A 57,671-nucleotide genomic window follows, 5' to 3' on the forward strand; every position below is an offset into this window, starting at 1 on the left:
GCCGGCCCCGGCCAGCGCGTGGGCCTGTGCCTGCCGCGCGGCTGCGACCTGCTGGTCGCGCTGCTGGCGATCCTGAAGACCGGCGCGGCCTATGTGCCGGTCGATCCGCATGCGCCCGCGGCTCGGCGCGGCTTCATTCTCGAAGACAGCGGCGTCTGCCTCAGCGTCAGCCAGCGCGCGCTGGCCGTCGAGCTGCCCGGCACGGCGTTGTGCCTGGACGATCCGTTCACCCGCGCGCAGCTCGATGCCGTGGTGCCGGGCGAGTTGCCTAAGGTACCAGTCGATGCGCCGGCCTATCTGATCTATACCTCCGGCTCGACCGGCACGCCCAAGGGCGTGGTGGTCACGCACCGCAACGTCGAGCGGCTGTTTACCGCAGCTACGCAGGACGGCCATTTCGCGTTCGACGAACACGACGTGTGGAGCCTGTTCCACTCGCATGCGTTCGACTTCGCGGTGTGGGAACTGTGGGGCGCGTGGCTGTATGGCGGCCGCGCCGTGCTTGTGCCGGAAGCGGTCTGCCGGCAGCCCGATGCTTTCCTTGATCTGCTGGCCGAGCAAGGCGTCACCGTGCTCAATCAGACGCCCTCGGCGTTCTACGCGCTGCAGTCGCAGGCGGTGCGACGCGAGGTTCCGCTGAGCGTGCGCACGGTAGTGTTCGGCGGCGAAGCCTTGGAGCCCTCGCGCCTGCAGCCCTGGCGTGAGCGCTACCCGAGCGCCGAGTTGGTCAACATGTACGGCATCACCGAAACCACGGTGCACGTCAGCTTCCACCGTCTCAGCGACGAAGACCTGCAAAGCCCGGCCAGCCGCATCGGCCGCGCGTTGCCGGACCTCGCAGTGCACGTGCTCGACGATGCCGGCCAACCGGTACCGTTGGGCGTGGTCGGCGAGTTGGTGGTCGAAGGCGACGGTGTCGCCCAAGGCTATTGGCAACGACCGGAACTGACCGCCGAACGTTTCGTCGCCATCGATGGCCAACGCCGCTACCGCTCCGGCGACCTCGGCCGCTACCACGCCGACGGCTCGCTGGAGTACCGCGGCCGCGGCGACGATCAGGTCAAGCTGCGCGGCTACCGGATCGAGCCGGGCGAGATCGCGGCCAAGCTGGCGGCATTGCCGCAGCTCGTCGATGCCGCAGTGACGGTCGAAGGGCAGGGCGAAGGCGCGTGGCTGATGGGTTACGCAGTCGCCGCGCCGAACGCCGAACCCGACCCGCAGGCGCTGCGCGATGCACTGCGTGCGGTGCTGCCGGACTACATGCTGCCGCGTCAGATCCAGCTATTGCCGGCGCTGCCGCTGACCGCCAACGGCAAGCTCGACCGCAAGGCCCTGCCCAAGCCGCAGACCGAGGACCGCGACGAAGGCGCGCTCGAATCGGCCAGCGAACAACGCCTGGCCGAGCTGTGGCGACAGTTGCTCGGCGGCGAGCGGCCTGGACGCCATGCGCATTTCTTCGCCCGCGGCGGCCACTCCTTGCTGGTGGTGCGCCTGGCCGAGGCCATCCGCGTCGAGTTCGCGGTGGCCGTGCCGCTGAAATCCCTGTTCGAGCAGCCGCGGCTGGCCGAACAGGCGGCCTTGCTCGACGCCCTCGCCGCACCGCAATCGGCGCCCGAACAAGCGGACGAAACCTGGGAAAGCTTCGAACTATGAGCGCCTCGCAATTGCTGATCGACCTGCGCCGCCAGGGCGTGCGCCTGAGCCTGGCCGACGGCCGCCTGCAGGTGCAGGCGCCGCCGGGCGTGCTGACGCCGGCGCTGCGCGACCGGCTCAAGGCCCATCGCGATGAGTTGACCGACTTGCTCGCGGCCAACGATCCGGCCGCGGCGGCCGGCGAAGCGCCGATCCCGCGCCTGCGCGACCGCCAGGACGCGCCGCTGTCGCCGGCGCAGCAACGCCTGTGGCTGCTGCAGCAATTGGAATCCGACCCGGCGCTGTATCTGATCCCTGCGGCGCTGGAGCTGCGCGGCGCGCTCGACCCCGATGCGGTGCGGCGCGCCATCCAGGCGCTGATGACGCGCCACGAAGCCCTGCGCACCGTGTTCCGCGAGAACGAAGGCGAAGCCCGCGCGCACCGGCTGGATGCCTGGCCGGACCCGCTGCACTGGCGCAAGTTGGCGGCGAGCGCCGATCAGGACGCGGCGTTGGCGCAGGCCATCGCCGCCGCCTGCGCGGACCCGATCGACCTGGAACGCGGGCCGATGCTGCGCGTGCATGCGTTCGCGCTGGAGCCGAACCGTCACGTGCTGTTGCTGTTGTTGCACCACATCGCCGGCGATGCGCAATCGATGGCGGTGCTGACCGCCGAGTTCGCCCAGGCCTACGCCGCCGCGCTGGAAGGAGTGGAACCGGCCTGGACGCCGCTGCCGCTGCAGTACGCCGACTACGCCCATTGGCAGCGCGAGCGCTGGCGCGAAGGCCGGCTCGACGCCAGCCGCGACTGGTGGGTGGAGCGCCTGCAAGGACTGGCGCCGCTGCATGCGCTGGCCACCGACCACGCCCGCCCGGAACGGCTCGGCAATGCCGGCGCACGCTTGAGCCTGCGTCTGGACGCGCACGAACGCGCCGCGGTGCTGGACCTCGCCCAGGCTCACGACACGACCGTCTTCGTGGTGCTGCAGGCCGCGTTCGCGCTGCTGCTCAAGCGCCACGGCGATCACGCCGACGTCGCCTTCGCCACGCCGGTCTCCGGGCGCGAACATCGCGAGCTGCAGCCATTGGTGGGCTTCTTCGTCAATACCCTGGCGATGCGCCACCGGGTCGAGGAAGAGTGCTCGGTGGGCGCGTGGCTGGCGCAGGTCAAGCGCGCCACCCTGGACGCGTTCGCGCACCAGGCGCTGCCGTTCGACAAACTGATCGAGGCCGTGCAGCCGGCGCGCAGCCTCAGCCACGCGCCGCTGCTGCAGATCATGCTGTCCTACCAGCGCCGCGAGGGCGACGGGCTGCGTCTGCCGGGCCTGGACATCCGCCCGTGGCCGCTACCGCAGGCCGGCAGCAAGTTCGAGCTGTCGCTGGATGCGCTCGACGGCGACGACGGCCTCGAGCTGAGCTTCGAATACAACACCGAATTGTTCGCGCCGGCGCGCATCGCCGCCATGGCCGCGCAACTGCGGCGCCTGCTGGCGCAGATGTGCGCCGACGCGGGCGCGCCGTTGAGGGCGCTGGACATGCTCGACACCGCGCAGCGGCAAGCGCTGCAGGCATGGGAAGGCCAGGTGCGCGTGCGCGGCGAGCGCCCGGTGCTGTGCGAGATCGTCGCCCACGCCGAACGCGCTCCCGACGCGATCGCGCTGGTCGATGGCGCGCTGACGCTGAGCTATGGCGAACTGCTGCGTCGCATCACGGCCACCGCCGCGGCGCTGGCCGCGCACGGCGTGCGCGCCGGCGACCTGGTGGCGCTGCGGCTGCCGCGCAGCGCTGCGGCGATCGAATGCCTGCTGGCCTGCCATTGGCTCGGCGCCGGCTACGTTCCCCTGGACACCGCGCTGTCGGACGAGCGCTGCGCGTTCATCCTGGCCGACGCCGGTTGCCGGCTGCTGATCGCCGATGCGCCGGTCGGCGACATCGCCTGGCTCGCGCCCGCGACGCTGGCGCAGACGCCGCAGGCCGCTGCCGCGCCGCCGCGGCAAGACGCGCTGGCGCATCCGGCCTATGCGATCTACACCTCCGGTTCGACCGGCCGTCCCAAGGGCGTACGCATTTCGCAGCGCAACCTGGCCGGCTACGTCCGCGCGGTGGCCGAACAGTACCGGATCCAGCCGCACGACCGGGTGCTGCAGTTCGCATCGCTGTCGTTCGACATCAGCGTCGAGGAGATCTTTTGCGCGCTCGCCGCCGGCGCCGCGCTGGTGCTGCGCGACGAGGAAAGCGTGGCCGGCCCGGCCGGTTTCGCCGCGTTCGTCGCGGCGCAGGCGATTTCGGTGGCCTCCTTGCCGACCGCGTTCTGGCATGTGCTGTGCGGCGATCCCGCCGTGGCGGTGCCGGCCGACAGCCCGCTACGTTTGCTGGCGATCGGCGGCGAAGCGGCCCGCGCCGACTGCGTGCGCGCCTGGCGCCGCGCGGTCGGCCCGCGCCTGCGCTTGCTCAACACCTACGGCCCGACCGAGGCCACCGTGGCCGCGACCTGGTTCGATCTGGGCGCGAACGAGGACGTGCGCATCGGCCGCCCGTACCCGAACACCCGCTGCCTGGTGTTGCAGGGCGAGGCGCGCGTGCCTGAGGGCGTGCCCGGCGAACTGGTGCTGGCGGGCGAGGGCGTGGGCGAGGGCTACATCGGCCACGCCGCCGCGAGTGCGGCCGGCTTCGCCGAGTTGCGTGGCGAACGCGTCTACCGCACCGGCGACCGCGTCTGCTGGCGCGACGGCGAGTTGCAGTTTCTCGGCCGCCGCGACGACCAGGCCAAGGTGCAGGGGTTCCGGGTCGAGCCGGGCGAGATCGAACCGGCGCTGCGCGCCATCGCCGGCGTCGCCAATGCCTGCGCGGTCTGCCTGCGCGATCCGGCCGGCGATAATCGCCTGATCGCCTATTGGCAGGCCGACGTCGACGCCGGCGGCGCGCCCGGCCACGGCGCGCCCGACCAAGCCAACCTGCGCGCTGCGCTCGCGCGCGAACTGCCGTTCTACCTGGTGCCGAGCCGCTTCGTGCGGCTGTCGCGACTGCCGCTGAACGTCAACGGCAAGCTCGACCGCCGCGCGCTGCCGGCGCCGGACTGGGACACCGCGCCGCCGTCGCCGGCTGCGGCGCTGGACGAACGCGAAACCGCGCTGCTGGCGCTGTTCCGCGAAGTGCTGGGCCAGCCCGGGTTCGGCCCGGACGACGATTTCTTCCGCGCCGGCGGCCATTCGCTGGCCGCGGCGCGGCTGGCCGGATTGATCCGCACGCGCCTGCAGCGGGCGTTGCCGCTGCGCGAACTGTTCGCCGCGCCGAACGTGCGCGCCCTGGCCGCGGCGCTGGAGCGCGGCGAGGTCGAGACCGCGGCGCCGCAACGGCTGTCGCGCGCGCAGCGGTTGCCGCTGTCGCCGGCGCAACGCCGCTTGTGGTTCCTGCAACAACTCGACGCCGCCTCGCCGAGCTACAACATGCCTGGCGCCTGGCGGATCGAAGGCACGCTGGACCCGGCCGCGCTGCACGCCGCGTTCGCCGGCCTGCTGGCGCGGCACGAGGCGCTGCACAGCCGCGTCGCCAGCGACGCCGGCGCGCCGTATGCGCTGCCCGATCCGCAGGCCGCACTGCCGTGGCAGGAACTCGACCTGTCGGCGCTGGCGCCGGCCCAGCGCGAGGCGCACCTGCAGCAACGCCTGCACGCCAGCGCGACCGCCGCCTTCGACCTGGAACGCGACCTGCCGCTGCGGATCGAGCTGATCCGGCTGGGCGCGGACCAACACGCACTGCTGGTCTGCCTGCACCACATCGCCGCCGACGGCGCCTCGCTGGGCCTGCTGATGGCCCAGGCCAATGCCGCCTACCGCGCGGCGCTGCGCGGCGAGCGCGAGGACGAGGACGGCGCGCGCCTGCACTACGCCGATTTCGCCGATTGGCAACAGCGGCTGCTCACCCCCGAGCGCGAACAGCGCTTGCTGGCGTATTGGCGCGAACGCCTGTCCGGCGCGCCGGCGGTGCACAGCCTGCCGCTGGACCACCCGCGCCCCGAGCGCCCGGACCACCGCGGCGGCCACCACGCCTTCGTACTGCCGGCGGCGCTGGTGGCGCGGCTCGACGCGCTCGCGCTGGACTGCGGCGTCACCGCCTTCATGCTGCTCAAGAGTGCGTTCGCGCTGGTGCTGGCGCGTTACTCCGACAACGACGATATCGTCCTGGGCACGCCGGTGTCCGGCCGCGAACGCGCCGAGTTCGAGCACACCATCGGCTTCTTCGCCAACACCCTGGTGCTGCGCGAATCCGTCGACCGCTCGCGCAGCCTGCTCGAATCCCTGCGCGCCGGCCGCGCGCAGTATCTCGCCGATTTCGACCACCAGGCACAGCCCTTCGACACCCTGGTCGAGGCGCTGGGATCGGCCGGGCAGGGCGGGCCGTCGCCGTTGTTCCAGATCCTGTTCGCCGTGCACGAAGGCGGCGGCGCGCTGGAATTCCCCGACGCGCGCCTGATTGCGCTCGACCACGCCAGCGGCACCGCCAAGTTCGACCTTAGCCTGCACCTGACCCGCCGCGACGGCGCTTTGCACGGCCAGTTCGAATTCGCCGCCGCGTTGCTGCGCGAAGACACCGTGCGCAGCCTCGGCCAATCGCTGGCGGCGTTGCTGGCCGATCTGGCCGAGCGTCCCGACACGCCGGCCGGCGAGCTGGCGCTCGCCGTCGCGGCCCTGCCGCAGCCGGCAACGGCCGTGGCGGACGCGGCGCACGCCGATCTTTGGTCCTGGTTCGAGCGCAGCGCGCAGACCCATGCGCAGGCGGTCGCGCTGGAGCACGGCGAGCGCCGCATCGACTACGCCGAACTCGCGCAACAGGCGCGCGAGTGTTCCGACTACCTCTACGCGCACGGCGTCCGCGCCGGCGACCGGGTCGGCCTGTGCCTGGCGCGCGGCTGCGCGCCGCTCGTGGCCATCCTCGCCTGCCTGCGCCTGGGCGCGGCCTACGTGCCGCTGGACCCGGCCTATCCGAGCGAGCGTTTGTTGCGGATCGCCGCGGAGGCGCAGTTGCGCTGCATCCTCGCCGATGCGGCGGGCGAGAGCGCACTGGCCGGCGCCGACGCGACGCGCCTGCCGATGCCTGCGGCGGAGGCCGGCTTAGCGCCGGCGCCGACCGCGGCCATCGATCCCGATAGCGCGGCCTACGTGCTCTACACCTCCGGCTCGACCGGCACGCCCAAGGGCGTGGTCCTGCCGCACCGCGCCCTGACCCAGTTGCTGGCCGCCCAGGCCGCCGACCAGCCCTTGTTCGGCGAACGCCTGGCGACGCTGCAGTTCACCTCGTTGAACTTCGATGTCTCGTTCCAGGAAATCTTCACCGCGCTGACCAGCGGCTCGCGCCTGGTGCTGGTCGATGAAGCGCAACGCCAGGACCTGCCGGCGCTGCTCGAGCTGATCCGCACGCGCGCACTGCAGCGGCTGTTCCTGCCGGTGGCGGTGCTGAGCCTGTTGCCGATGCTGGCGCAACACCGCTTGCCGGAGTTGCGCCTGATCGCGGTCGCCGGCGAGGCGCTGTCGGTCTCGCCGGCCTTGCGCGATTTCTTCGCCGCACACCCGCACTGCCGCCTGGTCAATCACTACGGGCCGACCGAAACCCACGTGGTCACCGCGCATACCCTGGCCGCCGATCCGCTGCGCTGGCCGGCGCTGCCGCCGATCGGGCGGCCGCTGCCGAACCTGCGCCTGAGCGTGCGCGACGCGCGCGGCACGGCGCTGCCGCAGGGCGCCATCGGCGAGCTCTACGTCGCCGGTCCCGCGCTGGCATCGGGTTATCTGGGCCGGCCGGATCTCACCGCCGAACGCTTCGTCGTCGATGCCGACGGCGCGCGCGCCTACCGCACCGGCGACCGCGTGCACCTGGGCGGCGACGGCGAGTTGCGCTACCTGTCGCGCGGCGACGGCCAGATCAAGCTGCGCGGCTTCCGCATCGAGACCGGCGAGGTCGCCGCACAGTTGCAGGCCGTGCCCGGCGTGCGCGCCGCCGCGGTCGATCTGCGCAGCGATCCCGCCGGCGAGCCGCGCCTGGTCGCCTGGCTGGCCAGCGACGAGGACGCCGCCGCGCTGCGCGAACGCGCCGAGCGTCAGGCCGAACGCAGCCTGCCCGCGTTCATGCGCCCGCAGGCCTATGCCGTGCTCGCGCGCCTGCCGCTGACCGTCAACGGCAAGCTCGACCGCGCCGCGCTGCCGGCGCCGCAGTGGCAACGCGAACCCAGCGCGGCGCAGCCCGCGCAGACCGCGACCGAAGCGGCGCTGCTGGAGCTGTGGCGCGAACTGCTCGGCAACGAGAGCCTTGGCGTCACCGACCATTTCTTCGCCCACGGCGGCCATTCGCTGCTGGCCGTGCGCCTGCTCGCGCGGGTGCGCGAACGCTATCCGCACGCGCCGCCGCTGGCGGCGATCTTCGCCGCACCGACCGTGCGCGAACTGGCTGCGCGCATTGATGAGTTGGCCGACGGCCGGCCTGCCGACGCGCCGGTTGCAACCGACCGCTCCGGCGAACTGCCGCTGTCGTTCGGCCAGGCCCGGATGTGGGCGCTGGAACGCCTGACCGGCGGCGCCGCCGATTACCTGATTCCGGCGGTGGTGGAGTTGCGCGGCGAGCTCGACGCGGCGCGTTTGCTGGCCGCGTTCGACGCGGTCTGCGCGCGCCACGAGGTCCTGCGCAGCCGCTTCGGCGAACGCGACGGCGAAGGCCGGCAGACCGTGCGGCCGGCCGCCGCCGGCGCGGGCTGGATCGAAGACGCGGCCGATTGGAGCGAGGACGCCTGCCGCGACCGCGTGGCGGAACTGGCCGCGCGCCCCTTCGACCTGGCCGAGCAGGCGCCGCTGCGGGTCGCCTTGCTGCGCCGCGCCGCCGACCGCCATGTGCTGGTATTGGTGCTGCACCACATCGTCGCCGACGCGGCCTCGCTGCCGATCCTGCTCGCCGACCTGCAGGCGGCGTACGCCGAACCGGCGCAGCCGTTGCCGGCCTTGCCGCTGCAGTACGGCGACTATGCGCTGTGGCAACGCGGCCGCGAAGGGCAGGCGGCGGCGGTGCAGGACCTGGCCTGGTGGCGCGAGCGCCTGCAAGGACTGCCGACGGTGCACGGCCTGCCGCTGGATCGGCCGCGCCCGCCGCAGCGTTCCTACGCCGGCGCGACCCTGCGCCAACCGCTGCCGCCGACGCTGCTGGCGCGGCTGGACGCGTTGGCCGCGCGACAGCGAGTCAGCCGCTACGTGCTGCTGCAAGCGGTGTTCGTGCTGTGGCTGCATCACTTCAGCGAAGCCGAAGACCTCGTCCTGGGCACGCCGTCGGCGGCGCGCGACCATGCCGGCCTGGACGGCATGATCGGCTTCTTCGTCGACACCCTGGTGCTGCGCCATCGCGCCGAACCGTCGATGCGGTTCGACCGGTTGCTGGCGGCGGTGGCGGCCACGGTTGCCGAAGCGCTGGCGCACCAGGACACCCCGTTCGAGCACTTGGTCGATGCGCTGCGGCCGCCGCGCGAGCTGGCCCACAATCCCTTGTTCCAGATCATGTTCTCGGCGCAATCGGCGCAGCCGCTGCGGCTGTCGCTGCCCGGCATCGAGGTGCGCGCGCTCGACGCGCCCAGCCGCAGCGCCAAGTTCGACCTGTCGCTCGACGTCAACCAGCTCGAAGACGGCTGCGTGGCGTTCTGGGAGTACGCCACCGATCTGTTCGACGAAGACAGCGTGGCCCAGTTCGCCGCGCACTACCTGCGCCTGCTCGAAGCGGTGGCCGACGCGCCGGCGCGGACTCTGGCCGAACTGGCCCGGGTCGAGGAGCGCTGGCCGCCGGCGCCGGCCGTACCGGCCCCTGCGTATGTGGCTGCGCGCATCCGCGAGCACGCGCTGCGCACGCCGCAGGCGCTGGCGGTCGAGGACGGCGAGGTGCGCCTGGACTATCGCAGCCTGTGGCAGAGCGCCGGCGCGCTGGCCCGGCGTCTGCCGCGCGACGGCACGCCGGTCGCGGTGCTGGCGCCGCGCGGCTGGCAATCCATCGTCGCCGAACTGGCGGCCTGGCGCGCCGCGCGCGCGTTCCTGCCGCTGGACCCGGCGCATCCGCCGGCGCACCTGCAAGCCATCGCCGCCGACGCCGGCGCCGGCGCGCTGCTGCGCCACGCCGATTTCGCGCTCGACCTGGCGCTGCCGAGCTGGACCATCGACAGCGCCAGCGAACCCGATGCAGCGCAGGACGACGACGGCGATGCGTTGCCGGACGAAGCCGGCATCGCCTATCTGATCTACACCTCCGGCTCGACCGGCAAACCCAAGGGCGTGGTGATCGGCCACGACAATCTCGCCGCCTACGTCGAAGCGGCCGGCGCGGCCTATGTCATCGGCGCGCACGACCGCGTGCTGCAACTGGCTTCGCCCGGTTTCGACATCGCCATCGAAGAGACCATGCTGAGCCTGGCCCACGGCGCCGCGGTGGTGGTCGCCGGCCCGCAGTTCCTGGCCCAGGCCAGCGGCTTCTGCGCGGCGCTGGCGGCGCAGGCGATCAGCGTGACCAGCCTGCCGACCGCGTTGTGGCACGTGCTGGCCGAAACCGCGCAGGGCGCGCAGGCGCCGGCGTGCTGGCGCCTGTGCGTGCTCGGCGGCGAAAGCCTGCAGCCGGGGCTGCTGGCGCAGTGGCGCCGGCACATCGCGCACGGCCCGCAGTTGATCAACACCTACGGCCCGACCGAGACCACGGTGGTGGCCAGTCACTACCCGCTCGGCGACGACGGCCGCGTCGCCATCGGCCGGGCGCTGGGCGATACCCGCCTGAGCGTGCGCCGCGACGGCTGGCCGGTGGCCGCGGGCTTGCCGGGCGAACTGGTCATCGGCGGCGCCGGCGTCGGCCGCGGCTACCACGGCCAGCCGCAGCTCAGCGCCGAGGCGTTCTTCGAGTCCGAAGGCCAGCGCTGGTACCGCAGCGGCGACCGGGTGCGCTGGAACGGCGCGGGCCAGCTCGAATTCCTCGGCCGCAGCGACCACCAGCTCAAGCTGCGCGGCTACCGGGTCGATCCGGAGCAGGTCGGCGCAGTGCTGGCCGGCCATCCCGCGCTGCGCCAGGCGGTGGTGGTCGCGGTGCGGCCGGCGCAGGAGGATGCGTATTTGGCTGCGTATGTTGTCGCCGATGCGGACGCGACGTCGGTCGAACCGGCGGCGCTGCGCCAGTGGCTGGGCGCGCGATTGCCGGACTACATGCTGCCGCAAGCCTGGTCGGCGCTGCCGGAGTTGCCGTTGACGGTCAACGGCAAGCTCGACCGCAAGCGCCTGCCCGACGCGCCGCGTCTGGCCGCGCCGGCCACGGCGGCCGCGCCGCTGGCGCCGCGCAACGATTGCGAGCGCGAACTGGCGGCGATCTGGTGCGAGCTGTTGCGGCTGCCGCAGGTCGGGGTCGAGGACGACTTCTTCGCCCTCGGCGGCAATTCGCTCGGCGCGATCCGGCTCAAGGCTCGGGTCGAAGCGCGCTTCAACGTGGAACTGGAACTGGCCGGGCTGTTCGCCCGCCCGACCATCGCCGCCCTGGCCGAGCGCATCTCCGCCGCCGGCCAGCGCATCGCCGCCGACGACATCGGCTTCCTCAACGATTTGCTGGACGAACTGGAATGACCGCTGCTTCCGAACTGCGCGCGATCGCCGAGCGCGCGATCAACCTGCCGGCGCACAAACAGGACCTGTTCCTGGCGCGCCTGGACGAACGCGGCCTGGACGCGGCGCTGCTGCCGATCGTGGCCCGCGCCGATACCGACGCGGCCACGCCGCTGTCGTTCGCCCAGCGCCGCATGTACCTGGTCGAGCGCATGTCGGCGCAGGCGCTGTACAACCTCGCCTCGGGCCTGGAATTGCACGGCGAACTGGACCTGCAGGCGCTGCGCGGGGCGCTGGACACGATCGTCGCGCGCCACGCGGTGCTGCGCACGGTGTATCGCGAAGTCGACGGCGTCCCCCAGCAACAGGTGTTGGCACACGCACCGGTGGCGCTGGAGGAGCGCCGCTTGCAAGACGATGCCGAGCGGCAGGTACGCGAGCGGCTCGACGCGATGCAGGCGCAGCCGTTCGCGCTCGACGCCGAAGCGCCGCTGCGGATCGAGCTGTACCGGCTCGGCGAGCGTCGCTGGGCGCTGCTTTGGTGCGTGCACCACATCGCCTTCGACGCCTGGTCGGAAGGGGTGCTGCAGAACGAACTGGTGCAGGCCTATTCGGCCCTGGCCGACGGCCGCGCGCCGGCGCTGGCGCCGCTGTCCGCGCAGTACGCCGACTATGCCGCCTGGGAAGGGCTGTGGCAGCGCAGCGCCGGCTTCCGCCGCCACAGCGATTACTGGCACGATGCGCTGGCGGGCGTACCGGATCAATTGTCGCTGCCGTTCGACCACGCCCGGCCCGCCGCTTCGGCGCGCGGCCACGCCGGCGCCGAAGCCCGCCGCACGCTGCCGCCGGCGCTGACCCGGCGTCTGTACGAACTGACCGCGAACCTGCTGCCGGGGCGCGAGACCACCCTGTACACCTTGTTGCAGACTGCGTTCGCCTGGTTGCTGGCGCGCTACGGCAACACCGGCGACCTGTGCATGGCGACCTCGATCGCCAACCGCCAGCGCGCCGAACTCGAGCCGCTGATCGGCTGCCTGGTCAACACCCTGGCGATCCGCCACCGGGTCGAGGCTGCGCTGCGTTTCGACCAGGCCGCAGCCGCCGCCGGCGACACCATCACCGCCGCGTTCGAACATGCGCAGGTGCCGTTCGAACACGTGCTGGAGCGGCTGGACATCGCCCGCGACGGCGCCCGCCCGCCGCTGTGCCAGGTATTGTTCGTGCTGCAGAACGTACCCGACGCCGGCGCCCTGGCCTTGCCGGGGCTGAGCATCGCGCCGCTGGCGCAGGAACAGCGGCTGGCGCGCTTCGACCTCAGCCTGCGCATCGCCGAGCGCCGCGACGAGGCTCATCTGGGCCTGCATCTGGAGTACAGCACCGAGCTGTTCCAGGCGCCGACGGTCGAACGCCTGCTGGCCGACTTCGAGGCGGTGCTGGAACAGGTCTGCGCCGCGCCGCAGATGCGCTTCGCCGATGTCGTGCTCGCGCATGAGGCGCGGGGCGAAACGGTCGAGCTGGTAGCCGCCGCCACCGCGCAATCGCTGCTGTGGCAGGCGCCGGCACAGGCGGTCGCAGTAGAAGAGGGCGATGCGAGTTGGACCTACGCGCAGCTGCGCACGGCGGCCGGGCGGATCGCCGCGGCGCTCGATGCGGCGGGAACGTCGCCGGGCGCGCACGTGGCACTGTGCCTGCCGCGGACGTTCGCGCAACTGGCGGCGATGGCGGCGGTGTGGCATCGCGGCGCGGCGTGGTTGCCGCTGGACCCGCAGCATCCCGATGCTCGGCAGATCGCCGTGCTTGAGGACAGCGGCGCGCAGGTCGTGATGGGGTGGGGCGCTGCGCCGGCGTGGCTGCCGGCATCGGTGCGCTGGCTCGATGCCGAATCGGTCCTGAGCGACACCGAGCCGTATGCGGAGCCTTCGCTTGTGGATGTAACGGCCGATACGCCGGCCTACCTGATCTACACCTCTGGCTCGACCGGCACGCCGAAGGGCGTAGTGGTGAGCCAGGGCAATCTGGCACACTACGTCGCCGGCGTGCTGCCGGTGCTGGGGCTGAGCGAAGACGCCTCGTTGGCAACGCTGTCCACGGTCGCGGCCGACCTCGGCTTCACCGCCTTGTTCGGCGCGTTGCTCAGCGGGCGCCGGGTGCGCCTGCTGCCGGCGGAACTCGCGTTCGATGCGCAAGCATTGGCCGCGCATCTGCAGGCGCATCCGGCGGATTGCCTGAAGATCGTGCCGTCGCATCTGGCCGGCTTGCTCGCCGCGGGCGGCGGCGCATCGGTATTGCCGCGCGAATGTCTGGTGACCGGCGGCGAAGCCTTGACCGGCGCGTTGGTCCAGCAAGTGCGCGCGCTCGCGCCGTCGCTGCGGATCGTCAACCATTACGGCCCGACCGAAACGACCGTCGGCATTCTGACCTGCACCGTGCCGGACGAATGGCCGGCAGAGCAGGGCATCCCGGTCGGCCACCCGCTGGCCGGCAACGAGGCCTGGGTACTGGACCGGTTCGGCTTGCCGGCGCCGGTCGGCGTGACTGGCGAGTTGTATCTGGGCGGCGGCAATCTGTCGCTGGGATACTGGCAGCGTGCAGAGCAGACAGCCGAACGCTTCGTCGCTCATCCGTTCGCGCCGGGCCGCACGCTGTACCGCAGCGGCGACCTGGCCAAGACCGATAGCGAAGGCCGGATCGTGTACCTCGGCCGCGGCGACCACCAGGTCAAGATCCGCGGCTACCGCGTCGAACTCGGCGAAGTCGAGCAAGTGCTGGCGCAGCTGCCCGGCATCGAAGTCGCCGCGGTACTGGCGTTGCCGGGCGCCAACGGCGTCCTGCAACTAGGCGCTTGCGTGCAAGGCACGCTGGATGGCATCGCCGAAGCGTTGGCGCAAAGACTGCCCGAATATCTGTGCCCGACCCGCTGGCGCATCGTTGAATCGATGCCGCGCCTGGGCAACGGCAAGATCGACCGGCAAGCGCTGGCCGAGCTGCTGCAACAGGATGAGACTGATCCCTCGGCCGAAACCGCCGAGGAAGCCCCGGTCAACGAAGTGCTGCGCGAGCTGTGGCAGAAGCTGCTGGGCCGCGCGCATATCGGCGCGCACGAGAATTTCTTCGCCCTGGGCGGCGATTCGATCCTGAGCCTGCAGGTCGTGGCGCGGGCGCGCCAGGCCGGGCTGGCGCTGATGCCGCGGCAGCTGTACGACCATCCGACCCTGGCCGCGCTGAGCGCGCAGGTGCAGGCGACCGCGCCGGCGCCCGCCGCACCCAAGCCCGCACCTGAGGCCGAACAAGCCTTCGGCCTGACCCCGATCCAGCACTGGTTCTTCGAACAGGCGCTCGACGAACCCGCGCACTGGAACATGTCGGTCTGCATCCGCATCCCCGAGCGCCTGCAGCCGGCGGCGCTGGAAACCGCCGTGCGCGCCGTGGCCGAACGCCATCCGATGCTGCGCGCCCGCTTCGCCCGCGACGCGGCCGGCGCCTGGCAGCAGCGCATCGCCCCTTGGCTGCCCGCGCAGTTCGCCCATCTCGAAAGCGATGCGGCGGGCCATGCCGCATCGATGCGCGCCTGGCAAGCCAGCCTGGACCTCGGCAACGGGCCGCTGTTCCGCGCGCTCTATCTCACCGCCGCCGATGCCGCGGACGGACGTCTGTTGCTGGTCGCCCACCATCTGCTGATCGATGGCGTGTCCTGGCGCGTGCTGCTGGAGGACCTGCAGCGCGCCTATCGCGACGCCGCCGACGGCCGCGAGCCGACGTTGGCGTCGCCGCCGGCCGCGTTCAATCAATGGCAGCGGCATCTGCACGAAGGCCTGTCGCCGCAGCGCCTGCAGCAATGGCGCGAGTACTGGGCGCGGCCGCAGGCCGGCGACTACGCGCGCCTGCCGTTCGCCGCCAGCGACAACCGCGAGTGCGATGCCGCCAGCGTGCACGCGCGGCTCGACCGCGCGGCCACCGCGCGCTTGCTCGGCGAGGATACGCGCGCACTGCGCACTCAGCCGCAGGAACTACTGCTGGCCGCGCTGGCGACGGCGCTGGCCCGACTGTGCTGCGCCAACGACATCCTGATCGAACTGGAAGGCCACGGCCGCGAGCCGGTCGACAGCGAGCTGGACCTGTCGGAAACCGTCGGCTGGTTCACCAGCCGTTATCCGGCGCGGCTGCGCCTGCCCGCCGGCGCCGCGCCGGCTGCGACCCTGACCGCGGTCAAGGACCAGTTGCGCGACATTCCCGATCGCGGCCTGGGCTACGGCGTGCTGCGCTATCTGCACGGCGAGCTCGCGCAGGCGCCGGTGCCGCAGGTCTGCTTCAACTACCTCGGCCAGGTGCGTTCGGGCGAGGCCGGCGGCTGGGACTTCGCCGGCGGCGACGACGGCGGCAGCCGCGCGCCGGGCACCCGCCGCAGCCATCTGCTCGATGTCGGCGCCCTCGTCGTCGACGGCGAGTTGAGCGTGGACTGGACCTATCCCGCCGACGCGGTCGGCCGCGACGCGATCCAGGCACTGGCCGACGCTTTCATCGCCGCCTTGCGGGCGCTGCTGGCGTTGGACGGCCGCGACGCCGCCGCTCCCACCCGCAGCGACCTGCCGCTGGCCGGGCTCGACGATGCCGGTTTCGACCGCCTGATCCACCGCTACCCGGACCTGGAAGACGCCTATCCGGTCTCGCCGCTGCAGCAGGGCCTGTTGTTCCATGCCCTGGATGCCGGCGAGCAGCCGCTCTACATCAACCAGAGCACGGTCACCCTCGAAGGCGAGTTCGATGCCGACGCGTTCGCGCAGGCGTGGACGCTGGCGCTGGCGCGGCATCCGATCCTGCGCACCGGCTTCGCCTGGGACGGCCTGGAGCGGCCGCTGCAGGTGGTGCGCAGCCGCGCGTCGCTGCCGCTGCGCCGGCACGACCTGCGCGAGCGCGACGAGGCCGGCGTCGCCGCGGCCCTGGCCGAAATCCAGCGCGAGGACCGCACCACGCCGTTCGCGCTCGACGAAGTGCCGCTGATGCGGGTGCGCCTGCTGCAGTGCGCGCCGCAGCGGCATATCGTGGTGTGGACGCGCCACCATCTGATCGTCGACGGCTGGAGCTCCGGCCTGCTGATCCAGGAGGTGATGGCCGGCTACCGCACGCTCGCTCGCGGACAACGCCCGTCACTGCCCGCCGCGCCGCCGTATCGCGATTATCTGGGCTGGCTGGCGCGGCAGGACCGTGCGCGCTCCAGCCAATGGTGGTCGCGCGAGTTGAGCGCGCTCGACGCACCGGCGCGGCTGCCCGAAGCCGCCGCTCCGCAGCCCGGCTTCGCCCATGTGCAACGCGAACTCGATGCGACGGCAGCGGCCGCGCTGGCCGCCGCCCACGCGGTGACGCTGGGCACCGTGGTGCAGGGCGCGCTGGCGCTGGTGCTGCGCCGCTATTACGGCCGCGACGATTTCTGCATCGGCCTGACCAGTTCCGGCCGTCCGGCCGAATTGGCCGGGGTGGAACGCATGCTCGGCGTGTTCATCAATACCTTGCCGCTGCGCTTGCGCATGGGCCGCGCGCAAGCCGAGCCTGCGCAATCGCCGGGCGCATGGCTCGCGCAACTGCAGCGGCACGGCCTGGACCTGCGCGAACACGAACACCTGCCGCTGGCCGAGGTGCAAGCGCTGTCCGGCCTGCCGGGCGGCGTCTCGCCGTTCGACACATTGCTGGTGTTCGAGAACTATCCGGCGGCAGCTGGCGAGGCCGGCGGCGAATTGCGCGTGCGCGAACACGAAGGCGCGGACCTGACCCATTACCCGCTGACCCTGGCGATGCTGGCGGACGAATCCAGGCTGCACGTGCAAGCCGTGCTCGACCGCAGCAAGCTCGATGGCTGGCTGGTGGAGCAACTGCTGGAGGACCTGGCGTTCGTGCTGCGGCAATTGCCGTCGTTGCAACGCCTGGACGACTTGCCGCTGCTGCCGTCGCAGACCCGTTCGGCGGCGTGGACCGGACGCGCCAGCTATCCGAGCACCGGCAGCCTGGTCGCGCGCTTCGCCGAAGTCGCCCGGCGCCATCCCGCGCGTATCGCAGTCTCGACCGAAGACGGCGAACTCGACTACGCCGCGCTCGACCGGCGGTCTTCGCAACTGGCGACGCTGCTGATCCGCCAAGGCGCCGGCCCCGGCCAGCGCGTGGGCCTGTGCCTGCCGCGCGGCTGCGACCTGCTGGTCGCGCTGCTGGCGATCCTGAAGACCGGCGCGGCCTATGTCCCGGTCGATCCGCATGCGCCGGCGGCGCGGCGCGGGTTCATTCTCGAAGACAGCGGCGTCTGCCTCAGCGTCAGCCATCGCGCCTTGGCGGTCGAGCTGCCGGGCACGGCGTTGTGCCTGGACGATCCGTTCACCCGCGCGCAGCTCGATGCGGTAGTGCCGGGCGACTTGCCCGAAGTACCAGCCGACGCGCCGGCCTATCTGATCTACACGTCCGGCTCGACCGGCACGCCCAAGGGCGTGGTGGTCACGCATCGCAACGTCGAGCGGCTGTTTACCGCAGCTACGCAGGACGGCCACTTCGCTTTCGACGAACACGACGTGTGGAGCCTGTTCCACTCGCATGCGTTCGACTTCGCGGTGTGGGAGTTGTGGGGCGCGTGGCTGTACGGCGGCCGCGCGGTGCTGGTGCCGGAAGCGGTCTGCCGGCAGCCCGATGCGTTCCTTGATCTGCTGGCCGAGCAACGCGTCACGGTCCTCAACCAGACGCCCTCGGCGTTCTACGCGCTGCAGTCGCAGGCGGTGCGACGCGACGTTCCGCTTCAAGTGAGAACAGTGGTGTTCGGCGGCGAAGCCCTGGAACCTTCGCGCTTGCAACCCTGGCGCGAGCGTTATCCGAGTGCCGACCTCATCAATATGTACGGGATCACCGAAACCACGGTACACGTCAGCTTCCACCGTCTCAGCGCCGAAGACCTGCAAAGCCCAGCCAGCCGCATCGGCCGCGCGCTCCCGGACCTCGCGGTGCACGTGCTCGACGATGCCGGCCAACCGGTACCGTTGGGCGTGGTCGGCGAGTTGGTAGTCGAAGGCGACGGCGTCGCCCAAGGCTATTGGCAACGACCGGAACTGACCGCCGAACGTTTCGTCGCATTCGACAGCCAACGCCGCTACCGCTCCGGCGACCTCGGCCGCTACCGCGCCGACGGCTCGCTGGAGTACCGCGGCCGCGGGGACGATCAGGTCAAGCTGCGCGGCTACCGGATCGAGCCGGGCGAGATCGCAGCGAAGCTGGCGGCATTGCCGCAGCTCGTCGATGCCGCAGTGACGGTCGAAGGGCAGGGCGAAGGCGCATGGCTGATGGGCTACGCAGTCGCCGCGCCGAACGCCGAACCCGATCCGCAGGCGCTGCGCGAGGCGTTGCGCGCGGTGCTGCCGGACTACATGCTGCCACGCCAGATCCAGCTATTGCCGGCGCTGCCGCTGACCGCCAACGGCAAGCTCGACCGCAAGGCCCTGCCCAAGCCGGACGCGGCGCAAGCGGCCGACCGGCGCATGCCGCGCAATGCGCTGGAATGGCAGTTGCTGGACGCCTGGCGCCAGGTGCTGGCGCGCAACGACTTCGGCATCGACGACGATTTCTTCGCCCTCGGCGGCCATTCGCTGCTCGCCACCTCGCTGCTCAGCCGCCTGCGCCGCCTGCGCGGCCAGGACCTGCCGCTGGCGCTGGTGTTCCAGCATCCGACCATCGCGCGCATGAGCGAGCACCTGGGCGCGCAGCGCGCCGGCGCCAACGCGCTGGTGCGCCTGCGCGGCAGCGGTGCGGCGACGACGCGGCTGTTCTGCCTGCACCCCGGCGGCGGCCACACCCTGGCCTATGCGCCGGCGCTGGAGCGCCTCGATGCGAACGTAGCTGCGTTCGGCATCAACTCGCGCATGCTGGTCGACAGCCAGTGGCGGCCGGCCAGCCTGGAGGCGTTACTCGACGACTATCTGGCGCTGATCCGCGCCGAGCAGCCCGAAGGCCCGTACGCGCTGCTGGGCTGGTCGCTCGGCGGCACGCTCGCTTACGCCCTGGCCGAGCGGCTGGAGCGCGCCGGCGACGCGGTCGCCTGGGTCGGCCTGATCGACTGCTTCGGTTGGCGCGAGAAGGAACGCGTCGCCGATCCCGCCCTGCACGGGCTGCGCTGGTTGCCGGAGTACTTCGCCTATCTGGAACCGGCCCAGCGCGAACCGCTGTACGCGCAGCCGCAGCGGCTGGCCGAACTGGACGCCGCGCTCGCGCACGCGGCCGACGAGGCCGCGCGCCAGGCCGTGCTCGCCGCGCACTATGCCGCGCTGGCGGGGCAGGGCGTGGCCGACGCCGAACGCCACCTGCTGCAGCTGCGCCTGTTCCGCAGTTGGGACGAGGTGCTGGCGGGTTACCGACCCGGCCGCCTCGCCGCGCCGGTCGCGCACTGGCAGGCCGCCGACAGCGTGGCCCTGTTCGGCGGCAACGCCGACGCCTGGCAGGCGCACGCCGCGGTCGAGCAGACCGTGCTGGCGGGCGACCACTACTCGATCATGCAGTCGCCGGCCCTGGCCGACGCCGTGGCCGCGGCCGCGCGCCGCGCCCGCGCCGCAGAGGTGTCCCCATGTCGCTGATCCGCCTGTTGTTCCGCAGCCATCGCGCGTTCATCGCCCTGGCCCTGTTGCTGAGCCTGGTCAGCGCCGCGATCGGCGTGGCCATGATCGGCTACGTCGACCGGCTGCTGGCGCAGGTCGGCGACGTGCGCGGGCTGGCCGGCTTCGCCGCGCTGCTGGTGGCCTTGTTCGTGTTCGGCAGCGCCGCGCAACTGGCCATGTCCACGCTCGGCCACAAGGTGGTCTACCGGCTGCGCCAGACCATGGTCAAGCGGGTGCTCGACACCGACGTGGAGCGGCTGGAAGCGGTGGGGCTGGCGCGCATCCTGGCCACCCTCAACGGCGACATCAACACCATCACCCTGGCCTTCGCCAGCCTGCCGTCGGTGGTCTACGGCATGACCCTGACCCTGGGCGGCTTCGCCTACCTGGCGTGGCTGTCGCTGCCGCTGTTCGCCGCCTGCGCGCTGATGATCGCCGTGGCGGTGGGCTGCAGCGTCGCGCTGATGGCGCGCACCCGGCGCGAGGCGCGCCTGGCCCGCGACATGGAGGACCATCTCTATCGCCACTACCAGGCCGTGGTCGAGGGCCGCAAGGAGCTGGCCCTGAACCGCGACCGCGCCCGCAGCGTGTACGAACACGAGTTCGAACCCGACGCCCGCCGCAGCCGCGACCACGAGATCCGCACCGACATCTACAACGGCCTCAACCAGAACTGGATCAACACGATCCTGCTGGCCACCATCGGCCTGGCGTTCTTCCTGGTCGGCTATCTCGGCTGGGCCAGCCCGGGCACGGCCGCGACCTTCGCCTTCGCGCTGATGTTCCTGCGCACGCCGATGGCCGGCATGGTCGGCTCGGTGCCGAGCCTGATCGCCGGCAGCGTGGCCCTGGCCAAGGTCGACAGCCTGCAGTTGGCGCCGCACCGCGAAGGCTTCGGCCACGACGACGCGGCGCTGCCGGCGGACTGGTCGCGCCTGCAGCTGCGCGGCGCCGCCTATCGCTACGCGGCGGCGACCCCGGAGGAACCGGGCTTCGGCGTCGGCCCGATCGACCTGAGCCTGCGCCGCGGCGAGCTGTTGTTCGTGATCGGCGGCAACGGCAGCGGCAAGAGCACGCTGATGCGGGTGTTGTCGGGCCTGTACCGCCCGCAACAGGGCGCGCTGTGGCTGGACGACACCGAGATCGACGCCGCCCGCACGCCGGCCCTGCGCCGCCTGTTCGCCACGGTGTTTTCCGATTTCCACCTGTTCAACCGCGTGCTCGGCCCGGACGGCGGCCACCTCGGCGACGAGCGCGCGCTGGCGCTGCTGACCCGGCTGGAACTGGCGCACAAGGTCTCGATCGGCGCCGGCGTGCTGTCGGACACGCGCCTGTCGCAGGGCCAGCGCAAGCGCCTGGCGTTGTTGCTGGCCTGGGCCGAGCAACGGCCGATCCTGCTGCTGGACGAATGGGCGGCCGACCAGGACCCCGGATTCCGCCGTTTCTTCTACGAGCAGTTGCTGCCGGAACTGCGCGCGGCCGGCAAGACCATCGTCGCGGTCAGCCACGACGACCGCTATTTCCACCTCGCCGACCGGGTGCTCAAGCTCGACGGCGGCCAATTGGCCGAATACGACGGCGACAGCGCCGTGGGAGGGCGAACGGCGCATGCGCCGGCGCAGGCGCTGGGGTAAGGTCGGCGCCCTATGACCAACACGCCCTCGCTTCCGTCCCCGCCCGGCGCGCTCGCCCGCGGCCTGGCCCTGTTGGCGCTGCTGGCCTGCGCCGCCGTCTCCTGGCTGGACGTGCGGCCGCCGCCGGCGCGCGGCGATGGCGCCGCGGCGAGCGAGTTCTCCGCCGCGCGCGCGATGCGCCACCTGCCGTCGATCGCATCCAGGCCGCACCCGGTCGGCAGCGCCGAGAACGCGCGGGTGCGCGCATACCTGCTCGCGCAACTGCAGGCGCTGGGCCTGCAGCCGCAGGTGCAGACCGCGTTCGTGGCCAAGCCCGACCGCTGGGGCGTGGTCGCCGGCACCGTCCACAACATCGTCGCGCGCCTGCCCGGGCGCGAGCCGGGCCGCGCGGTGGCCCTGATCGCGCACTACGATTCGGTGACCACCGGTCCCGGCGCCGCCGACAACGGCGCCTCGGTCGCCGCGATCCTGGAAACCCTGCGCGCGCTGCGCGCCGGCGCGCCGCTGCGCAACGAGGTGATGGTGGTGTTCACCGATGCCGAAGAAGCGGACCTGCTCGGCGCCGAAGCCTTCGTCGCCCAGCATCCGTGGGCGCGGCGGATCGCGCTGGCGCTGAACTTCGATTTCCGCGGCAACCGCGGCCCGTCCATGCTGTTCGAAACCAGCGCCGGCAACGGCCGGCTGGTGGCGCAGTTCGCCGCGGCGGCGCCGCACCCGATCGGCGGCTCGCTGGGCTACGAACTGTACCGGCGCATGCCCAACAGCACCGACTTCAAGGTGTTCAAGCACGCCGGCATCGCCGGGCTCAACTTCGCCGCGATCGAAGGCCACACCCACTACCACACCCAAATCGACCGGATCGATCGCTTGCAGCCCGACAGCGTGCAGCATCTGGGCGAGAACATGCTCGCCGCGACGCGCAGCTTCGGCGAATCGGACCTGCAACGCATCGACGGCGAAGACCGGGTGTTCTTCAACGCGCCGGGCCTGGGCATGCCGAACTACGGCGCGGGCTGGGCGCTCGCGTTCACCGCGCTGGCGGTCGCGCTGAGCATGGTCCTGCTCGCGGCGGGGCTGCGCGGCGGCGCGATCCGCGGCGCCGGCGTGGCCCGCGCCTTGCCGGTCTTCGCGCTCGGGCTGGTAGCGGCCGGCGCGGCCTGCCAGGCGGTGTGGATCGCGGTCGGCTGGCTGCATCCAGGCTACGCGACGTTGCTGCAGGGCGACACCTACAACAGCCATTGGTACCTGCTTGCGTTCCTGGCCCTGGCCGCGGGCGTGCAGACCGCGCTGCTGGCCGCGACGGCGCGCTGGTGCAGCGCGCTGGAGGCCGGATTCGGCGCGATGCTGGTGTGGACCGCACTGCTGTGCTGGGCCGCCGCGACCGTGCCGGGCGCCGGCTATCTGCTGTTGTGGCCGCTGCTGGCGGTGCAGGCCGGCACGTGGGCGAGCCTGGCGCGGCCGGGCCGCGGGCTGTCGGCGAACGCGCGGCTGGCCGTGCTGACCGTCGCGGCGATCCCCGGCGTGGCGCTGTTCGCGATGGTGCTGTGGGCGCTGTTCGTGGCGCTGACCCCGTCGTTGGCGTTCGTCGCCGGCGTCGCGGCCATGCTGCTGTTCGGCCTGTTCGCGCCGTTGCTGGCGCAGATCGCGGGCAGCGGGGCAGGGCGCTGGGTCCCGTGGCTGGCGGCGCTGGCGTTGCTCGCCGTCGGCTCGGTCACCGCCGGCTTCGACACCGCCCATCCGCGCCAGAACAGCTTGCTGTACGCGCAGGATGGGGCCAGCGGCAAAGCCTGGTGGATTTCGCGCGACGACCGGCCCGACGCATGGACCGGCCGCTACCTCGGCGCATCGCCGACGCAGCGGACCATGCCGGAATTCTTCGGCCCCGATTCCGATTCGTTCTGGGCCGGCGCGACGCCGGCGGTTCTGGCGCCGCCGACGCTTCGGCTCGACGCGCAGCGCAGCGACGCGCACGTGCGCACGCTCGAACTGACCCTAGCCTCCGCGCGCAACGCGCCGCGGCTGATGTTGAGCGTGGACGGCGCGAGCGTACTGCGCGCCTCCATCGCCGGCGTCGAGTACCCGAACGCGGAGGCGGACGGCAGCGAAGAATGGATGCTCGACCTGTACGGACAAGGCGACGCGCCGCTCCAGATCGAGCTGCAGCTCAAGGCCGGATCGGCCTACGCGATCCGCCTGGTCGATGCGTCGTACGACCCCACGATGATGCGCGTGCCGCGCCCCGAGGGCATGGTCGCGCAACCGTTCTCGCTCAACGGCGCGGCGCTGGTCCGCAGCGAGTTGCGCGGCGGCGCGGACGCGGCCGCCGCGGACAAGGCCGGGCCTTGAACCCATGCGCCGCCGGTTCGCATTGATCGCGTTCGTGTCGCGCCGGATTCGGCGCGATGCCCGCCGCGCATGCGGCCGGGCGCGAGCGCGCTAGGCCTCGTCCGCCCCATCGGCCGCCTGCAGCAGGTAGCCCAGGCCGCGCATCGCGTGGATCTCGATGCCGGCCGGCGCCAGCGTGCGCCGCAGCCGGGAAATATGCGATTCCAGCGTGTTGGATTCGATGTTGTCGTCGAAGCCGTACACCGCCTCCTGCAGCTTGGCCCGCGATACCGTCCTGCCGGCGCGCAGGCACAGCGCCTCCAGCACCAGCAATTGCCGGCGCGGCAGGTTCAGCTGGCTGCCGTGCAGGCTGGCGCAGCGGTCGGCGAAATCGAACTGCAGCGCGCCCAGCGTCATCGTCGGAATCTGCTGCTGCGCAGGGCGCCGGCACACCGCGCGGATGCGCGCCAGCAATTCGTTCACGTCGAACGGCTTGGTGATGTAGTCGTCGGCGCCGGCGTCCAGGCCCTGGATGCGGTCGCCGACCTGGTGGCGCGCGGTCAGGATCAGTACCGGCAGGCCCGGCTGCGCGCGCCGCGCCAGCGGGATCAGCGATACGCCTTCGCCGTCGGGCAGCTGCCAGTCCAGGATCAGCGCGCGGTAGTCGGCGTCGCTGAGCGCGCGCCGCGCCGCGCCCAGGTCGGCGGCGACGTCGAGCACGATGCTGTGCGCGGCCAGCGCGCTCTTCAACGCCTGCGACAGGCCTTGATCGTCTTCGACCAGCAGGATGCGCATGCTCAGGCCCCCCGCGCCGGCGCCGGCAGCAACGGCAGTTGCACGCAAAAGCGCGCGCCGCCCTGCGCCGAGCGCGACACCCGGATGCTGCCGCGGTGCCGGGTCACCACTTCGCGCGCCAGGTGCAGGCCCAGGCCGCTGCCCTGGGCGGCGGGGTTGAGCCGGTAGAACGGCGAGAAGATCTGCGGATATTCCTCCTCGGCGATGCCCGGGCCGGCGTCGGACACGCTGATGCGCGCCTCGCGCGACACGCTCAGTTCGATCTCGCCGGCGCCGCCGCCGTGGGTCATGGCGTTCTGCAGCAGGTTCATGATCACCCGCTGCAAGGCGCCGACGTCGCCGGACACGTACACCGGCTGCGCGGGCGCGTCGAACGAGAACGCATACCCGGCCTTGACCAGCAGCGGCGCGATGTCCTCGCCGACTTCGCGGCAGACCTGGACCAGGTCGAGGGTGTCGTTGGCGATGAGCCCGCGGTCGACCCGCTGCAGGTCCAGCAGTTGTTCGGAGATGTTCTCCAGCCGCGCGATGTCGCTGAGCAGGCTGGTCTTGGCCGGCCCGGCGGCCAGCGCGGCGGCGCGCGCGCGCACGATCGCGATCGGCAAGCGCAGCTCGTGGGCGGCGTTGCCGAGGAAGCGGTCGCGCGCCTCGGCGGCGTCCCAGATCCGGTCCAGCGCCTGGTTGAACGCGTCGATCAGCGGCTTGAGTTCGGAGGGCACCGCGGCGACGTCGAGATGGCGGCTGCGGCGGTTCATGTCGACCCCGCGCGCCTGCTCGGCGACCTTGCCGATGCCGCGCAGGCCGCGGCGCACGATCCACGGCACCAGCAGCAGGATCACGATCGCCACCGGCAACGCCATCCACAGGCTGACGAAGTAGAACAGCGGCGCGAACAGGCCGATCACGCCTTCCTCGGGCACGCCGCCGACGATGATCCGCAACCGCCCCCAATCGCGCTCGGCGACGACCAGGGTCGCGGCCAGGCGCGGGTCGGGGCTGCGCAGGTCGGAATCGCTCAACAGCGGCAGCATCGCCACCACCGGCCGGTACTCGGGCGGCAACTTGCCCCAGGTCAGGGTGTGTCCGGCCTCGTCCACCGCCGCCAGCCAGGCGGTTTCCGGCGCTTCGCGCAGCCGCGGCGGCAGCCGCGCCGGGTCCAGGGCGAGCACGCCGTTGCGGCGCTCGATGGCCTGCGCCGCATCGTCGGCGGTGTCGCGGTAGATCGTGCGCGATTCGGGCTTCCACAGCACCACGCACAACACGGCGAACAGCGCGAAGATCAGCGACACCACGCCCAGGCCCACGCGCCAGGCGATGCGCCGGCTCAACGACGGCGCGCGGAAGAAGGACGGGATCGGGTTACGCATGCTCGCTCCGGCGACGGCTGCAACGCGCAAAGCGTCGCCGGCATGATAGTCGCAATCGCGCCGGGCCCGGCCGCCGCAGGCCCGGCCTTGCGCGCCCGCGGCGGTGCGCGCGCAGGCGGCCGCGCGCGGCGTCAGGCGCGTTCGGCGGCATCCCCGGCACCGGCGCCGCTTCCCGGCGAAGCGCCGGCCCTGGCCTGCGCATCGGGCTCGGCCGGATTGTGGGTGATCAGCCGGGCCAGTTTCGGCGTCAGCCACAACTCGGCGTCTTCGACGAATTCGTACACCACCGGCACCAGCACCAGCGACAGCACGGTCGAACTGATCAGCCCGCCGATCACCGCCAGCGCCATCGGCACGCGGAACTCCGAGCCTTCGCCCAGGCCCAGCGCGGTGGGGATCATGCCGGCGGCCATGGCGAAGGTGGTCATCACGATCGGCCGCGCGCGTTCGCGGCAGGCCAGCACCAGCGCCTGGTGCTGGCTGGCGCCGTCGCGTTCGGCCTCGATCGCGAACTCGACCAGCAGGATCGAGTTCTTCGCCGCCAGCCCCATCAGCATCAGCAGGCCGATCAACGCCGGCAGGCCCAGCTCGGCGCCGCCGAGCAGCAGGCCGAGGAAGGCGCCGGCCAGCGACAGCGGCAGCGCCGCCAGGATCGTGATCGGCTTGAAGAAGCTGCGGAACAGCAGCACCAGCACCGCATAGATCATGAAGATGCCGGCGGCCAGGGCGAGGCCGAAGCTGGCGAACAGTTCCATCTGGTTCTCGCCCTGGCCGTAGGCGGGGTTGGTCACGCCCGGCGGCAGGTTGCGCAGGATCGGCAGGGCGTTGATGCGGGCCATCGCCTGGCCCAGCGAGACCTCGTGCAGCTCGGCCTCGACCATCGCGCGGCGTTCGCGGTCGTAGCGCTCGATGCGCGCCGCGCCGGCCTGGAAACCCAGGTCGGCGACCGCCGACAGCGGCACCGAACCGCCCGCGGCGGTGGGCACGCGCAAGGCGCCGATGACCGCGAGATCGCCGCGCGCGGCATCGTCGAGCCGCACCCGCACGGTGAGTCGCTCGGTGCCGGCGTTGAACTTGGCCGAGTTGGCGTCGACGTCGCCGAGCGTCGCCACCCGCGCGAGCGCCGCGACCGCTTCGGGAGTGACGCCCAGGCGCGCGGCTTCGGCCGGTTTCAGGCGCACGATCAGCTCGGTGCCCGGACGCGGAGTCACCTCGTGCACGTTGGCCAGCTCCGGCAGGCCGCGCATCTGCCGCTCCAGCGTGCGCGCGGCCTGTTCCAGCGCCGCGCCGTCCTCGCTCGACAGCAGGACCTGGACCACGGTGCTGCCGCCTTGCCCGGCCGGCCCGTAGCCCAGGCGCACGTCGGGGATGGACAGCATCGACGCGCGGATGTCGGCCTGGAATTCCTGCGTGGTCAGCGCGCGGTCCTCGCGCAGCAGCACGGTGATGTTGCTGCTGCCGGCGGCGTCGGTGGCGAGCGTGGCGAATACGGTCTTCACGTCCCCGCGCTTGTGCAGCTCGCGGGTGAGGCGCTGGGTGGAGGCCCGCAGGTCGTCCAGGGTCGCGCCGGGCGCGCCTTCCATGGAGATCTGCACGATGCCGTTGTCGGTCGGCGGGGTGTAGCCGGTCGGCAGCGCGGCGGCCAGGAACAGCGAGCCGACGAAGATCGCCACGCCCAGCGCCAGCGAGATCCAGCGATGATCCAGCGCCCAGTCCAGCGCGCGGCGGTAGCCGCCGCGGAACGGCTTGCGCGCATGGGCCTGCGCCTGCGGGGCGAGGAAATAGGCGCACATCAGCGGCGTGAGCATGCGCGCGACCACCAGCGAGGACAGCACCGCCACCGCCACGGTGATGCCGAACTCGAAGAAGAACTGGCCGACGAAGCCGCTCAGGAACGACACCGGCAGGAACACCACCACGATCGACAAGGTGGTCGCGGTCACCGCCAGGCCGATCGCGTCGGAGCCCTCGAACGCGGCCTGGAACGGCGTTTCGCCGAGCTGGATGCGCTTTTGGATGTTCTCGATCTCGACGATGGCGTCGTCGACCAGGATGCCGATCACCAGGGTCAGCGCGAGCAGGGTGATCATGTTGAGGCTGAACCCCATCGCCGCCATGATCGCGAAGGTGGGGATCAGCGAGATCGGCATCGCCACCGCGGCGATCGCGGTCGCGCGCCAGTCGCGCAGGAACGCCAGCACCACCAGCGCGGCCAGCAGCATGCCCTCGATCAGGGTATGCACGGTGGCGTCGAAGCTGTGGCGGGTGTTCTCGGCCGAGGAGACGATGCGGGTGAAGCTCAGTCCGGGATGGCGCCGGGCCAGTTCGTCGACGGCTTCGATGGTGGCTGCTTCCACATCGACGTCGGAGGCGGCCTTGGTCTTCATCACCTGGAAGCCGACCACCGGCGCGCCATTGAGCAGGGCCAGGCTGCTGCGTTCGCCGCCGCCGCTGCCGACCTGGGCCACCTCGCCCAGGCGCACGGTGCGGCCGTCGCCGGTCGGGATCACCAGCTGGCGCAGGCTCTCCACGCTCTGCGCCGCGTTGAGCACGCGCACGGTCTGCTGGTGCCCGCCGACGCGGGCGCTGCCGCCGCCGATGTCGGTGCTGAAGCCGCGCAGCGCATCGTTGACCTGCGGCGCGCCCAGGCCCAGCGCTTCCAGCCGGGCCGGGTCGAGGATCACGTTGATCTCGCGCTCGACGCCGCCGACGCGGGCGACCTGGGCGACGCCGTCGGCGCCGATCACCTCGCGCGCCACGGTGTCGTCGATGAACCAACTCAGCTCCACATCCGACATCGCCGGCGCCGACACCGCGTAGGTCAGGATCGGCATCTGGTCGATGTCGAAGCGGCGCACCACCGGCTCTTCGATCCCGCGCGGCAGCGTCGCGCGCACGCCGTCGATGGCCGCGCGCACCTCGTCGGTGGCTTTCTGCGGATCGGCGCCGACCACGAACTCGACCGTGGTCGAGGACAGGCCCAGCGACACCGTCGAGCTGACGTGGTCGACCTCGGCGATGCTGGCGACCGCGCCCTCGATCTCGCGGGTGATCTGGGTCTCGACCTCCGACGGCGCCGCGCCGGGCAGGGCGACGGCGACCTGCACGATCGGGAACGACACGTCCGGGAACAGCTTGATCGGCAGCGCCTTGTAGCCGGCCAGGCCGGCGAGCAGCAAGGCGATGAACAGCACGCTGACCGGGATCGGGTTCTTGATCGACCAGGCCGAAACGCCGAGCTTCATCTCAACGCTCCGCGGCGGACGGGGCCGGCGACAGGGCAGGGGCAGGGGACGCGGCGGCCAGCTCCGGCTTGACCCGGTCGCCGTCGATCAGAAACGCGCCGCCGGCCAGCGCCACCCGGCTGCCCACCGGCGGCCCCTGCAGCAGCTCGACCATGCCGGCCGAGCGTCGGCCGGTCTTCACCGCCACGCTGCGGGCGCGGTCGTCGCGGTCGATCAACGTGACCTGCGGGCCGCCGGCCTCGAAGCGCACCGCTTTTTCCGGCACCGCCGCGACCGGCGCGGAGCGGCTGGCGAAGACCGCGCGGGCGAAGCCGCCCACGCGCAGGTCCGGGTCGGCCGGCAGCGCGACGCGCACGCGGCCGAGCTTGGTCTTGGGATCGATGCGCGGGCTCACCAGCCGCACCCGGCCGGCGAAGGTCTTGCCGTCGGCGAGCGTGGTTTCGACCGCCTGCCCAACCTCGATGTCCAGGATCGCCGCTTCGGGCACCTCGGCATCGAGTTCGACCAGGTTGTCGCGGACGATGCGGTACAGGGGCTCGCCGCCGGACAACGAGCCCGGCCGCGCCGCGCGTTCGATCACCACGCCGGACACCGGCGCGCGCACCGTCATTTGCTGCAATTGCGTTTCCAGTTCGCGCAACTGCGCCTGGGCTACGCGGGCCTGGCTGCGGCGGCGGCCGATCTCCTCCTCCGACATCACCCCGGTGCCGTCGAGGCCGCGCATGCGTTCGGCTTCGATCACCGCGTTGGCGGTCTGGGCGCGTTGCTGCGACAGGCGTTCGCGCAGCAACGCGTCGTCGAGCACCGCCAGCGGCTGGCCGGCGCGCACCTGCGCGCCTTCCTCGACCAGCACGCGCAGCACCCGCACGCCGGCGTGCTCGGCGCCGACCGCCGCTTCCTCGCGCGCGACCAGCAGGCCCGAGGCGCTGGCCGCGCCGGCCAGCGCGCGGCTTTCCACGCGCGCGACCGACACCGCGCGCACGGTCTCCGGCGCCCGCGGCGCGGCGGGTTTCTGCTGCGAGCAAGCGTCCAGGAAAAACGCGGCGCAGGCCAGCAGGACGGAGGCGGGGGTCGAGGTCATGGTCGGGGCGGTCTGAATCGAAGGGGGGGAGGCGGGGAGGCGGGATCGGCAATCGCGAATCGCTGAGCGATGCGGACACGCCTGCAGACCGGTGGCGCAGCCAACCGGCGCGAAGGCGCGCCGTCGGCGCAGGTCAGACCTGCGCCGACGCGCCGCCCAGGACCAGCGAAGCCACGGCGATGAAATGGCACGCGCTTCCAGCGATCACGAAGACATGCCACAACGCATGCATGCCGGCGCGGCGGCGCGACATCAGGTAGAACGGCGTCCCTGCCGTGTAGGCGAGCCCGCCGGCCGCCAGCCACAACAAGGTGGCGCGGGCGAAATGTTGCAGGAACGGCTGCGCGGCGATCACCACCACCCAGCCCATCGCCACGTAGACGGCCGTGGAGATCCAGCGCCGCCCGATCGAGGCGCGCAGCTTCAGGCCGATGCCGATCGCCGCCGCCGGCCAGACGATCGCCAACAGCAACGCGCCCCAGCCGCCGCCCAGCTGCACCGCGAACGGGGTATAGGTGCCGGCGATCAGCAGGTAGATCGAACAGTGGTCGAGCGCGCGCAGCAGCGGCTTGCGCGCGGCGTCGGCGCTGCCGTGGTACAGCGCCGAGGACGTATACATCGCCAGCAGCGCGACGACGAACACGCACACCGATGCGGCCAGCGCGAACGGGCCGCGGCTCAGGCTCGTCGCGACGATCCATGCGCCGAGCACGGCGAAGACCGCCGCGCCGGCCGCGTGGGTCAGCGCGTTGGCGCGCTCTTCCGACGGAATCGAACGCAGCCACGACGATCGCCGTCGCGACGGGCGCAGGTTCCAGGCCGCGGAAGTCAGGCCGTAGCGGGTTTCGTGGTCCATGGTCGTTTGGCCTGTGGCTCGGGCAGGACGCCGGGCGGGCTCCTCGAACCAGCGACGGTAGCCAGCGAAGCTTGCGCGAACTATGCGGCGCGGTCGCGCGCCGCATAGTTCGCGATGCGCGTTAATCGCAGGCTCACACGACCGCGACGCGCACGCGACAAGGTTCGCGCAAGCATCGGGGCGCATCATGGCCCGGCCCACGCGGCCGTCGCGTCGCGGCGATCCGCGCGCCATCGGTATCGGACCGGGCCGAAGCGGCTCGCGTTCGTCCACGAACCCCCACAAGGAGAACCCCCATGTACGTACGCATCGCTTCCGGCCTGGCCCTGGCCGCCGGACTCGCCCTGTGGGCGAGCGCCGAAGCCGCGCCGCAATACAACGACTACGGCGGCGGCAACACCATCCGCTGCGAATCCGACGGCGGCCGCCAACAGTACTGCGATGCCGACACCCGCGGCGGCGTGCGCCTGAATCGCCAGCTGTCGAAATCCTCGTGCATCCAGGGCCGCAGCTGGGGCTACGACCGCCGCGGCGTGTGGGTGTCGCAAGGCTGCCGCGCCGATTTCGAGATCGGCCGCGGCGGGCACGGCGGCGGCGCCTGGGGCGATCGCGATCGCGGCCGCGGCGGCGGCGGCGGGCAAGTCCTCACCTGCGATTCCAACAAGGATCGCCAGAACCGTTGCAACGCCAGCGTGCGCCGCGGCGCGCGGCTGATCCGGCAGAACTCCAACTCGCCGTGCATCGAAGGACAGAGCTGGGGCTGGGATCGCAACGGCGTGTGGGTCAGCAACGGCTGCCGCGGGCAGTTCCAGATCGATTGAGCCGCGGCAGACACCAGGACTGACGGGGCAGCCTATTTCAGCTACCGTGCTTGCCAGCGATGCCGCATCATCAGGCGAGGGCAGGCGATTGGCAGCTTCCAACAGAACAACCGCAGAAAGCCCGTCGTCCGGGCTTCCTGCGCCTGAGCGCGCCGCGCGCCAACCCGTCTTCCAGCAGGTGCTCGGCGAGGATTGGCACCGTCTCGGCGAGGTCATCAGGCGCCATTACTTCCTGCGCGGCTTCAGCGACGACTACACCTGCGTCAAGGGCACCATGCAGGAGGTTTGGCACAGCGCGATCGCCAAGTGCCTGATCCCGTTCGCGCGGATATTCGGTGCGCTGGTCCCTTATCGCGGGACGGACGTGCCGATCGAGGTCCACTACAACGCCAGGCCCGACGATGGCACGGTCCACTGGGACCGCGTGTTCCATTTCGCCGGGCGCCCGCCGTTCCATTTTCTCTCCCACATGGAACATGTCGGCGGCAACGACGTGATCGAGTTCATCCGTTTCGGAGTGGGGATGCGGCTGAAGGTGACCGCCGAGGACGGTGCGCTCGTGTTCCGCGACGCGGGCTATGTCTGGCGGATGTTCGGTGCCGATGTGCCTTTGCCGCTGGGGCTGCTGCTCGGCCGCGCGTATATCGAGGAGCGGCCGGTGGATGCCGGGCACTTCAGCATGCGCATGACCCTGACTCATCCGCTGCTCGGCGAGTTGTTCCGCTATCGCGGCCGTTTTTCGCTCAACGACTGATCCTGCTGGCTATCGGCCGCGTCCCATCGCGTCATACAGGCGATGTGTCAGTAGTGCTCCGCCAAACCATGGCGACCAGCCAGAAAGAAAACAGCTGAATGGTCTCGGCCACGACGGCATCGCACTGCACCCGGGCCTTGCGGGTAAGCGGGTGCTCCGGCTCGATGGTGCCGACCACCGCGTCCCCGAGGAGCAGGTGGTAGTCCCGGACCAACAAGGTCTGAGGCTTGAGCAGCAAGGCTTGCCCAGAGCAGGTCAGGTCGAACGAGCGCCCCAGCAGGCTGCGCCTCTTCGCGACGGCAACGACGTTTCCCTCGCGCTCAAGCGTCCAGCTCGCATTGACCCAACCTTCTTTTCGAATCTCGAGCCTCGCGCCTTCGATTGCGATGGCGCCTTGATCCGATAGCGGCCCGAATGTCAGCTCGGCAGCGCCCAGCGCAAGGCCGGACACCGAGTAATTCCACGAGAAGACCGAGTGCGGCGTGCATTCCAGCATCGGTATCGACCTTGGCGTTGCGGGGCGACCAGACTATCTGTTCGGGAGACGGGTCGAAAGCGCGATGGTCGCGCGGAGACGATCGCCTCGCTGCATCCGGGTTGCGTGGACAATGGCGGCGCGCGCCCTGAGCTGTACGGCGACACATCGTCTTCGCTCTACACCCGCGTGCGTGCCTGGTCCGAACAGGGCAGGGGGCAGGACTCCTGGCAGGGGATGGCTGACCGGGACCACGCCTCCCCCGCAAACTGCTTTTTGAGAGGCAACAGTGATGCGCTACGCTTCCCCGCACAGGGGGAAGGTATGAAGCCAGGGATTGCGATGCTGCTGCTGTTGTTCTCGCTGCAGGCGAGCGGGCAGGCGGTTTACAAGTGCGTAGGGAAGGGCGGGGCCGTCTCGTATCAGAGCGAGCTGTGCGACAACGGCAGGCCCACTAAGGCCTGGGCGGCCACGCCAGAGCCGGAGCCGACTGACGCGCAGCTGCGGGCACGCTTGCTCGCACAGGAGCGTGCGCAGGCCGAATCGCGGGAGCTTGCTGCCAGGGCTGGGCGTGCGCCTGGGGTGTCTAGCGCTCGTTCTGGCGCGGCCCAGGGTGCGGCTATACCCATCGGCGGCAGTGCGTGCGCGGAAGCGCGTGCGAAGCGGGATGCTTGGCTTCGGAGCGACCTGGGCTTTAGCGCCGGCGTCGACACTCGGCGATCTTGGGATGACTTCGTCTGGAACGCCTGCACAGGTGCGGGGCTATCCATCGGCGGCATGCAGCCCGCTCCCTAGATAAATTTCGCATAATGTGTATTATGTTATTGTACGTAGCATTGCCAACACGGCTCATCCGCCCACCAACCCTCAGACATCGTTTCCCCATGGACCTCTCCAACTCGAAAATCGATCTCACCGGCGACTGGCTCGGCTGGCGCCAACGCGGGCGCTGGCTCATATCCGACGACGGACAACGCATCACCATCGGGCGTCTGCGCGGCCTGCTATGGCGCGAGCAAATGGAACTCTACCGGCAAGGTTTCGCCTCGCGCCGCAAGGCCGAACAGGCCAAGAGCCGACGGGCCTTTCCGGTCAAGGTCGTCGTGGTCGACCTCGCCGACTATCGCTGCAACGGCCTGGCGGCTTCGTAATCGCCTGACTCGCAGCAAGCATCCGCCTGCTTGAAATCTGGCCGTTACGACCGCCGCCAGCGCCCCAGAATTCGCGCTGGCGGGCCTGCCCGTACACGCCGGTGCCGGCGGCCCCAACCGTAAGGTTCCCGAAAGGTACGACGGCGGCCTCGTCGCCCAGTCTGGGCGCAACCGCCGGTCAGGACGACACCGGCGAGCGGCCCGCCGGACGTGCGGGCGAGCGTCGTCAGCTCAACGAGGATCTCATCATGGCCAGCATCGATTACGCCGGTTACGGCGTGTGGAACAACACCAACGACGTCACCAGCAAGGTCCGCCAGCAGTACAACGCCGGCCAGCGCACCTTCATCGCCAACAACGGCGATTACGGCGATCCGTCGCCGGGCGATCGCAAGTACCTGTACATCGTCTGGAACGGCTCCGACAGCGGCGTGGTCGGCGAGGACGACAGCCGCGGCATCACCGTGCCGTAAGCGAAGGGTTCGTCGCTGCCGATTTCGCATAACGCGAAGATCACGGGATCTCACGGGCGTCGGTCGGCATGACCGGCGCCTGTGCGCGTCTGGCTTTCCGTCGCTTCTGTCCTCGCAGCCGCCATGGCTTACAGGAGCGCGTAACGGACATCCTGCAGGACGCTTGCGCGCCTCCATGCGTACGTCCCGGCGCGACTGAGGCGTGATTCCCTCAAGGCCGCGGCAGAGCGAATAGCGACAGCATCAATGTGTCGAACCTGTTTCGACGACGAAACACCGCGATCCGGTTCGCCATCGCCGGATATGCGCAGCGATGCTGCTCGCCCCGCCCCGCTCGACACCAAGCCTCAGGCATCCAGCGTCGCTCCGCCGTCCACGCGCAGGTCGTGCAAGGTGATGTGGCGCGCACGATCCGACAGCAGGAAGCAGACCGCCTCGGCGATGTCGTCGGGCTCGGCGATGCGTCCGAGCGGAATGCCGATGCGGAAGCGCTCGCCGTCGCCGCGCAGGATGCGCTGGCGCGCCGCGTCGTCGGCAGCGAACGCGCGCTGCATGGCGGTGTCGGTGGAACCGGGCGAGACGATGTTGCAACGCACGCCGCACGGCGCGAGTTCCAGCGCCAGGCAACGCAGGTACTGAGTCGCGGCCGCTTTCGAGGCGGCGTAGGCCGACATGCCGGTGCGCGGCGCGGCGGCCGCGTTCGAGCCGACCGCGACGATGCTGCCGCCGCGGCGCTCGCGCATGCGCACGGCGACGGCGCGGGTGGTGACGAACACGCCGCGTGCGTTGACCGCCATGCATGCGTCCCAGTCGTCGGGATCCAGTTCGACCGCCGCGCCGACGCGCAGGATGCCGGCGACATGCGCCAGGTGCGCGATCGGCCCCAGTTCGTCCTCGATCCGCGCCACCGCCGCCTCGACCGCAGCGACATCGGCGACATCGCAGGCCTGCGCCAGCACCTGCGCCGCCTGCCCGCGCAGCGCCTGCGCCGTCGCCTGCAACCGCGCCTGGTCGCGATCCAGCAACGCCAGGCGCGCGCCCTCCCCCGCCAGCCGCGCCGCCGTCGCCGCGCCGATCCCCTGCGCCGCGCCGACCACCACCGCCACCCGCCCGGCGAACTCCCCTGCCCCGCTCTGCGATACGTTCATGCCGGCGCATCCTGTAACGCGTCGGCCTGCGCTTCGAATTCGTCCATGATCCGATGGCGCTCGTCGTGATAGCGCTCCTCGTCCCAACGGTGCTTCCAATACGGCACCGCGTACATCATCGCGCGCGCCACCCCGCGCTCGCGGGCGAGAAAATCGCGGATCGCCACCACTTGCGCGCTCTCGCCGGCCAGGGTCGCCGACACCGTCTCGCCGTCGTGCCACGGCAGTTCGCGCACCGCTTCCAGCAGCCGCCGGCTCGCGCCGGCCGGTGCGCCGTCGCGCGAGAACCAGCGCGCCTGCAAGCGCGGGTGGGTGGGCAAGGGCTGGATCTCGCCGGCATCGGGCGCTTCCAGCAAGGCATCGATGCGCGCCTGCGCCGGCAAGTGCGCGATCACCGCGCAGATCAGCGCGTAGCTGCTGGGATCGCCGACCAGCACATGCCGCGCGGCCTCGGCGCGGAACAGCGCCGGCCCGCCGGGGCCGGCCACGCCGAGCGCGTCGCCCGGCCGCGCCGCGGCGGCCCAGCGCGAGGCGGGGCCGTCGTCGCCGTGCAGCACGATGTCGATGTCGAGTTCGCCCGCGGCCGGATCGATCCTCGCGACCGTGTAGGTGCGCACCGCCGGCCGTACCGCGCCGGGCGGCCACACCGGCCCGTGCTCGCCGAACGTCGGCAGCGCCGGCGCCTGCCCGGCCGCGGCCGGCAGCAACAGCTTGATGTGCGCGCCTTCGCTGCCGACGGGGAAGCCGTCGAGTTCGGGCCCGCCGACGGTGATCCGGCGCATCTGCGCGGTGCGTTGGGCGATGCGCAGCACCCGCAGCAGCCGCGCGCGCGGACGCGCGCTCATGCGGCCTCGCGCGCGAGCGCGCCGTGCAGCTCGTCCAGGCGCAAGCCGGGATCGGCCAGGGCCGCGCGCATCAGCGCGACCAGGGCGCGATGGTGCGCGTCCAGCGTCGCCGCGTCGTAGGCCTGCGGATTGGCCTCGATGTCGAAGCGAACGCCATCGGCCAGCGGCGACACGGTCAGGTCCAGGTCCTCGACCGAGCCTACCGAGACCGGATGCGCGCGGCTGCGCAGGCCGTCGAACACGAAGCCGCGATCGAACGGCATCAGGTTGAGCACCGGCCCGTACAACTGTGCGTGGCTGTCGCCCAGGCCGAGGTCCTGGCGCAGCCATTCGTAGTTGTAGCGCTGGTGCGGGCGCAGTTCGCGCAATTCCGCGGCGACCGCGCGCGCCAGTTCGGCGAAGCTCCACTGTGCTTGCAGGCGCAGGCGCAGCGGCACCACGTTCATGCCCATGCACGGCACGCCCAGCGCCGCCGTGCCGAGCCGGTTCATCACCAACAGCCCCAGCGACACCGTGTCGCTGCCGCTGCGCGCGCGCATCCAGGCGAACACCGCGGCGATCAGCCACGCCGACCAGTCCACGCCGAGCGCGCGCGCCGCCTGTTGCCAACGCTGGTGTTCGCCCGCCGGCAGTTGCAGGCGCGAAGAGCGCGCGCTGTCGCCGGGCGCGCACTTGGGCCCGAGCGTGACCGGCTCGGCGAGATCGCCGCAACGCTGCAGCCAGAACCCGCGGCTGTGCGCGAACTCGGGCAAGGCGCGATAGCGCGCCTCTTCGGCCACCACCGGCGCCAGCGACCAGTCGCGCGCCGCCGGCGCCGCGCGGCCGCCGGTCCGGGCCGAATACAGTTCGGCGACGCGGTGGATCAACAGCAAGTAGGCGAAACCGTCGAGCGCGATGTGATGCGCGCGCAGATACCACAGGTGACGCTGCGCGCCCAGGCGGATCAGCGCGGTCGCGAACAACGGGCGCCGGGCCAGGTCAGCCGGGCGCAGCAGGTCCTCGCGCATCCAGCGCCAGGCGCTGTCCCAGGGCGCGTCGCAGCCGGCATAGTCTTCGCGGCCGATCACCACGCTGCGCGATTCGCGCAGGCGCTGCACCACCTCGGCGCCCTCGCCTTCATAGCGCATGTGCAACGCATCGCAGGCCTGCAGGGTTTCGCGGATCGCCGCCTCCAGCGCCGCCTCGTCGAGCGGGCCTTCCAGTTCCACCGCCTCGGCGGTCCACAGCGCCGGACTGTCGGGGTCCAGTTGTTGCGCCGACCACATGCCCAGCTGCGGGCCGGTGAGCGGCAGCGAAATCGTGGCGTCGGCCGCCAGCCCGCCGGACATCAGGCGGCCCGCCGTTGCTGGATCAATTCCCACCACTGCGCCACGCTGCCGCGCTCGGCCAGTTCGACCAGGCCGATGCGTTCTCCGCGCGCCGACCAGCGCTCCAGCAGCGTCATCATCCGGATCGAATCCAGCCCGGCTTCGAAGGGATTGTCGTCGGCGCCGATCTCGGCGAGCGGGCGCTCCATGATCAGCGCCAGTTCGGTGCGCAGCGCGGCCAGGCTCGCCGGCAGGCCGGCGCCGTCGGCCAGCGCCTGCGCGCAGTCGGCGCGGCCGAGCACCACGCCGCAGCGGCGCGAAACGTAATCCAGCGCCAGTTGGTGTTCTTCGGCGGAGAAATCCGCGAGCGCGTCGGCGACCAGGAACGGCTGGATGTCGTGCATGAAGGCATCGGCCACGGTCATCATGCAGCCGATATGGGCGTAGATGCCGCAAACGATGAGCTGGTCGCGGCCCTGCTCGCGCATGCGCTCGCGCAGGTCGCTGGAAACGAAGGCGCTGTAGCGCCATTTAGTCAGCACGGTGTCGTGCGCGCGCGGCGCGACCGGCGCGGCGACCGGCGCCAGCTGCGGCTGGGCGGTGATGCCCGGCCCCCACCATGGCTGCAGCAGGCCGCGCTGCTGCGCGCTCTGCACCGGCGGCTGGGCGGTATAGACTACCGGCACGCCGGCGTCGTCGCAGGCGTCGCGCAGCGCACGCACGTTCTCCAGCAACTGCGGCACCGGCGCCTGGGCCTGGTCGTAGAACGCCAGGAAATACTCCTGCAGGTCGTGGATCAGCAGCACCGCGCGCGCGGGCTCCGGGCGCCACTCCACCCGGTTGGACGGCCACTGCTGCGGACCGGGCATGGGATAGGCGGCGATCTTGGGAATGGTCATGGCGAGACCTCGGCGGTAACGGATTCGTGGACGGAAACGGCGGCCGGCGGCGCGAAGCGCGCGCGCAGGGCCTTCTTGTCGATCTTGCCGACCGCGGTGCGCGGCAACTCGGCGAGGAACTCGACGCGGTCGGGGATCTTGTAGGCGGCGATGCCGCGCTCGCGCAGGCTCTGCGCCAACTCGCGCGGCGTGGCGCGATCCGGCCCGCGCAGCACCACGAACGCGCAGGACTTCTCGCCGAGGAAGCGGTCGGGCATCGCCACCAGCGCGGCGTCGAACACCGCCGGGTGCGCCAGCAGATAGCCCTCGATCTCTTCGGCCGCGATCTTCTCGCCGCCGCGGTTGACTTGGTCCTTGGCCCGGCCTTCGACGATCAGGTGACCGCTGGCGAGACGGCGCACGCGGTCGCCGGTGCGATAGAAGCCCTCGGCGGTGAACGCGCGCGCGTTGTGCGCATCGGCGCGATAGTAGCCGCGGATCGTGTACGGCCCGCGGGTCAGCAGGTGGCCGATCTCGCCGGGCGCGACGTCGATGTCGTCGTCGTCGACGATGCGGATCTCGTCGTCGTCGCTGATCGGCCGGCCCTGCGTGCCCAGCACCAGATCCTCGCCGTCTTCGTCGCGGGTGTAGTTGACCAGCCCTTCGGCCATGCCGAACACCTGCTGCAGACGGCAGCCGAACGCCACCGGCACGCGCCGGGCGACCTCGCCGGCCAGGTGCGCGCCGCCGATCTGGACGCAGCGCAGGCTGCCCAGGTCGTAGCGCGCCCGCGCGCGCGATTCCAGCCACGCCAGCGCCAGCGCCGGCACCAGCGCGGTCACGGTGACGCGTTCGCGCTGGATCAGGGCGAAGCACGATTCGGCGTCGCCCTGCCGCGCCAGCACCACGCAGCCGCCGGCATGGAACACGCCGAGCGCGCCGGGCGAACTCATCGGAAAGTTGTGCGCGGCCGGCAGCGCGCACAGATAAACGCTAGCTCCGTCCAGGCCGCAGATGCGCGCGCTCTCGCGCACGCTGTAGAGATAGTCGTCGTGGGTGCGCGGGATCAGCTTGGGCACGCCGGTGCTGCCGCCGGACAGTTGCAGGAAGGCGAATTCGGCCGCGTCCGGGCCGTCGCCCTGCAGCGGTTTGTCGAGCAGCGCGTCGAAAGCGTGGAACTCCTCGGCCTCGCCGACCACCACTACCTCGCCCAGGCCGGGATGCGCGGCGCGCACCTCGCGGATCATCGCGCGGTAATCGAAGCCGCCGTCGCGGTCGGCGATGACGCAGGCGCGCACCTCGGCGTGGCCGACGAAGTAGCCGATCTCGGCGCGGCGATGCGCCGGCAGCGCGAACACCGGCAGCGCGCCGAGCAGGAACAGCGCGTGGCAGGCGACGTAGTACTCGCCGATGTTCGGCAGCTGCAGCAGCACCCGGTCGCGCGGTGCGATGCCGATGCGGCGCAGGCCCGCGGCGAAACGCCGCGCGTCGCGGTCCAGTTGCGCGTAGCTCCAGCGCCGCTCGCCGCAAACCACGGCGGTGCGCTCGGGATAGGCCCGCGCGCCGCGGGCCAGGGCGGCGTACAGGTTCTCGCCGATCCAGTAGCCGCGTTCGCGATAACGCGCGGCGAATTCCTGCGGCCAGGCCACGCAGCCGTCCAGCGGCGGCGCCGCGCTCATGCCCTGCCCTGCGCTTCGGCCACGTGCGCCAGCCCCATCGCGCCGAGCATGGTGCGCAGCTTGGCCGTGGTCTCGGCCAGTTCGGCCTCCGGTTGCGAGCCGGCGACGATGCCGGCGCCGGCGAACACCGTCGCGCGGTCTTCCTCGACCAGGGCGCAGCGGATCGTCACCGCCCATTCGCCGTCGCCGTCGCTGTCGCACCAGCCGACCAGGCCGGTGAACAAGCCGCGGTCGTAGCCTTCCAGTTCGCGGATCGTGCGCCGCGCCGGTTCGGTCGGATAGCCGCACACCGCCGGCGTGGGATGCAGCGCCAGCGCCAGCCGCAGCGAACTGGTCGCCGGATCGCGCAGCACGCCGTCCACGCGCGTGGACAGGTGCCACATGGTCGGCGTGGCCAGCAGCGAAGGTGTCGCCGGCACCTGCAGTTCGCGGCAGAACGGGCGCAGCGCCGCGGCCACGTCCTCGATCACCAGCGCATGTTCGTGCAGGTCCTTGGCCGACTGCAGCAGGCCCTCGGCGCGGCGCCGGTCCTCGTGCGGATCGGCGCTGCGCGGGATCGAGCCGGCCAGCGGATTGGACACGATCCGCGCGCCGCGCTTGGACAGCAGCAATTCCGGGCTGGAGCCGATCAGGCAGGCGGCGGGGCCGCCGGCGCCGGCCAGGTCCATGGCGAAGGTGTACGCCGACGGCGCGCGCGCCAGCAACTGCGCGAGCAATTGCGTCACCTCGACCCGCGCATCGATGCGCAGGCTGCGCGACATCACCACCTTGCGCAGGCCGCCGTCGTGGATGCGTTGCAGCGAGCGCTCGACGTTGCGCTTGAACTGCGCCGGCGCCGGCACCGGCTCGACGTTCGGCGCGATCGCCAACGCGTCGCGCGCCTCGCCGCGCACGGCGCCGCGATGGCGCGCGCGCCCGGCCGCGAACGCGGCCTGGGCCGGCACCCACAACCGCGCGGGTTGGCCGCCTTCGAACGGCACCGCGCCCAGCAACGGCAAGCGCCCGGCGTCGGCGGCGACCCGCGCCAGCAGGCGCTCGCTGGCGCCGGCGAGGTCGTCGTCGCTGGCGCGCGTCAGCGGCTCAAGCACGCCGCGCGCATGCAGTTGGGTGTGGCTGGAGGAGAACAGCGAATCGTGCGCGCGATAGCTCGACAGCAAGGCCGGCGCGGCGACTTCTTCGGCCGCTTCGTGGCCGGGCGCGCATGCCTCGAATCCAACCAGGCCCGACTCGCCCGCGCCGGTTTCGCTCGCGGGAACAGGCGCCAGCAGCGCCGATTGGGATTCGTCGTTCATCGCCGCGCTCCGGCACGCGCAACGACGCGCTCGCCGCGAGGATCGCGGAAGACGGAAGGCGAAAAGCGGAAACCAAGCGTCGCGCAAGCCGCGCGTGGGAATGCGTTCAAGGGGCACCTGCAGGCTCTGGGGTCGAGAGCTTGCGGGCGCGAACGCCGGCTGGCCGGAAATGGACGAGCCGTGAGTACGTCGTCCGTGTGAGGAGGAATTATGCCACTTGCGCGAGTCCGGGCAAGCGCTTGCGCGCCACGCGCGAGATGAACGAAACCGCGCGCACGGCCACGCGCGCAGCTACGCCGAACCCGGCCGCGGGTTCAAGCCGTCGCGATGCGATAGGCATCACAGCCGGACAAATCCGCTTTGCGACTCGCATCACGCCGCTGTGCGCGATGCAGCCAGCCCGGCATGCCACCGCAAACCGTCGCGCTGGCCGCGATCGACCCGCACCGGCCCGACGGCGCCAACCGCGGCGGCTGTCGTCAGGCCCGCGATTCGCCGTGCCTGCGCTTGTGCTGCGCGCACCGCCGCAGCCGCATGCCGTTCATGCCGCCAGCCAGCGCAACGCCCCACGCATCGCCACCGCCCCGGCCAGCGTGGCCAGCAGCGACGCGCCGACGTGCGCGGCCACGATCGCCCCGGCCCAGCCGTATTCGCCGCGCAGCAGCAGGCTGGAGGTCTCGGCCGAAAACGTCGAGAACGTGGTCAGGCCGCCGAGGAAACCGGTGGTCAGCGCCAGCCGCAACGCCAGCGGCAGGGTTTCGTACTGGGCGAACACCGCCATCGACAGGCCCATCAGCAGCCCGCCCAGGACGTTGGCGGCCAGGGTGCCCATCGGGAGGGTCGGGAACAACGGGTTCAGGGCCAGGCCGAGCCACCAGCGCAGCAACGCGCCCAGGCCCGCGCCGATGAAGATGCTCACAGCCGACATGCCATCCACGCGCTCGGACTCCTCACGGTTTGCAAGGAGCGCGCGCGGCGGGCATCGACTGGACGGCGACACGCCTGCGCACCCGCGCTCCGGGGGTGGGCAGGCATCATCAGCCTTGGCGGCGGTTCGCCTGTCGCGACAGGACCGGAGGAATGCCATCTCCGCCGGCCATGCTACCGCAGCGGCAAATCCGCGAACAAGCGCGCGCCCGCGGCCGGCCGCGCGCGACCCGGGCCGCGCCTGCGGCAGGCAAAATCACGGCATCGCGGCCGCTCGGCAGCATGTCGAACTGAACGCGGCGCGCAACCTTCCCACCCGGGAAGGTTCCACCATCGCCTGCGATTGCGTGCACAATGCGTTTCGTTCGTACGCGAGCCCGGTTCTCGCCGTCGTTCGCCGCTCCCATCGCATCCACTGCCCTGCCCTCGCGCATGTCCTTTCTTTCGCTGCTGCTGCGCCTGTCGCTGATCGTCGCGTTGAGCCTCAACGGCTACGCGTCGGCGGCGATGATCGCCAGCGGCGGCCACGCGATGGGCCCGCGCATGGCGACGGCGCCCGCGCCCGCGGCGGACGAGGCGATGGCCGACTGCCACGACGGCATGGACATGCCGGCGATGGCGCACGACGCCACGGCGAAGGGCCACCACGGCGGCGCCCCCGATTCCGCGCCGCCTCCCGGCGATCCGGCCGCCGCGCACGACGGCGACTGCTGCGGCAAGTTCGCCTGCCAGTGCGATTGCCTGCAGGCGGCCAGCATCGCCCATGCGATCGTGCCGCTGCCGCCGCGCCTGGACGAGATCGCGCCGGCGCTGCCGAACGCGCACGCGCCGCCCAGCGGCGTGCTGAGCCTGCCGATCCGCCCACCCATCGCCTGATTCGCGACCGCCGGCCCTGCGCCGGCCCACGGCCGTACGCGCCCGCGGCGAACGCCGCGCGCCGTCGTCCGTCCGCACGCGCGCGGCGCGGCCCACCGCCCGCCCGCGCATCGCTTGCCGCCAGAACGATCGCGGCGCTTCCCCCTCGCCGGCAACGGCACGGAAGGTCAAATGAATTCACATATTCCCCCCTACGGCGCGCCGCTGGACCGCAGCCGCCGCCGCTTCGTCGCCGGCCTCGCCGCCGGCGGCGCCATCGCCGGCAGCGGCCTGTGGCGCGGCGCGTTCGCCGCGCCGATGGCGCACACCCCACGCGTTCTCAGCGGCACCGAATTCGATCTCGACATCGGCGCCACCCAGGTCAATTTCACCGGCCGCGTACGCCCGGCGGTGACCGTCAACGGCAGCCTGCCGGCACCGATCCTGCGCTGGCGCGAAGGCGACACCGTCACCCTGCGCGTGGCCAACCGCCTGCGCGAGGGCATGACCTCGATTCACTGGCACGGGCTGATCCTGCCGGCCAACATGGACGGCGTGCCCGGCCTGAGCTTCGACGGCATCCGCCCGGGCGAGAGCTACGTCTATCGCTTCCGGGTCGGCCAATCCGGCACTTACTGGTATCACAGCCACTCGCTGTTCCAGGAACAGGCCGGCCTGTACGGCGCGATCGTGATCGACCCGCGCGAGCCGCATCCCTACCACTACGACCGCGAGCACGTGCTGCTGCTCTCGGACTGGACCGACCTGGAACCGGCCGCGCTGTTCCGCCGGCTCAAGCAGATGTCGAGTTACGACAACTACTACAAGCGCACCGTCGGCGACGCGCTGCGCGACGTGCGCGACAAGGGCCTGGCCGCGACCCTGCGCGACCGCGGCGAATGGGGGCGCATGCGCATGACCCCGACCGACCTGTCGGACGTCAACGGCCACACCTATACCTATCTGCTGAACGGCGTCGCCCCCGCGGGCAACTGGACCGGCCTGTTCAAGCCCGGCGAGAAAGTGCTGCTGCGCTTCGTCAACGGCTCGGCGATGACCTACTTCGACGTGCGCATCCCCGGCCTGAAGATGACCGTGGTCGCCGCCGACGGCATGCCGGTGCATCCGGTCAGCGTCGACGAGTTCCGCATCGCCGTGGCCGAGACCTACGACGTCATCGTCGAACCCTCGGGCCAGGACGCCTACACGATCTTCTGCCAGGACAACGCCCGCACCGGCTACGTGCGCGGCACCCTGGCGCTGCGCCCGGGTCTGGAAGCGGAAGTGCCGCGCACCGACCCGCGCCCGCTGCTGACCATGGAGGACATGGGCCACGGCGGCATGGGCGGGCACGGCGGCCACGACATGTCGTCGATGAAGGGCATGGAAGGCGGTTGCGGCGGCAACATGGGCGGCGGCAAGGCCAAGGGCATGGAAGGCGGCTGCGGCGCGAACATGGGCGGCGGCAACGGCATGGCCGGCATGGACCACGGCGCCGGCGCGAAGCCCGGCGGCGACGAGCGCCTGATCGACATGCGCGCGATGAGCGTCTCGCCCAAGCTCGACGATCCCGGTATCGGCCTGCGCGGCAACGGCCGCAAGGTGCTGACCTACGCCGACCTGCACAGCGTGTTCCCCGACCCCGACGGCCGCGAGCCCGGCCGCGAGATCGAGCTGCACCTCACCGGCCACATGGAGAAGTTCGCCTGGTCCTTCGACGGACAGAAATTCATGGGCGCCGAGCCGATCCGGCTGACCTACGGCGAGCGCCTGCGCATCGTCCTGGTCAACGACACGATGATGACCCACCCGATCCACCTGCACGGCCTGTGGAGCGACGTGGAGAACGAGAAGCAGGAGTTCCAGGTGCGCAAGCACACCGTCGACATGCCGCCGGGGACGCGCCGCAGCTACCGCGTGCGCGCCGACGCGCTCGGCCGCTGGGCCTTCCACTGCCACCTGCTCTACCACATGGAAGCGGGGATGATGCGCGAAGTGAGGGTCGAAGAATGAAGACCACACCCCTCCTGCCCCGCTCCGCGCTGGCCCTGGCGCTGTCGTTCGCCGGCGTCGCCGGCGCGCAGCAGCACGATCACGCCGCGCACGCCGCGCACGCCGCGCACGCCGCGCACGCCGCGCACGCGGCCGACGCCGCGCCCGCGGCGACGATGGACCATTCGCGAATGCAGCATTCGCCGGCCGGCGGGCCCGCCAAGAAGACGCCGGCGAAGCAGGCCGCGGCGAAGGCGACCTCCGCGGACGACGCGCAGACGGACCATTCCACGATGGATCATTCCGGCCACTCCGCGCCGGCTGCCGCGCCTGCGTCGAAAGCGGCGATGGACCATTCGCAGATGGACCACTCCGGGATGGACCACTCGCAGATGGGCCACGGCGCCGCGCCGCGTGCCGACGCGGCGCAGCCGCCGCGCGAACCGATCCCGCCGCTCACCGACGCCGACCGCACCGCCGCGTTCCCGCCGATCGGCCTGCACATGCAGCACGCGCCCGAGTTCGGCCGCATGGTGGTGTTCAACCGCCTGGAAGCGGTCGACGCCGACCACGGCAGCGCCCAGGCCTGGGAAGGCCAGGCCTGGTTCGGCAACGACACCGACCGCCTGTGGCTGCGCAGCGAAGGCGAGCGCGAGGACGGCCGCACCGAATCGGCCAACCTGGAGGCGCTGTACGGCCGCGCGATCTCGCCGTGGTGGGACGTGGTCGCCGGCGTGCGCCACGACTTCCGTCCCGAGCGCTCGCAGACCTGGGCCGCGTTCGGCCTGCAGGGGCTGTCGCCGTACAAGTTCGAGGTCTCCGCCACCGCCTACCTGGGCGAACGCGGGCAAAGCGCGCTCAACCTGGAAGCCGAGTACGAACTGCTGCTGACCAATCGCCTGATCCTGCAGCCGCTGGTCGAAGTCGAGTTCTACGGCAAGGACGATCCGCGCCGCGAAACCGGCGCCGGCCTGAGCACCGCCGAGGCCGGCCTGCGCCTGCGCTACGAGTTCAGCCGCAAGTTCGCGCCGTACATCGGGGTGAGCTGGGAGCGCGCGTTCGGCGACACCGCCGACTACCGGCGCGCGCACGGCGAGCGGATCGAAGACACCCGCCTGGTCGCCGGCGTGCGGCTGTGGTTCTGAAGGAGCGCAGCGATGAACGCATTGCTTAGAACCGGCCTGTGGCTGGCGGCGCGCTCTTGGGCGCGGGCGCGCTCGGCGCCGCGACGCTGTGGTCCGGCGTCTATGACGTCGGCGCCGACGCGCCGCACACGCGGTCGGTGTACGCCGTGCTCGAGTACGCGCGCGAGCGTTCGGTGGCGGCGCGCGCGGGCGCGCTGGCGGTGCCGGCCGATCTCGACGACGCCGAACGCGTGCGTCGCGGCGCCGGCAACTACGCGGCGATGTGCGCGGGCTGCCATCTGACCCCGGGCGCCGGCCCCAGCGAGTTGTCGCGCGGCCTGTATCCGGCGCCGCCGAACCTGTCGCAGCGCGAAGTCGATGCCGCGTCCGCGTTCTGGACGATCAAGCACGGCATCAAGGCCTCGGGCATGCCGGCCTGGGGCGGCAGCATGGACGACGCCCACCTGTGGGACCTGGTCGGCTTCCTCGGCCGGCTGCCCACGCTGGACGCGCAGGGCTATCGCGAACTGGTCGCGCGCAGCGACGGACATTCGCACGGCGGCGGCGAGGACGCGTCCGGGCATGGCGCCCTGGGCGGGCATGCGCACGACGGGCCTGCCGCGGGCGAAGGCCATGGCCACGACGCCGGCGATGGCGGCTCCGGCGACGGACCGGCGCATGCGCACGACGATGCGCATGCGCCCGAGCCGGACCGCGCCCGGCCCGATGCGCCCACCGCGCCGCCCGCCGAGCGCGCGCACCGGCACGCCGACGGCCAACCGCACCAGCACTGACCCGACGACGGCCGGCTCCGCTTCGCGGCGGAGCCGGCCTGGCGGGATTGCGGCAAAGCCGAACCCAAGCGCCGCCCCGAAGGCCCTTCCACGCGCCACGACCGATCCCCGGCAACGCCGCGGTTGCGCTTCCAGCGGGCCCGAGTCCCGATCCTTCTGCGCTGGCGCGAAGACATTCGAACCCGCCGTTTCTCGATGCTTGCAGACCAGCGAACCCGTCGCCGCTCGCTCCGGTAGACGCCCTGCGGCCTCGCCGCTTGCCGCCGTCGTGGCAGGGCCTTCAGGCCCGATGCTTTTCCCCGGCTGCCGCGCACTCGCTGAACCGCGCACTGCGTCGCACTCCCCCGCCGCCGCGCTCGGCTTGGGCCGCTGCAAGCGCGCGGCTATGATGTCGCTGAAGCCATCATCGCGGCCGAGGAGCCAGCCATGTCGATCAACTCCAAGGCCCGTCGCGACGCCAAGAAGCGCAAACTCGCCCGCGCCCGCCCGGTCGCGGCGGTGGGCGCCAGCATCGAGCCGCACGCCGAACTGCGCGACGCCCAGGGCCAGCTGCTCGGCGGCATCGTCCGTCGCGACGGCGAATGGACTCTCGGCCTGGGCGGCCGCATCGTCGGCGGCTCCGACAGCGCGGCGCGGGTGCTGGCCCTGCTCGAACGCGCCGCGTCGCTGCACCGGCGCGAAGGCCGCCAGGTCAACCTGGGCTGCTCCAGCGCGCTGCGCCGCGCCGCCGACCAGGAACTGGCCGAGCGCGGTCTGAGCTCCGAGCAGTTCCGCGAAGAGCTGGAGAAAGAGCTGGCGATCGACCCGCCGCCCGCGCTCAACGTCGTCGCCGACGCCGGCGGCGCACGCCACTGAACCGCCGCCGCTAGGCCTGCACGGCCAGCGACTCCCAGCGTCGCTGCAGCCCGGCCAGTTCTTCCAGCAAGGTCGCCACCGCAGCGGCCGATTCCGGCAACGGCCGCTGCGCCAGTTGCAGTTCCAGCGCCTGCGCGCGCGCCGCCGCATGGCTGTCGTACAAGGCGATGGCGCCGGCGCAGCGATGCAGCGCCGCCGCCAGCGCGACCGCGTCTTCGGCCTGCAACGCCTCGGCGATGCCCTCGCGCTCGCGCGGCAACTCGCGCAGCAACAACGGCAGCACCGCGCGCAGGCCCGAGCGGTCGGGTTCGGCCGGCACCGGCGCCGGCGCCGCCGCCGGCAACCAGCGCCGCAGCGCCCGCTCCAGCTCGCCCAGCCGCACCGGCTTGACCAGGCAATCGTCCATGCCGGCCGCGCGGCAGCGTTCCAGTTGCTCGGGCAAGGCGCTGGCGGTGACCGCCACGATCGGCAGGCGCGCGCCGCCGCTGCGCGCTTCCTCGGCGCGGATCGCGCGGGCCAGTTGGTAGCCGTCCGGCTCGGGCATCTGGCAATCGCTCAACAGCAGGTCGAAGCGGCCCTCGCGCAGCGCCGCCAGCGCCTCGCGGCCGCTCGCGCAGACCCGGCTGGCGTGGCCGAGTTCGAGCAGCTGGCGCCGGATCAGCTCGCGGTTGATCGGGCTGTCCTCGGCCACCAGGATCCGCACCGTTCCCGGCTCGGGAACCGCTGCGCGCGCCGCGCGCGCGGCGGCCGCGGCCGGCGCGAGGCTGGCCGGGTCGCGCGCCCATTCGCAGGCGCGCCGCACATGCAGGAACAACAAGGGATCGGCGTGCACCGCATAACTCTGCGAGCCGCCGTCGCGATCCTCGCGGCGCATCCGCAGCTGGCCGGGGCGCTCGCCGTCCTCGAAACTCAGGTCGGCGCGTTCGCCCGCCATCGCCGGGCGCTGGCGCAGCGCCGCCAGCCATTGGCGCAAGGCGTCGGCGCGGCGCGGATCGGCCAGCCGCACCGCCACCCGCAGCGGCGCCGGCGCGGCCGCCGGCTCGGTCGCGGCGGCCACCGCCACGCGCAGCGGCAGTTCCACCGTCGCCCGCGTGCCCTGCCCGACCCGGCTGTCCAGGCGGATGCGCCCGCCCATCAACTCGACCAGTTGCCGGCAGATCGACAGCCCCAGGCCGGTCCCGCCGTAACGGCGCGAGGTGCTGTCCTCGCCCTGCCGGAACGGCTCGAACGCGCGCCGCAGTTGCGCCGGGCTCATGCCGATGCCGGTGTCGCCGACCTCGATCGTCAGCTTGGCCGCGCGCACCCGCATCTCCAGCCACACCCCGCCGCTCTCGGTGAACTTGACCGCATTGCCGAGCAGGTTCAGCAGCACCTGGCGCAGCCGCGCGGCATCGCCGAGCACGCTGTCGGGCACCGCCGCGTCGACCCGCAGGTCCAGGCGCAGGCCGCGGTTGCGGCAGTCCGCGGCGGCGTGCATCGCGACCGCGTCGGCGAGCCCGCGCGGCTGCAGCGGCGCCCATTCGATGCGCAGCTGCCCGGCTTCGATCCTGGACACGTCGAGGATGTCGCCGACCAAGGCCTGCAGGCTCTGCGCCGATTCGTGCATGTAGCCCAGCAGCGCCTGCTGGTCGGCGTCCAGCGGCGAGCGCTGCAGCAGTTCCAGCATGCCGACCAGTCCGGCCATCGGCGTGCGGATCTCGTGGCTCATCGTCGCCAGGAAATGCGACTTGGCGCGGGTCGCGGCCTCGGCCTGCTCCTTGGCCCGGGCCAGCGCCAGGGCCTGCACGTGCACGTCGGTGACCTCGACGAAGTATCCGGTGTAGCCGGCCTGGCCGCTGTCCTCGCCGGGCTGCAGCGGCCGCGGCAGCGCGCTGACCCGCACCCAGCGCCATTGGCCGTCGTCGCCGTGCACGCGGAAGTCGGCATGCAGTCCGCTCATGGCCCGGGTCGCGGCGCGGATCGCCTGGCGCAGCCGCGGCAGGTCGTCGCGGTGCACGCGCGCGAACAGCGAACGCGAATCCACCGCCGCGCGCTCGGCGCCGATGCCGAACAGCAACTCCGGGCGCCCGGTCAGGTAAGGGAAACGGATCTGCCCGTTGGCGGCGCGCTGCGCCTTGAACACCACGCCCGGCAGGTTGCGCGCGACCTCGCGCAGCTTGCGGTCGGCCGCTTCGCGCCGGCGCGATTCGCGGCGCAGGCGCAGGTGGAGCACGGCGATCAGGTTGATCGTCAGCAGCGCCACCGACACGATCACCAGCACCCGGTTCCAAGGCACGCCGTAACGGTAGCGGGTGGCGGTGCCGCGGTCGCGGATGCGCTGGCGCTCGGCCTGCGGCGCGCCGTCGGGCCGGCGCTCGCTCTGCCCTGCCGAGATGCCGGGGCCGGCGGCGGCCAGCGGACCCGCGGCCGGGCCGGCGGCGTCCTGCGCGGGCGACCGAGCCGCGCCTGGCGCGGCGCGCGCTGCGGCGACTTTTTCGCCGATTCGCTTGGTTGCGGCACGCGCTTCGGCAGCGCGCTCGTCGATGTTTGTGCCGGCGCCGTCGAACCTCGCTCGGCCGGCCTCAAGCGCGCTCGGCGCCGTGACCTGCCCCGGCTCGGAACTGCAGGCGCGCGCCTGCGCCGAACCCGCCAGCGCGAGCGCCGCCAGCGCCCACGCGGCCAGCCGGCGCAGCCGCGCGCGTGGGCCCGCATCGACGCCTGCCGCTCGGGCGCCGGCCGGGTTCAGGACAGCAGGCCTTCGCTGCGAGCGTATTCGTAGATCTCGCGATCGTTGCGCAGCCCCAGCTTGGCCATCGCATCGGTCTTCTGCCGGCTGATGGTCTGCTTGCTGCGGTGCAATTGCGCGGCGATCTGCGACACGCTGTGGCCGGCGACGAACAACCGCATCACCTCGGCCTCGCGCGGCGACAGCGCGAGCCCGGCGCGCGCGAGCGCGGCCGCCGGGTCCAGCAGGGCCGACAAGGCGTGGCTGTAGTAGCGCTGCCCGTGGGTCACCGCGGACACCGCCTGGGTCAGTTCGGCCGCGGCCGCGGCCTTGTCGAGCAGGCCGGCGACGCCGGTGTCGGCGATCGAACGCAGCATCGGCGCGTTGCCGATCATGGTCAGCACGATCACCGGCAGTTGCGGATGACGGCGGCGGATCAGCCCGAGCAGGGTCAGGCCGTCGCCGGCGCGGCTGCCGGGCATGGAAAAATCGGTGATCAGCAGGTCCAGCGGCGTGACCGCCAGCAGGCCCAGCAGTTCGTCGGCGCCGGCGGCTTCGGCCACCACCGTCCAGGCGCCGCCGCTTCCAGCATCGAGCAAGGCGCGCACGCCGGCGCGCACCACCGGATGGTCGTCGGACAAGGCGATGCGCAAGGGCTCGCGCGGATGATCGGGCAGCTCGTTCACGGTGGCGTTCCTCCTGAACAGCCTTTCGCCGTGAGCATGCTTAGGCGGACAAAACGTGCGCGGGACGGACATGGCGCACGTTCGTCGCGCCGCGGCGGCCGGGCCTGGCGGCGCGGGATCCGCTTCGGCCGCCGCATCGGCAGGCGCCGCCCGCGCGGGGCGATGCAGGCGAAATGCAGGCGAAATTCAGGCGCAAAAAGATCGGGCCGCACTGGGCGGCCCGATCGCGAATGCAGGCGCCGCGAGCGTCGCGGCGCGGGGGTCAGGGATGCTCGTTCAGGAGCGCACCGGCACCAGGGTGATCTCGACGCGGCGGTTCTGGGCGCGGCCGGCCTCGGTGTCGTTGCTGGCGATCGGCCGGGTCTTGCCGGCGCCGGTGAGGATGAAGCGGTCGCGCACCAGGCCCTTGGACATCAGATAATTGCCGACCGAGGCGGCGCGCTGTTCGGACAGGCGCTGGTTGACCGCGTCGGTGCCGACGCTGTCGGTGTGGCCGGCGACCTCGACGATGGTCTGGTTGTACTCGGTCAGGGTGCTGGCGACGTTGTCGAGCACCGGATCGAACTTCGGATCGAGGTTGGCGCTGTTGAAGGCGAAGGTGATGTTGCTGGGCATGTTCAGGGTGATGTTGTCGCCCTGGCGGATCACGTCCACGCCGGTGCCCTGCATGCGCTCGCGCAGCGCGCGTTCCTGGCGGTCCTGGTAGTTGCCGATCGCGCCGCCGGCGAGGCCGCCGACGCCGGCGCCGATCAACGCGCGCTGGCGGCGCTCGGTGGCGTCGTTGCCGCTGAGCAGGCCCGCGGCGACGCCGGCCAACGCGCCGATCAGCGCGCCCTTCTGGGTCCGGTTCATGCCGCCCTGCTGCTGCGGCTGCTGGTTGGGATCGCCCGGGTACGGCTGCTGCTGGCCGCCGTAGTACCCGCCGCCGCCGGTGGCGCAGCCGGCGAGCAGCGCGGTCATGGTCGCGGCGGCGATGGCGAGTTTGAGTTGGGTCTTCATGGGCTGTCCTCGTCTGCTGGGGCTGGGCGCCCACAAGCTAATCACGCCGCCGTGGGGGACGAGTGACGGAGGCGGATGCCCGTTCAGGCTCGGGCCGGGAAGACGCGCGGCCCTTGCCCGCGGGGTTTGTGGCTTTTGCGGGAGGGCCTTTCAGGCCCGACGCCTTGCGGTCGCCTCAGACAAGAGCATCGGGGCCGAAGCCCTCCCACGCAGGCCTCAGGCCATCAGCGCCGCGGCGCCGTCGGCGTCGAGGGTCTGCTCCCAGTCGCCCATCAGCGCCAGGTACAGCAGCTTGTCGAACTCCGCGCCGAAGCGGCCGATCACCTCGTCCGGGTCGGGGATCAGCTTGCCGTCGGCGATCAGGCCGAAATGCACGCGGCCGTTGTAGCTCAGGATCGAGATGCCGACCCCGATCGAGCCGGTCTGCGGCACCCAGAACATCATTTCCTCGAGCCGGCAGCCGGCCATGTACAGGGGCTGCTGCGGTCCCGGCACATTGGTCGCCACCGCGGTGGCCTTGCGGCTGAACAGCTCCAGCGCCAATCCCTGCATCTGCACCGGCGCCATGCCGAGCGCGGCCAAAAGCCCAAATGCGACAATGGCTTGGCGTGAATTCTTAAGGTTATTCATGCACTCGGCGACGCGCTCCACCCGGCGGATCGGGTTGGCCTCGCCGACCGGCAGGTCGAGGAACACCAAGCCGAAGTGGTTGCCGAGCTTGCGCGCGTGCTCCAGCGGCCGCAGGTTGACCGGCACGGTCGCGCGCAGGGTCAGGCCGTCGACCGCGTCGCCGCGCTCGATCATGTAGCTGCGCAGCGCGCCGGCCGCGGTCGCCATCAGCACGTCGTTGACGGTGCAGTCGCAGGCGCGGCCGACCGCCTTGACCTCTTCCAGGTCCAGCGGCTCGGCCCAGGCCACCCGCTTGGACACGCCGAGCTTGCCGCGCAGCATCGACGGCGGGTCGTCCGACAGCGACAGCGCGTGCAGCAGTTCGCGCGCGATCTCGCCGCCCTCCTTGGCCAGCATTGCCGCCAGGGTCGGGTCGCGGTACATCTCCATGCTCTTCTCGACCGCCTTGCTGCCGAGCTTCATGTAGCGCTCGACCGCGCCGACCCGGCGCGCCACGTCGGCGCCGTCCTGCTTGAGCCAGGCGTGCGGCAGGTCGCTGCCCTTGGCCGGCTGCGCGGTGGTGTCGGTCAGCGACAGCAGCACCTGGACCAGGGCGATGCCGTCGGCATAGCTGTGGTGCAGGCGCGCGACCAGCGCCGAGCCGCCGTGGTAGCGCTCGACCAGGTGGAACTGCCACAACGGCCGGCTCGAATCGAGCGGGCTGGACGCGAGCTGGCTGACGAAGCGTTCAAGCGCGCGCTTGCCGCCGCGCCCGGGCAGCGCGGTGTGCTGCACGTGCCAGTCCAGGTCGAGGTCGTCGTCGGTCTGCCAGTAGGCGCCGGCGGCGGTGTCCACGGCTTTTTGGCGGAACCGGCCATAGGCGAGGAAGCGTTGCTTGATGACCTTGCGCAGCGCGTCCACCGACATCGGTTCGGCGAACATCAGCACCCCGGTGATCATCATCGGATTGGTCGGGCGCTCCATCCGCAGCCAGGCCGTATCGACCCGCGACATCGGTTCGCGTCGCGCGCGCCGGCGCTGCCCTGCACCCGTTTCTGCCTTCGCCATGCGTGTCTCCGATGCGTTCGGGCGAGTGAATCATGCGTGCGTCGGAGGAGTCAACGCGCCGGGTCGGGAATCGCGAACGAGGGGAAAACGCCGGCAGGCGACGGCCCCACTGCGCCGCGCCCGGCCGCGGTCACTCCCGCAACCGGCGATACGCCTCCAGCGCCGCATCGCGCCCGGCCGCCAGATCGACCAGCGGCTGCGGCGGATAGTCCGGCGCCTCGCGGCGCAGGCGGCGCGGGTCCTGCCACGGGGCGAAGCGCAGCGGCACCGGCAGGCCGGCCAGCTCCGGCACCCAGCGCGCGATGTAGCTGCCGTCGGGATCGAACTTCTCCGACTGGGTCACCGGATTGAACACGCGGAAGTACGGCGCGGCGTCGGCGCCGGTGCCGGCGACCCACTGCCAGCCCAGGGTGTTGTTGGCCAGGTCGGCGTCGACCAGGGTGTCCCAGAACCAGCGCGCGCCGTGCCGCCAGTGCAGGCGCAGGTGCTTGGTGAGGTAACTGGCGACGATCATGCGCACGCGGTTGTGCATCCAGCCGGTGGCCCACAGCTCGCGCATGCCGGCATCGACGATCGGCACGCCGGTGCGGCCCTGCTGCCACGGCTCCAGCTTCGGCGGCGCGGCGCGCGCCCAGTCGAAGTCGGCGAAGCGCGGGTTGAAGTTCTGTTCGGGCGTGTCGGGGAAATGGTGCAGCAGGTGGTGGGCGAACTCGCGCCAGCCCAGTTCGCGGATCGCCGCGTCGACGTCGCGCGCGTTGCCGGCGTTGCGTTCGGCCTGCAACGCGGCGACCGCGCGCCACGGCGCGATCTCGCCGAAGTGCAGGTGCGGCGACAAGCGCGAGGTGCCGACGCGGTCGGGCCGGTCGCGCTGTTCGGCGTAACCGCGCAGCGCGCCGTCGACGAAGGTCTCCAGCGCCGCGCGCGCGCCGGCTTCGCCCGGGCTCCAGTGCTGCCAGAACGCCCGGTCCCAACCCAGCTTGGGCAGCAGCCGCAACGCTTCCAGCGGCACCCCTTCCGGCCCTTCGCGCGTGGCCGGCAGCGAGGCCGGCGCCTGCCACGACGGATGCTCGCGCCAGTCGGCCAGGGCCGCGCGCCAGAACGGGGTGAACACCTTGAACGGGCCGCCCTGCTTGGTCCGCAGCGTCCACGGCTCGAACAGCAGCGAGCCGTTGAAGCTCTCCGCCTCCAGGCCGGTGCGCCGCAACTGCTGCTTGATCCGGGTGTCGCGTTTTTCGATGTAGGGCTCGTAGCGGCGGTTCCAGAACACCGCCTGCGCGCCGGTGGCCAGCGCCAGCGACTGCAGCGTCGCCAGGCTCGGGCCGAAGAACCGGCGCAGGTGCGAGCCGCGCTTGCGCAGGTCGGCGTCCAGCGCGGCCAGCGAATGGTGCCGCCACGCGTCCGAGGCCGCGCCCGGCGTCCATGCGCCGTGCTCGTCCGGCGCGTGGATGTAGACCGGCACCGGGACGAACCCGGCCTCCAGCGCCGCGCGCAGGGCCGGGTTGTCGTCCAGGCGCAGGTCGTCGCGGAACCAGACCAGGGCGGGGGTTGCGGCTGCGGTCATCGAGGCCCGCACAGTCCGTTGAAGGGACCCCAGTATGCAGGCAGAACCGCCGCCGGCAGCGAGCCGCGCCCGCGCCGCAAGCGAAACGGGCCGCCGCCCTCGCAGGCGGCGGCCCATGCTTGGTGCGCTCGCGCTACGCGCCGGCCGTGTCGCGCCGGCGGCATCGCCGCGACCCTACGGCGCACGCGCCGCGGCCGCGCGGCGCGTGCGCCGGGGGCGGATCACTTCGCCGGAACGGTGCGCTTGAGCTCCTCGATCGCGTCCTTGACCTGGACCAGGCCCCAGCCGGTGTTGTCGTCGCGGCCGGCGGCGTCGATGTCCTTGGCGCTGGCGAACAAGGCCTCGCGCACCTGCTGCGCGGTCGCGTTCGGCCGCGCGCTCCACACCACCGCGGCCGCGCCGGCCACGTGCGGCGCTGCCATCGAGGTGCCGTCCTTGACCGCATAGGACGAGTCGTTGACGCTGGCGATCCCGCTCACGGTCATGGTCTGCCCCGCCAGTCCCGCCAGGATCGCCTCGCCCGCGGCCTTGCTGATGCCCGTCGCCGGCAGGGTGCTGGCGGGCGACAGACTGCCGGCGAAACCGCCGGCGACGTTGTTGTAGATCGCCACGCCGAGCGCGCCGCCCGACTTGGCGTTGGCGACCTTGTCGACGAAGTTGATCTCGCCGCGCTGGCACAGCACGATCTTGCCCCTGAACGCCGCCGAGGCGGCCTTGCACAGGCCGCCGTCGACCCAGCCCGCGGTGGCCCTGGACTTGGCCGAGCCGCCCATGACGTCTGCCGGGAACGTGGCGCTGCCGACCTGCAGCGGTTCGCTGGTCGACAGCCCCAAGCTGCGCACCCCGACGCCCGGCGCGGCCAGGTCGATCTGGTTGTTGTACTCGGAGAAGCTCGCGCGCACGTTGTTCGCATTCACCGCCGCCACCGACACCACGCTCGGGTAAGAGGCCGGATAGAACAGCGGGTTCACCAGGGTCGTGCCCGGAAACGGCGTCTCGGCGTAGTTGCCGGCGGCGGCGATCACCAGCGTGCCGCGGTCGGCCGCGTTCTTGAATTCGGTTTCCTCGGTCGCCGACCGGTTCGGGCCGCCGAGGCTCATGTTGATCACCTTGGCTCCGGCCGCCTCGCACTTCTTGACCGCCGCGACGTTGTCGGACGCGAACAGGACCGCCTTGCAGTCGGCGCCGTCGAACATCTTGACGATGTGCAGCGAGACCTTGCCCGGGCTCACGCCGACCACGCCGACGTTGTTGTTGGCCGCGGCGATGGTGCCGGCGACATGGGTGCCGTGGCCGCAGGTGTCGGTGTCCCAGCTGCTGCCGAAAATGTTGGCGCTGCCGCCGATGGCGATGCCGGCGAGGTCCTCGTGGGTCTTCTTCAGGCCCGAGTCGATCACGCAGACCTTGACCCCCGCGCCGGTCGGCGCGCCGGCGTCGAGCGCGCCGTCGCCATCGGCGTCCCATACCGCGCTGGCCTGGACCTGGCCGATGCCGCCGGGCGCGTCCTGCTGCAGCAGGTAGCGCGGCTGGT

Annotated in this window: 33 protein-coding genes and 1 riboswitch (1 of these 34 running past the window's edge); of the genes, 14 read left to right on the forward strand and 19 right to left on the reverse strand. The window is 71.9% G+C overall.

Annotation, left to right across the window (positions count from 1 at the left end; genetic code table 11):
• From BLV01_RS00005 to BLV01_RS00025, 5 genes are all read left to right on the forward strand, one after another.
• Positions 1–1,653 (forward strand): amino acid adenylation domain-containing protein (locus BLV01_RS00005; RefSeq protein ID WP_139178335.1); only part of this gene is annotated, 1,653 nt, incomplete at its 5' end.
• Positions 1,650–11,249 carry a non-ribosomal peptide synthetase gene (locus BLV01_RS00010; protein ID WP_091792911.1) on the forward strand — a complete coding sequence of 3,200 codons (9,600 nt, stop codon included), beginning with the start codon at positions 1,650–1,652 and terminating at the stop codon, positions 11,247–11,249. The genes BLV01_RS00005 and BLV01_RS00010, both read left to right, overlap by 4 nt.
• Positions 11,246–19,819, forward strand: coding sequence for a non-ribosomal peptide synthetase (locus BLV01_RS00015; RefSeq protein WP_091792913.1), 8,574 nt, complete (start codon positions 11,246–11,248; stop codon positions 19,817–19,819). Before BLV01_RS00010 ends, BLV01_RS00015 begins: the two co-directional genes overlap by 4 nt.
• Positions 19,810–21,474 (forward strand): multidrug ABC transporter permease/ATP-binding protein, encoded by a 1,665-nt coding sequence (locus BLV01_RS00020; protein ID WP_091792915.1) that lies wholly within the window; start codon positions 19,810–19,812, stop codon positions 21,472–21,474. Before BLV01_RS00015 ends, BLV01_RS00020 begins: the two co-directional genes overlap by 10 nt.
• Positions 21,475–21,486: 12 nt before the next feature.
• The gene (locus tag BLV01_RS00025) at positions 21,487–23,820 is read left to right on the forward strand and encodes a M20/M25/M40 family metallo-hydrolase (RefSeq protein ID WP_091792917.1); all 2,334 of its coding nucleotides are present in this window, start codon (positions 21,487–21,489) and stop codon (positions 23,818–23,820) included.
• Between the two features lie 90 nt (positions 23,821–23,910).
• Here the strand turns inward: BLV01_RS00025 and BLV01_RS00030 are convergent, their stop codons facing one another.
• From BLV01_RS00030 to BLV01_RS00050, 5 genes are all read right to left on the reverse strand, one after another.
• Positions 23,911–24,594: a response regulator gene (locus BLV01_RS00030; RefSeq protein WP_091792919.1), complete on the reverse strand. Its 684-nt coding sequence runs from the start codon at positions 24,592–24,594 to the stop codon at positions 23,911–23,913.
• A gap of 2 nt (positions 24,595–24,596) precedes the next feature.
• A complete protein-coding gene (locus tag BLV01_RS00035; RefSeq protein WP_091792921.1) occupies positions 24,597–25,961 on the reverse strand; it encodes a sensor histidine kinase in 1,365 nt (454 codons plus the stop codon).
• Between the two features lie 131 nt (positions 25,962–26,092).
• Positions 26,093–29,206: an efflux RND transporter permease subunit gene (locus BLV01_RS00040; protein ID WP_091792923.1), complete on the reverse strand. Its 3,114-nt coding sequence runs from the start codon at positions 29,204–29,206 to the stop codon at positions 26,093–26,095.
• A 1-nt stretch (position 29,207) separates the two neighbouring features.
• A complete protein-coding gene (locus BLV01_RS00045) occupies positions 29,208–30,287 on the reverse strand; it encodes an efflux RND transporter periplasmic adaptor subunit (RefSeq protein ID WP_091792925.1) in 1,080 nt (359 codons plus the stop codon).
• Between the two features lie 133 nt (positions 30,288–30,420).
• Positions 30,421–31,143, reverse strand: a complete 723-nt coding sequence (locus BLV01_RS00050) for a PAQR family membrane homeostasis protein TrhA (RefSeq protein WP_091792927.1) — start codon at positions 31,141–31,143, stop codon at positions 30,421–30,423.
• A gap of 296 nt (positions 31,144–31,439) precedes the next feature.
• Between BLV01_RS00050 and BLV01_RS00055 the strand changes: the two genes are divergently transcribed.
• Positions 31,440–31,964, forward strand: a complete 525-nt coding sequence (locus BLV01_RS00055; RefSeq protein WP_091792929.1) for a DUF3011 domain-containing protein — start codon at positions 31,440–31,442, stop codon at positions 31,962–31,964.
• A gap of 88 nt (positions 31,965–32,052) precedes the next feature.
• Positions 32,053–32,718: a DUF4166 domain-containing protein gene (locus BLV01_RS00060; RefSeq protein ID WP_091792931.1), complete on the forward strand. Its 666-nt coding sequence runs from the start codon at positions 32,053–32,055 to the stop codon at positions 32,716–32,718.
• Positions 32,719–32,749: 31 nt separating this feature from the next.
• Here the strand turns inward: BLV01_RS00060 and BLV01_RS00065 are convergent, their stop codons facing one another.
• A complete protein-coding gene (locus tag BLV01_RS00065; protein WP_091792933.1) occupies positions 32,750–33,214 on the reverse strand; it encodes a hypothetical protein in 465 nt (154 codons plus the stop codon).
• Positions 33,215–34,077: 863 nt separating this feature from the next.
• On the opposite strand from BLV01_RS00065, the gene BLV01_RS00075 reads away from it, so the two are divergent.
• Both BLV01_RS00075 and BLV01_RS00080 read left to right on the forward strand, forming a co-directional pair.
• A complete protein-coding gene (locus tag BLV01_RS00075; protein ID WP_091792937.1) occupies positions 34,078–34,344 on the forward strand; it encodes a hypothetical protein in 267 nt (88 codons plus the stop codon).
• Between the two features lie 248 nt (positions 34,345–34,592).
• Positions 34,593–34,817 carry a hypothetical protein gene (locus BLV01_RS00080; RefSeq protein ID WP_091792939.1) on the forward strand — a complete coding sequence of 75 codons (225 nt, stop codon included), beginning with the start codon at positions 34,593–34,595 and terminating at the stop codon, positions 34,815–34,817.
• A 347-nt stretch (positions 34,818–35,164) separates the two neighbouring features.
• Here BLV01_RS00080 and BLV01_RS00085 read toward each other — a convergent pair whose 3' ends face one another.
• The 7 genes from BLV01_RS00085 to crcB all read right to left on the reverse strand — a co-directional run bounded on the left by BLV01_RS00085 (position 35,165) and on the right by crcB (position 42,894).
• Positions 35,165–35,965 (reverse strand): 2,3-dihydro-2,3-dihydroxybenzoate dehydrogenase, encoded by an 801-nt coding sequence (locus tag BLV01_RS00085; protein WP_091792941.1) that lies wholly within the window; start codon positions 35,963–35,965, stop codon positions 35,165–35,167.
• Positions 35,962–36,810: a siderophore-interacting protein gene (locus BLV01_RS00090; protein ID WP_091792943.1), complete on the reverse strand. Its 849-nt coding sequence runs from the start codon at positions 36,808–36,810 to the stop codon at positions 35,962–35,964. The genes BLV01_RS00085 and BLV01_RS00090 overlap by 4 nt, the downstream gene beginning before the upstream one ends.
• Positions 36,807–38,138: a condensation domain-containing protein gene (locus BLV01_RS00095; RefSeq protein ID WP_091792945.1), complete on the reverse strand. Its 1,332-nt coding sequence runs from the start codon at positions 38,136–38,138 to the stop codon at positions 36,807–36,809. Before BLV01_RS00095 ends, BLV01_RS00090 begins: the two co-directional genes overlap by 4 nt.
• On the reverse strand, positions 38,138–39,016 hold the full coding sequence (locus BLV01_RS00100; RefSeq protein WP_175485712.1) for an isochorismatase: 879 nt from the start codon (positions 39,014–39,016) through the stop codon (positions 38,138–38,140). The genes BLV01_RS00095 and BLV01_RS00100 overlap by 1 nt, the downstream gene beginning before the upstream one ends.
• Entirely contained in the window at positions 39,013–40,674 is a 1,662-nt protein-coding gene (locus tag BLV01_RS00105; RefSeq protein WP_091792947.1) for a (2,3-dihydroxybenzoyl)adenylate synthase, read from the reverse strand. The genes BLV01_RS00100 and BLV01_RS00105 overlap by 4 nt, the downstream gene beginning before the upstream one ends.
• Positions 40,671–41,966 (reverse strand): isochorismate synthase, encoded by a 1,296-nt coding sequence (locus tag BLV01_RS00110; protein WP_091792949.1) that lies wholly within the window; start codon positions 41,964–41,966, stop codon positions 40,671–40,673. The genes BLV01_RS00105 and BLV01_RS00110 overlap by 4 nt, the downstream gene beginning before the upstream one ends.
• Before the next feature lie 541 nt (positions 41,967–42,507).
• Positions 42,508–42,894: a fluoride efflux transporter CrcB gene (gene crcB / locus BLV01_RS00115; RefSeq protein WP_091792951.1), complete on the reverse strand. Its 387-nt coding sequence runs from the start codon at positions 42,892–42,894 to the stop codon at positions 42,508–42,510.
• 93 nt (positions 42,895–42,987) lie between these two features.
• Positions 42,988–43,066: riboswitch (Fluoride riboswitch) on the reverse strand.
• 259 nt (positions 43,067–43,325) lie between these two features.
• Between crcB and BLV01_RS00120 the strand changes: the two genes are divergently transcribed.
• The 5 genes from BLV01_RS00120 (at position 43,326) to BLV01_RS00140 (ending at position 48,513) form a co-directional block, all read left to right on the forward strand.
• Positions 43,326–43,769: a CopL family metal-binding regulatory protein gene (locus BLV01_RS00120; RefSeq protein ID WP_091792953.1), complete on the forward strand. Its 444-nt coding sequence runs from the start codon at positions 43,326–43,328 to the stop codon at positions 43,767–43,769.
• Positions 43,770–43,940: 171 nt separating this feature from the next.
• Positions 43,941–45,761: a copper resistance system multicopper oxidase gene (locus BLV01_RS00125; RefSeq protein ID WP_091792955.1), complete on the forward strand. Its 1,821-nt coding sequence runs from the start codon at positions 43,941–43,943 to the stop codon at positions 45,759–45,761.
• A complete protein-coding gene (locus tag BLV01_RS00130; protein WP_091792957.1) occupies positions 45,758–46,885 on the forward strand; it encodes a copper resistance protein B in 1,128 nt (375 codons plus the stop codon). The genes BLV01_RS00125 and BLV01_RS00130 overlap by 4 nt, the downstream gene beginning before the upstream one ends.
• A gap of 56 nt (positions 46,886–46,941) precedes the next feature.
• The gene (locus BLV01_RS00135) at positions 46,942–47,658 is read left to right on the forward strand and encodes a c-type cytochrome (RefSeq protein ID WP_254782461.1); all 717 of its coding nucleotides are present in this window, start codon (positions 46,942–46,944) and stop codon (positions 47,656–47,658) included.
• A gap of 426 nt (positions 47,659–48,084) precedes the next feature.
• On the forward strand, positions 48,085–48,513 hold the full coding sequence (locus BLV01_RS00140; RefSeq protein WP_091792961.1) for a hypothetical protein: 429 nt from the start codon (positions 48,085–48,087) through the stop codon (positions 48,511–48,513).
• Between the two features lie 10 nt (positions 48,514–48,523).
• Here BLV01_RS00140 and BLV01_RS00145 read toward each other — a convergent pair whose 3' ends face one another.
• From BLV01_RS00145 to BLV01_RS00170, 6 genes are all read right to left on the reverse strand, one after another.
• The gene (locus BLV01_RS00145) at positions 48,524–50,788 is read right to left on the reverse strand and encodes a PAS domain-containing hybrid sensor histidine kinase/response regulator (protein WP_091792963.1); all 2,265 of its coding nucleotides are present in this window, start codon (positions 50,786–50,788) and stop codon (positions 48,524–48,526) included.
• Positions 50,789–51,234: 446 nt separating this feature from the next.
• Positions 51,235–51,903: a response regulator gene (locus BLV01_RS27085; protein WP_305791388.1), complete on the reverse strand. Its 669-nt coding sequence runs from the start codon at positions 51,901–51,903 to the stop codon at positions 51,235–51,237.
• A gap of 276 nt (positions 51,904–52,179) precedes the next feature.
• A complete protein-coding gene (locus BLV01_RS00155; protein WP_091792967.1) occupies positions 52,180–52,902 on the reverse strand; it encodes a YiaD family glycine zipper/OmpA-like lipoprotein in 723 nt (240 codons plus the stop codon).
• Positions 52,903–53,118: 216 nt separating this feature from the next.
• Entirely contained in the window at positions 53,119–54,525 is a 1,407-nt protein-coding gene (locus BLV01_RS00160) for a WS/DGAT/MGAT family O-acyltransferase (protein ID WP_175485713.1), read from the reverse strand.
• A gap of 184 nt (positions 54,526–54,709) precedes the next feature.
• Positions 54,710–56,140, reverse strand: coding sequence for a cryptochrome/photolyase family protein (locus BLV01_RS00165; RefSeq protein ID WP_091792971.1), 1,431 nt, complete (start codon positions 56,138–56,140; stop codon positions 54,710–54,712).
• Between the two features lie 221 nt (positions 56,141–56,361).
• Positions 56,362–57,671 carry the 3' portion of a S8 family serine peptidase gene (locus BLV01_RS00170; RefSeq protein ID WP_091792973.1) on the reverse strand. The gene runs 379 nt beyond the window's last position, so 1,310 of the gene's 1,689 nt are visible here — the last part of the coding sequence; its start codon lies off the right edge, out of view; its stop codon occupies positions 56,362–56,364.

It is taken from the genome of Lysobacter sp. yr284 (assembly GCF_900107375.1).
Lineage (GTDB): Bacteria > Pseudomonadota > Gammaproteobacteria > Xanthomonadales > Xanthomonadaceae > Lysobacter.

Bases quoted from the DNA above. Each gene is read 5' to 3' on its own strand.
- BLV01_RS00010 (WP_091792911.1), top strand. From the start codon at position 1,650: ATGAGCGCCTCGCAATTGCTGATCGACCTGCGCCGCCAGGGCGTGCGC.
- BLV01_RS00015 (WP_091792913.1), top strand. From the start codon at position 11,246: ATGACCGCTGCTTCCGAACTGCGCGCGATCGCCGAGCGCGCGATCAAC.
- BLV01_RS00020 (WP_091792915.1), top strand. From the start codon at position 19,810: ATGTCGCTGATCCGCCTGTTGTTCCGCAGCCATCGCGCGTTCATCGCC.
- BLV01_RS00025 (WP_091792917.1), top strand. From the start codon at position 21,487: ATGACCAACACGCCCTCGCTTCCGTCCCCGCCCGGCGCGCTCGCCCGC.
- BLV01_RS00030 (WP_091792919.1), bottom strand. From the start codon at position 24,594: ATGCGCATCCTGCTGGTCGAAGACGATCAAGGCCTGTCGCAGGCGTTG.
- BLV01_RS00035 (WP_091792921.1), bottom strand. From the start codon at position 25,961: ATGCGTAACCCGATCCCGTCCTTCTTCCGCGCGCCGTCGTTGAGCCGG.
- BLV01_RS00040 (WP_091792923.1), bottom strand. From the start codon at position 29,206: ATGAAGCTCGGCGTTTCGGCCTGGTCGATCAAGAACCCGATCCCGGTC.
- BLV01_RS00045 (WP_091792925.1), bottom strand. From the start codon at position 30,287: ATGACCTCGACCCCCGCCTCCGTCCTGCTGGCCTGCGCCGCGTTTTTC.
- BLV01_RS00050 (WP_091792927.1), bottom strand. From the start codon at position 31,143: ATGGACCACGAAACCCGCTACGGCCTGACTTCCGCGGCCTGGAACCTG.
- BLV01_RS00055 (WP_091792929.1), top strand. From the start codon at position 31,440: ATGTACGTACGCATCGCTTCCGGCCTGGCCCTGGCCGCCGGACTCGCC.
- BLV01_RS00065 (WP_091792933.1), bottom strand. From the start codon at position 33,214: ATGCTGGAATGCACGCCGCACTCGGTCTTCTCGTGGAATTACTCGGTG.
- BLV01_RS00075 (WP_091792937.1), top strand. From the start codon at position 34,078: ATGGACCTCTCCAACTCGAAAATCGATCTCACCGGCGACTGGCTCGGC.
- BLV01_RS00080 (WP_091792939.1), top strand. From the start codon at position 34,593: ATGGCCAGCATCGATTACGCCGGTTACGGCGTGTGGAACAACACCAAC.
- BLV01_RS00085 (WP_091792941.1), bottom strand. From the start codon at position 35,965: ATGAACGTATCGCAGAGCGGGGCAGGGGAGTTCGCCGGGCGGGTGGCG.
- BLV01_RS00090 (WP_091792943.1), bottom strand. From the start codon at position 36,810: ATGAGCGCGCGTCCGCGCGCGCGGCTGCTGCGGGTGCTGCGCATCGCC.
- BLV01_RS00095 (WP_091792945.1), bottom strand. From the start codon at position 38,138: ATGTCCGGCGGGCTGGCGGCCGACGCCACGATTTCGCTGCCGCTCACC.
- BLV01_RS00100 (WP_175485712.1), bottom strand. From the start codon at position 39,016: ATGACCATTCCCAAGATCGCCGCCTATCCCATGCCCGGTCCGCAGCAG.
- BLV01_RS00105 (WP_091792947.1), bottom strand. From the start codon at position 40,674: ATGAGCGCGGCGCCGCCGCTGGACGGCTGCGTGGCCTGGCCGCAGGAA.
- BLV01_RS00110 (WP_091792949.1), bottom strand. From the start codon at position 41,966: ATGAACGACGAATCCCAATCGGCGCTGCTGGCGCCTGTTCCCGCGAGC.
- crcB (WP_091792951.1), bottom strand. From the start codon at position 42,894: ATGTCGGCTGTGAGCATCTTCATCGGCGCGGGCCTGGGCGCGTTGCTG.
- BLV01_RS00120 (WP_091792953.1), top strand. From the start codon at position 43,326: ATGTCCTTTCTTTCGCTGCTGCTGCGCCTGTCGCTGATCGTCGCGTTG.
- BLV01_RS00125 (WP_091792955.1), top strand. From the start codon at position 43,941: ATGAATTCACATATTCCCCCCTACGGCGCGCCGCTGGACCGCAGCCGC.
- BLV01_RS00130 (WP_091792957.1), top strand. From the start codon at position 45,758: ATGAAGACCACACCCCTCCTGCCCCGCTCCGCGCTGGCCCTGGCGCTG.
- BLV01_RS00140 (WP_091792961.1), top strand. From the start codon at position 48,085: ATGTCGATCAACTCCAAGGCCCGTCGCGACGCCAAGAAGCGCAAACTC.
- BLV01_RS00155 (WP_091792967.1), bottom strand. From the start codon at position 52,902: ATGAAGACCCAACTCAAACTCGCCATCGCCGCCGCGACCATGACCGCG.
- BLV01_RS00160 (WP_175485713.1), bottom strand. From the start codon at position 54,525: ATGTCGCGGGTCGATACGGCCTGGCTGCGGATGGAGCGCCCGACCAAT.
- BLV01_RS00165 (WP_091792971.1), bottom strand. From the start codon at position 56,140: ATGACCGCAGCCGCAACCCCCGCCCTGGTCTGGTTCCGCGACGACCTG.